The 57,671-nt window shown below is 69.9% G+C and carries 50 protein-coding genes, 2 tRNA genes and 1 other RNA gene (2 of these 53 running past the window's edge); 23 read left to right on the top strand and 30 right to left on the bottom strand.

Annotation, left to right across the window (positions count from 1 at the left end):
• Together eccCa and mycP are read left to right on the top strand one after the other, a co-directional pair.
• On the top strand, positions 1-2,336 hold the 3' portion of the coding sequence (eccCa, locus tag ACIA6A_RS09835; RefSeq protein WP_396097098.1) for a type VII secretion protein EccCa. Its footprint begins 1,636 nt before the window's first position; 2,336 of the gene's 3,972 nt are visible here — the last part of the coding sequence; its start codon lies beyond the left edge, outside the window; the stop codon is at positions 2,334-2,336.
• 247 nt (positions 2,337-2,583) lie between these two features.
• Positions 2,584-3,831: a type VII secretion-associated serine protease mycosin gene (gene mycP, locus ACIA6A_RS09830; RefSeq protein ID WP_396097097.1), complete on the top strand. Its 1,248-nt coding sequence runs from the start codon at positions 2,584-2,586 to the stop codon at positions 3,829-3,831.
• On the opposite strand, the gene ACIA6A_RS09825 is transcribed toward mycP, so the two are convergent.
• The 6 genes from ACIA6A_RS09825 to ACIA6A_RS09800 are packed head-to-tail and all read right to left on the bottom strand — an operon-like array spanning position 3,781 to position 9,048.
• Positions 3,781-4,332 (bottom strand): MarR family winged helix-turn-helix transcriptional regulator, encoded by a 552-nt coding sequence (locus ACIA6A_RS09825; protein ID WP_396097096.1) that lies wholly within the window; start codon positions 4,330-4,332, stop codon positions 3,781-3,783. The genes mycP and ACIA6A_RS09825 overlap by 51 nt on opposite strands.
• Entirely contained in the window at positions 4,316-5,497 is a 1,182-nt protein-coding gene (locus ACIA6A_RS09820; RefSeq protein WP_396097095.1) for a MarP family serine protease, read from the bottom strand. Before ACIA6A_RS09820 ends, ACIA6A_RS09825 begins: the two co-directional genes overlap by 17 nt.
• Before the next feature lie 22 nt (positions 5,498-5,519).
• The gene (locus tag ACIA6A_RS09815; RefSeq protein WP_396097094.1) at positions 5,520-6,245 is read right to left on the bottom strand and encodes an NUDIX hydrolase; all 726 of its coding nucleotides are present in this window, start codon (positions 6,243-6,245) and stop codon (positions 5,520-5,522) included.
• Positions 6,242-6,988, bottom strand: coding sequence for a TlpA disulfide reductase family protein (locus ACIA6A_RS09810; RefSeq protein WP_396097093.1), 747 nt, complete (start codon positions 6,986-6,988; stop codon positions 6,242-6,244). Before ACIA6A_RS09810 ends, ACIA6A_RS09815 begins: the two co-directional genes overlap by 4 nt.
• Positions 6,985-7,851: an endonuclease III gene (gene nth, locus ACIA6A_RS09805; RefSeq protein WP_396097092.1), complete on the bottom strand. Its 867-nt coding sequence runs from the start codon at positions 7,849-7,851 to the stop codon at positions 6,985-6,987. Before nth ends, ACIA6A_RS09810 begins: the two co-directional genes overlap by 4 nt.
• A 9-nt stretch (positions 7,852-7,860) precedes the next feature.
• Complete coding sequence (locus tag ACIA6A_RS09800; protein ID WP_396097091.1) at positions 7,861-9,048, bottom strand: CapA family protein; 1,188 nt, start codon at positions 9,046-9,048, stop codon at positions 7,861-7,863.
• Positions 9,049-9,251: 203 nt separating this feature from the next.
• Between ACIA6A_RS09800 and ACIA6A_RS09795 the strand changes: the two genes are divergently transcribed.
• The 3 genes from ACIA6A_RS09795 to ACIA6A_RS09785 all read left to right on the top strand — a co-directional run bounded on the left by ACIA6A_RS09795 (position 9,252) and on the right by ACIA6A_RS09785 (position 13,631).
• On the top strand, positions 9,252-9,929 hold the full coding sequence (locus ACIA6A_RS09795) for a Crp/Fnr family transcriptional regulator (RefSeq protein ID WP_067509198.1): 678 nt from the start codon (positions 9,252-9,254) through the stop codon (positions 9,927-9,929).
• 220 nt (positions 9,930-10,149) lie between these two features.
• On the top strand, positions 10,150-11,595 hold the full coding sequence (locus ACIA6A_RS09790; RefSeq protein ID WP_396097090.1) for a carboxyl transferase domain-containing protein: 1,446 nt from the start codon (positions 10,150-10,152) through the stop codon (positions 11,593-11,595).
• 26 nt (positions 11,596-11,621) lie between these two features.
• Positions 11,622-13,631 (top strand): biotin carboxylase N-terminal domain-containing protein, encoded by a 2,010-nt coding sequence (locus ACIA6A_RS09785; RefSeq protein ID WP_396097089.1) that lies wholly within the window; start codon positions 11,622-11,624, stop codon positions 13,629-13,631.
• Between the two features lie 4 nt (positions 13,632-13,635).
• Here the strand turns inward: ACIA6A_RS09785 and ACIA6A_RS09780 are convergent, their stop codons facing one another.
• From ACIA6A_RS09780 to ACIA6A_RS09760, 5 genes are all read right to left on the bottom strand, one after another.
• Positions 13,636-15,105 carry a serine/threonine-protein kinase gene (locus ACIA6A_RS09780; RefSeq protein ID WP_396097088.1) on the bottom strand — a complete coding sequence of 490 codons (1,470 nt, stop codon included), beginning with the start codon at positions 15,103-15,105 and terminating at the stop codon, positions 13,636-13,638.
• Between the two features lie 79 nt (positions 15,106-15,184).
• Positions 15,185-18,826, bottom strand: a complete 3,642-nt coding sequence (locus ACIA6A_RS09775; RefSeq protein WP_396097087.1) for an adenylate/guanylate cyclase domain-containing protein — start codon at positions 18,824-18,826, stop codon at positions 15,185-15,187.
• A complete protein-coding gene (locus ACIA6A_RS09770; RefSeq protein ID WP_396097086.1) occupies positions 18,823-19,626 on the bottom strand; it encodes an MBL fold metallo-hydrolase in 804 nt (267 codons plus the stop codon). Before ACIA6A_RS09770 ends, ACIA6A_RS09775 begins: the two co-directional genes overlap by 4 nt.
• Positions 19,627-19,705: 79 nt before the next feature.
• Positions 19,706-20,197 (bottom strand): RidA family protein, encoded by a 492-nt coding sequence (locus ACIA6A_RS09765; protein ID WP_396097085.1) that lies wholly within the window; start codon positions 20,195-20,197, stop codon positions 19,706-19,708.
• On the bottom strand, positions 20,194-20,349 hold the full coding sequence (locus ACIA6A_RS09760) for a DUF4177 domain-containing protein (protein WP_249610483.1): 156 nt from the start codon (positions 20,347-20,349) through the stop codon (positions 20,194-20,196). The genes ACIA6A_RS09765 and ACIA6A_RS09760 overlap by 4 nt, the downstream gene beginning before the upstream one ends.
• Before the next feature lie 96 nt (positions 20,350-20,445).
• Here ACIA6A_RS09760 and ACIA6A_RS09755 point away from each other — a divergent pair, with 96 nt between their 5' ends.
• The 3 genes from ACIA6A_RS09755 to ACIA6A_RS09745 all read left to right on the top strand — a co-directional run bounded on the left by ACIA6A_RS09755 (position 20,446) and on the right by ACIA6A_RS09745 (position 23,411).
• Complete coding sequence (locus tag ACIA6A_RS09755) at positions 20,446-21,234, top strand: hypothetical protein (RefSeq protein ID WP_396097084.1); 789 nt, start codon at positions 20,446-20,448, stop codon at positions 21,232-21,234.
• Between the two features lie 22 nt (positions 21,235-21,256).
• Positions 21,257-22,207, top strand: coding sequence for an ArsA-related P-loop ATPase (locus tag ACIA6A_RS09750; protein ID WP_396097083.1), 951 nt, complete (start codon positions 21,257-21,259; stop codon positions 22,205-22,207).
• Positions 22,208-22,268: 61 nt separating this feature from the next.
• Positions 22,269-23,411 carry an ArsA family ATPase gene (locus tag ACIA6A_RS09745; protein WP_396097082.1) on the top strand — a complete coding sequence of 381 codons (1,143 nt, stop codon included), beginning with the start codon at positions 22,269-22,271 and terminating at the stop codon, positions 23,409-23,411.
• Here the strand turns inward: ACIA6A_RS09745 and ACIA6A_RS09740 are convergent, their stop codons facing one another.
• On the bottom strand, positions 23,412-23,714 hold the full coding sequence (locus tag ACIA6A_RS09740; protein ID WP_041832981.1) for a WhiB family transcriptional regulator: 303 nt from the start codon (positions 23,712-23,714) through the stop codon (positions 23,412-23,414).
• Positions 23,715-24,031: 317 nt separating this feature from the next.
• On the opposite strand from ACIA6A_RS09740, the gene ACIA6A_RS09735 reads away from it, so the two are divergent.
• The gene (locus ACIA6A_RS09735) at positions 24,032-26,434 is read left to right on the top strand and encodes a transglycosylase domain-containing protein (protein ID WP_396097620.1); all 2,403 of its coding nucleotides are present in this window, start codon (positions 24,032-24,034) and stop codon (positions 26,432-26,434) included.
• A gap of 269 nt (positions 26,435-26,703) precedes the next feature.
• On the opposite strand, the gene ACIA6A_RS09730 is transcribed toward ACIA6A_RS09735, so the two are convergent.
• The gene (locus tag ACIA6A_RS09730) at positions 26,704-27,156 is read right to left on the bottom strand and encodes a GatB/YqeY domain-containing protein (RefSeq protein WP_396097081.1); all 453 of its coding nucleotides are present in this window, start codon (positions 27,154-27,156) and stop codon (positions 26,704-26,706) included.
• A gap of 25 nt (positions 27,157-27,181) precedes the next feature.
• On the opposite strand from ACIA6A_RS09730, the gene ACIA6A_RS09725 reads away from it, so the two are divergent.
• Positions 27,182-28,075, top strand: a complete 894-nt coding sequence (locus tag ACIA6A_RS09725; protein ID WP_396097080.1) for a metallophosphoesterase — start codon at positions 27,182-27,184, stop codon at positions 28,073-28,075.
• Between the two features lie 330 nt (positions 28,076-28,405).
• Positions 28,406-29,764, top strand: coding sequence for a Fic family protein (locus tag ACIA6A_RS09720; protein WP_396097079.1), 1,359 nt, complete (start codon positions 28,406-28,408; stop codon positions 29,762-29,764).
• Positions 29,765-30,049: 285 nt separating this feature from the next.
• Here the strand turns inward: ACIA6A_RS09720 and ACIA6A_RS09715 are convergent.
• Positions 30,050-30,123, bottom strand: a tRNA-Pro gene (locus tag ACIA6A_RS09715).
• A 120-nt stretch (positions 30,124-30,243) separates the two neighbouring features.
• Positions 30,244-30,945 carry an SDR family oxidoreductase gene (locus tag ACIA6A_RS09710; RefSeq protein ID WP_396097078.1) on the bottom strand — a complete coding sequence of 234 codons (702 nt, stop codon included), beginning with the start codon at positions 30,943-30,945 and terminating at the stop codon, positions 30,244-30,246.
• A gap of 62 nt (positions 30,946-31,007) precedes the next feature.
• On the opposite strand from ACIA6A_RS09710, the gene ACIA6A_RS09705 reads away from it, so the two are divergent.
• On the top strand, positions 31,008-31,394 hold the full coding sequence (locus tag ACIA6A_RS09705; protein WP_396097077.1) for a MerR family transcriptional regulator: 387 nt from the start codon (positions 31,008-31,010) through the stop codon (positions 31,392-31,394).
• Positions 31,391-31,732, top strand: coding sequence for a divalent-cation tolerance protein CutA (gene cutA / locus ACIA6A_RS09700; RefSeq protein WP_396097076.1), 342 nt, complete (start codon positions 31,391-31,393; stop codon positions 31,730-31,732). The genes ACIA6A_RS09705 and cutA overlap by 4 nt, the downstream gene beginning before the upstream one ends.
• Here cutA and pyrE read toward each other — a convergent pair.
• Complete coding sequence (gene pyrE / locus ACIA6A_RS09695; protein WP_396097075.1) at positions 31,707-32,225, bottom strand: orotate phosphoribosyltransferase; 519 nt, start codon at positions 32,223-32,225, stop codon at positions 31,707-31,709. The two genes, cutA and pyrE, sit on opposite strands and share 26 nt — an antisense overlap.
• A 56-nt stretch (positions 32,226-32,281) precedes the next feature.
• Here pyrE and ACIA6A_RS09690 point away from each other — a divergent pair, with 56 nt between their 5' ends.
• The 3 genes from ACIA6A_RS09690 to ACIA6A_RS09680 all read left to right on the top strand — a co-directional run bounded on the left by ACIA6A_RS09690 (position 32,282) and on the right by ACIA6A_RS09680 (position 36,060).
• A complete protein-coding gene (locus ACIA6A_RS09690; protein WP_396097074.1) occupies positions 32,282-33,439 on the top strand; it encodes an FIST signal transduction protein in 1,158 nt (385 codons plus the stop codon).
• Positions 33,440-33,442: 3 nt separating this feature from the next.
• Complete coding sequence (locus tag ACIA6A_RS09685) at positions 33,443-35,680, top strand: putative bifunctional diguanylate cyclase/phosphodiesterase (RefSeq protein ID WP_396097072.1); 2,238 nt, start codon at positions 33,443-33,445, stop codon at positions 35,678-35,680.
• An 83-nt stretch (positions 35,681-35,763) separates the two neighbouring features.
• A complete protein-coding gene (locus ACIA6A_RS09680; protein WP_396097071.1) occupies positions 35,764-36,060 on the top strand; it encodes a hypothetical protein in 297 nt (98 codons plus the stop codon).
• Between the two features lie 7 nt (positions 36,061-36,067).
• Here ACIA6A_RS09680 and ACIA6A_RS09675 read toward each other — a convergent pair whose 3' ends face one another.
• Entirely contained in the window at positions 36,068-37,147 is a 1,080-nt protein-coding gene (locus tag ACIA6A_RS09675) for a glycoside hydrolase family 19 protein (protein ID WP_396097070.1), read from the bottom strand.
• Positions 37,148-37,463: 316 nt separating this feature from the next.
• Between ACIA6A_RS09675 and ACIA6A_RS09670 the strand changes: the two genes are divergently transcribed.
• On the top strand, positions 37,464-38,213 hold the full coding sequence (locus ACIA6A_RS09670) for a DUF4352 domain-containing protein (RefSeq protein ID WP_396097069.1): 750 nt from the start codon (positions 37,464-37,466) through the stop codon (positions 38,211-38,213).
• Between the two features lie 56 nt (positions 38,214-38,269).
• Here the strand turns inward: ACIA6A_RS09670 and ACIA6A_RS09665 are convergent, their stop codons facing one another.
• Positions 38,270-39,331 (bottom strand): aspartate-semialdehyde dehydrogenase, encoded by a 1,062-nt coding sequence (locus ACIA6A_RS09665; protein WP_396097068.1) that lies wholly within the window; start codon positions 39,329-39,331, stop codon positions 38,270-38,272.
• A gap of 10 nt (positions 39,332-39,341) precedes the next feature.
• Positions 39,342-40,607 carry an aspartate kinase gene (locus ACIA6A_RS09660; protein WP_396097067.1) on the bottom strand — a complete coding sequence of 422 codons (1,266 nt, stop codon included), beginning with the start codon at positions 40,605-40,607 and terminating at the stop codon, positions 39,342-39,344.
• 163 nt (positions 40,608-40,770) lie between these two features.
• Here ACIA6A_RS09660 and ACIA6A_RS09655 point away from each other — a divergent pair, with 163 nt between their 5' ends.
• From ACIA6A_RS09655 to ACIA6A_RS09640, 4 genes are all read left to right on the top strand, one after another.
• Complete coding sequence (locus ACIA6A_RS09655; RefSeq protein WP_396097066.1) at positions 40,771-41,607, top strand: hypothetical protein; 837 nt, start codon at positions 40,771-40,773, stop codon at positions 41,605-41,607.
• 280 nt (positions 41,608-41,887) lie between these two features.
• On the top strand, positions 41,888-43,621 hold the full coding sequence (gene leuA, locus ACIA6A_RS09650) for a 2-isopropylmalate synthase (protein WP_396097065.1): 1,734 nt from the start codon (positions 41,888-41,890) through the stop codon (positions 43,619-43,621).
• Positions 43,622-43,721: 100 nt separating this feature from the next.
• Entirely contained in the window at positions 43,722-44,375 is a 654-nt protein-coding gene (locus ACIA6A_RS09645; protein ID WP_396097064.1) for an HNH endonuclease family protein, read from the top strand.
• Positions 44,376-44,396: 21 nt separating this feature from the next.
• Positions 44,397-44,702 carry a hypothetical protein gene (locus ACIA6A_RS09640; RefSeq protein WP_396097063.1) on the top strand — a complete coding sequence of 102 codons (306 nt, stop codon included), beginning with the start codon at positions 44,397-44,399 and terminating at the stop codon, positions 44,700-44,702.
• 39 nt (positions 44,703-44,741) lie between these two features.
• Here ACIA6A_RS09640 and ACIA6A_RS09635 read toward each other — a convergent pair whose 3' ends face one another.
• The 9 genes from ACIA6A_RS09635 to ffs form a co-directional block, all read right to left on the bottom strand.
• Positions 44,742-45,815: an ABC transporter ATP-binding protein gene (locus ACIA6A_RS09635; RefSeq protein ID WP_396097619.1), complete on the bottom strand. Its 1,074-nt coding sequence runs from the start codon at positions 45,813-45,815 to the stop codon at positions 44,742-44,744.
• A 17-nt stretch (positions 45,816-45,832) separates the two neighbouring features.
• Positions 45,833-46,864, bottom strand: coding sequence for an ABC transporter ATP-binding protein (locus ACIA6A_RS09630; protein WP_396097062.1), 1,032 nt, complete (start codon positions 46,862-46,864; stop codon positions 45,833-45,835).
• Positions 46,864-47,877 (bottom strand): ABC transporter permease, encoded by a 1,014-nt coding sequence (locus tag ACIA6A_RS09625; protein WP_396097061.1) that lies wholly within the window; start codon positions 47,875-47,877, stop codon positions 46,864-46,866. The genes ACIA6A_RS09630 and ACIA6A_RS09625 overlap by 1 nt, the downstream gene beginning before the upstream one ends.
• 93 nt (positions 47,878-47,970) lie before the next feature.
• On the bottom strand, positions 47,971-49,725 hold the full coding sequence (locus tag ACIA6A_RS09620) for an ABC transporter substrate-binding protein (protein ID WP_396097060.1): 1,755 nt from the start codon (positions 49,723-49,725) through the stop codon (positions 47,971-47,973).
• A gap of 72 nt (positions 49,726-49,797) precedes the next feature.
• Complete coding sequence (locus ACIA6A_RS09615; RefSeq protein WP_396097058.1) at positions 49,798-50,754, bottom strand: ABC transporter permease; 957 nt, start codon at positions 50,752-50,754, stop codon at positions 49,798-49,800.
• 400 nt (positions 50,755-51,154) lie between these two features.
• Positions 51,155-51,748 (bottom strand): recombination mediator RecR, encoded by a 594-nt coding sequence (gene recR / locus ACIA6A_RS09610; RefSeq protein ID WP_396097057.1) that lies wholly within the window; start codon positions 51,746-51,748, stop codon positions 51,155-51,157.
• A gap of 4 nt (positions 51,749-51,752) precedes the next feature.
• A complete protein-coding gene (locus tag ACIA6A_RS09605; RefSeq protein WP_396097056.1) occupies positions 51,753-52,085 on the bottom strand; it encodes a YbaB/EbfC family nucleoid-associated protein in 333 nt (110 codons plus the stop codon).
• Positions 52,086-52,156: 71 nt separating this feature from the next.
• Positions 52,157-55,429, bottom strand: a complete 3,273-nt coding sequence (locus tag ACIA6A_RS09600; protein ID WP_396097055.1) for a DNA polymerase III subunit gamma and tau — start codon at positions 55,427-55,429, stop codon at positions 52,157-52,159.
• Positions 55,430-55,498: 69 nt separating this feature from the next.
• An RNA gene (gene ffs / locus ACIA6A_RS09595) (signal recognition particle sRNA small type) lies at positions 55,499-55,594 on the bottom strand.
• A gap of 79 nt (positions 55,595-55,673) precedes the next feature.
• On the opposite strand from ffs, the gene ACIA6A_RS09590 reads away from it, so the two are divergent.
• Positions 55,674-55,761: transfer RNA gene (locus ACIA6A_RS09590), tRNA-Ser, on the top strand.
• 55 nt (positions 55,762-55,816) lie between these two features.
• Here the strand turns inward: ACIA6A_RS09590 and ACIA6A_RS09585 are convergent.
• Both ACIA6A_RS09585 and ACIA6A_RS09580 read right to left on the bottom strand, forming a co-directional pair.
• Positions 55,817-56,392: a DinB family protein gene (locus ACIA6A_RS09585; protein ID WP_396097054.1), complete on the bottom strand. Its 576-nt coding sequence runs from the start codon at positions 56,390-56,392 to the stop codon at positions 55,817-55,819.
• Positions 56,393-56,433: 41 nt separating this feature from the next.
• Positions 56,434-57,438 carry a prephenate dehydrogenase gene (locus ACIA6A_RS09580; RefSeq protein WP_396097053.1) on the bottom strand — a complete coding sequence of 335 codons (1,005 nt, stop codon included), beginning with the start codon at positions 57,436-57,438 and terminating at the stop codon, positions 56,434-56,436.
• A gap of 83 nt (positions 57,439-57,521) precedes the next feature.
• Here ACIA6A_RS09580 and ACIA6A_RS09575 point away from each other — a divergent pair, with 83 nt between their 5' ends.
• Positions 57,522-57,671 carry the 5' portion of a hypothetical protein gene (locus ACIA6A_RS09575; protein ID WP_396097052.1) on the top strand. The gene runs 975 nt beyond the window's last position, so only the first 150 of its 1,125 coding nucleotides appear in the window; the start codon lies at positions 57,522-57,524; its stop codon lies off the right edge, out of view.

The following is a 57,671-nucleotide window of genomic DNA, read 5'->3' as shown; positions in this document are numbered from 1 at the left end:
GGATGGTCGACGCCATCGACGGCGAGTTGATCCGGCGCCAGGAGGTGCTGCGCAAGGCGGGCAACTACGCGAGCCTGCGCGACTACGAGAAGGCCCGCGCGGGTGGTGCCGCGCTGCCGCCGCTGCCGTCGCTGCTGGTGATCTGTGACGAGTTCTCCGAGCTGCTGTCGGCGAAGCCGGACTTCATCGACCTGTTCGTGCAGATCGGCCGGCTCGGCCGGTCGCTCGGTGTGCACCTGCTGCTGGCCAGCCAGCGGCTCGAGGAGGGTCGCCTGCGCGGCCTCGACACCCACCTGTCCTACCGGATCGGCCTGCGGACGTTCTCCGCGCTCGAGTCCCGCGCCGTGCTGGGCGTCCCCGACGCGTACGACCTGCCCCGGGCCCCCGGCCACGGATACCTGAAATTCGGCACCGAGCCGCTGATCCGGTTCAAGGCGGCGTACGTCTCGGGCACTTTCCGCAAGGCCGGCGCCCGGGGTCCCGGTTCGTCCCGCGACGGTGCCGACCCGCAGGTCCTGTCGTACTCGACGCACTATGTCCCGGCCCCGAAGCCGGTGAAGCCGGCCAAGCCGAAGCCGGACGAGAACCAGTCCGGCGAGAGCGTGATGGACGTGATGGTGGCCCGGCTCAACGGCCAGGGCCCGCCGGCGCACCAGGTCTGGCTGCCGCCGCTGAACAAGTCGGCCGCGCTCGACGAGTTGCTCGGCCCGGTCGTCACCGACCCGGCCCGGGGGCTGGCGTTCGCGAACCCCGAGCTGCACGGCGCCCTGCAGGTGCCGATCGCACTCATCGACAAGCCCCGCGAGCAGCTCCGCGACGTCATGTGGCTGCAGCTCGGCGGCGGTGCCGGGCACGTGGCGGTGGTCGGTGGCGCCCAGTCCGGCAAGTCCAGCACGCTGCGCTCGTTGATCCTGGGCCTCGCGCTCACCCACACCCCGGCCGAGGTGCAGGTCTACTGCCTCGACTTCGGTGGCGGTTCGCTCGGCATCCTGCGCGACCTGCCGCACGTCGGTGGCGTCTCGCAGCGTCTCGACACGGTCGGCGTCCGGCGTACCGTCGGTGAGGTCTCGACCCTGCTCTCCCAGCGCGAGCGCCGCTTCGGTGAGCTCGGCATCGACTCGATGGCGTCCTACCGCCGGCGCCGGGCCGCGCAGGCCGGGCTCGGCAACGGCGCGGAGACCGACCCGTTCGGCGACGTCTTCCTGGTCGTGGACGGCTGGAGCACGCTGCGCAAGGAATACGACGAGCTCGAGGGCGTCATCACCGACATCGCGACGCGCGGTCTGTCCTACGGCATCCACGTGGTGACCAGCGCCCCGCGCTGGATGGATTACCGTCCGGCGATCCGTGACCTCTTCGGGTCCCGGGTGGAGCTGCGGCTGGGTGACCCGTCCGACTCCTCGATCAACCGCCGGGCCGCGATCAACGTGCCCGAGAAGGCCGGCCGCGGGATCATCGAACACCCCACGGACAAGAACAAGGCCCTGCACTTCCTGACCGTACGACCGGAGTTGAGCACCGCCGACACCGCCGGACTGGTCAAGATGATCGCGACGAACTGGCCCGGCGCGGTGGCCCCACGGGTGCGCCTGCTACCCGACTCGCTGCCGTACGCCAGCATCGACGTCAACGCCACCACCGGTCTGCGCCTGCCGATCGGCATCGCCGAGGCGGATCTGAAGCCGGTCACCATCGACTTCGCGAGCGACCCGCACTTCCTGCTCTTCGGCGACGCCGAGTGCGGCAAGTCGTCGTTCCTGCGGGCGCTGGCCACCACCATCACGAACCGCTTCCAGCCGGAGCAGGCCCGGATCATCCTGGTCGACTACCGCCGCAGCCTGATGGACCTGCCCGAGACGGACCATCGCATCGGGTACGGCATGCAGGCACAGAAGGCCCTGGAGCTCATGCAGTCGGTGGCCGGCTACATGGAACGCCGCCTGCCGGGCCCCGATGTGACGGCTCAGCAGTTGCGCGACCGGTCCTGGTGGAACGGCCCGGAACTGTTCGTGCTGGTCGACGACTACGACCTGATCGCGTCCGGCCCGACGAACCCGCTGCAGCCGATCCTGGAGTACCTGCCGCAGGCCCGCGACATCGGCCTGCACCTGGTGGTCACCCGCCGGGCCGGTGGCGCCGGCCGGGCCATGTACGACCCGGTGATCCAGCGGCTGCGCGAGCTCTCGTCCCCCGGTCTCGTCATGACCGGCTCACCGGACGAGGGCGCGTTGATCGGTCAGGCCCGCCCGCTCCCGATGCCACCGGGACGTGGTCGTCTCGTGACGCGTCGTGAAGGTATGCGCCTGATCCAGCTCACCCACCTCCCCCCTTTCTGACACTCCCAGCAGGACGAACGCACCGACAGTGCGATCGCTGTCCACAGACCAGAGCATCTCGATGCGGAACCGGAGTAATCTCCCACCATCGACCGTCCAGCATGAAGAATGGCCTCCCCGACCAGTGAGTGTTGTGAGCGAAGCATCGAAGACGTCCCGCCCCCCGTGGCGGCACGCGTCTGTGCGGTGCCCGGCATCCGCCGGGTCCGGCCATGCGCGCCGTCTCCCGGCCCGCGTCGCCGCGTGCTTGCTCACCGCCGCGCTGGCCGTGGCCCCGGTCGCCGCCCCCGCCCCCCATTCCGGGGGTGCCGGCGCTCAGGCCACGATGCTGCGGGGTCCCCACCTGGACGAGCCGGTCGTCGGTGACACCGTCCGGGCCGAGCAGTGGCATCTCAAGACGCTGGATGTCGCCGGCGCCTGGGTCTACTCGTCCGGTGAGGGCGTGACCGTCGCCGTCATCGACTCCGGTGTCGACGCCGACCACGTCGATCTGAAGGGCCAGGTGCTCAAGGGTCTCGACCTGGTCGATCCCGGCGGCGACGGGGACACCGACCTGGTGGGCCACGGCACCACGGTCTCGGCCATCATCGCCGGCCGCGGGGACGACGACGAGGGCGTGGTGGGCATCGCTCCCAAGGCCCGGATCCTTCCGGTACGCGTCCTCGACCGCGAGAACCGCTACGACGACGCGATGATCGTCGCCAAGGGCGTCCGCTGGGCGGTCGACAACGGCGCCCGCGTCATCAACCTCTCGCTCGGCGGCAACGGCAGCAGCCCGGCTCTCGCGGCGGCCCTCGACTACGCGTTCGCCAAGGACGTCGTCGTGGTGGCCTGCACCGGAAACCTGAGCGCTTCGACGTCCACCAACGTCTGGTATCCGGCCCGGGAACCCGGCGTCATCGCGGTGGCCGGCATGGAGAAGGACGGCAACGTCCTGTGGTCCGGCTCCATCACCGGCCGGGAAACCGTGGTGACCGCCCCGGCCACCCAGCTCGTCGGCGCCCGCCCGGACGGCTACTGGCGGGTGCAGGGCACCAGCTTCGCGGCCCCGATGGTCTCCGGCACCGCGGCGCTCATCCGCTCCCGCTGGCCCACCATGTCCGCGGGCGAGGTGGTCAACCGCATCCTCAAGACCGCCAAGGACCGTGGCCAGCCGGGCCGCGACGACCAGTACGGGTACGGCATGGTCGACCCGGCCGGTGCCCTGACCGCCGAGGTGCCCGCGGTCCTGCACAACCCGCTCGACACCACGGCCTCCCCCGGCATCGCCCGGTTCGGCAGCGCCCCGGCATCGGGTCAGGCCCAGTCGGCCCCCGACAACGCCGCTCAGGGAACGGTCGGCGCCCGGGTCTCCGGCTCCAACGCGGGCAGCGCGATCACGGCCGGCGGCACCCCCACCGGCTCGTCGCGAGGCTGGTGGGCGGCGGCCGCGCTGTTCCTGCTCTCAGTCCTGGCGACTCTCTTCGCGATCCGCCGCTTCGCCCACGCCACCTGAGCCCGCGCCGCCCGAGCCCACGCCACCCTCGCCGCCCGCCTGGGTGTTCGCGATCATCCGGCGCATGACCTGCAGTGCCGTCACGTAGTCCGCGTCCGGGATGCCCTCGTGGATCCGGGCCCGCAGGCCGGTCACGAGTTCCCTGATCCGGCCCTGGGCCACCCGCCCGGCGTCGGTCAGGTGCAGCCGCCCGGCCGGGTCCGCGGCGATCCAGCCCCGGTGCAGGAGCTGATCGACGGCCCGCGGCACCTCGTGCCCGGATTCCGCCACGTCCGCCAGCTGCGCGGCGACCTCGTCGCGGGTGAGTCCGCCGCCGGCATCCACCCGGGTCAGCGTCCACCACTGCGGCTGTGTCACGTCGATGGTCGCCATGGCGTCCCGGAGCTGCTCGACGACGGCCTTGTGCACCGCGCCGCTCCAGTACCCGATGGGCTGCGCGGCCAAGGCGGCCTCCGCGACGAAGGGATCGGCGGTCGCGACCCGTTCAGGCGGCACAGTCACCGGTCTTGACTCCCCGGGTGCGTTCGACGCCGAGCTTGGCGGTCGACGCCGCCTCGGCCGCGGTCAGCGCGAAACCGACGTTCCGGTCGTCGGCCGCCGCGGCGAAGATGACACCGAGGACGTCACCGTTCGGGGCGATGAGCGGGCCGCCCGAGTTGCCGCTCTGCACGAGCGCCCGGATCGTGTAGATCTCGCGGGTCACCTTGCCCGAGTCGTAGATGTCCGGGCCGGTGATCGTGCTGACGTCCCGGACCCGGGCCCCCTGCGCGTTGTAGGGGCCGTCGAGCGGGAAGCCCAGCACGATCGCGCTGGCGCCGGTGGCCGCCGGCTTGGTCACGAACGGCACCGTCGGGGCCTTGAGGCCGGGCACGTAGATGACGGCCAGGTCGCGTTCCGGGTCGTAGACCACGACCTTGCCGTCGAGGCGGTCGTCCTGCGTCTCCACCTGGACGTTGCGGGTGCCCGCCACCACGTGCGCGTTGGTCATGATCCGCTCGTCGGCGTACACGAAACCCGAGCCTTCGATGCGGCGCGAGCAGCTCGGTGCCGTACCGAGGACCTTGATGACCGACTTGCGGGAGTTGACCACCACGGTCGATTTGGCGAGGGCCGGGTCCGGCGGGTCCACGTCGCGGGCGTTGGTGCGGGTCAGGCCGCCGAAGACGTTCGGGAATCCGTTGGTGTTCAGGGACTCGCGCAGGTTGGCGGAGAGCGCCTGGGCCTGCTCCGGCATGAGCCCGTTGATGCCGTTGAGGACGCCGCTGCTGCGTACCTGGCGGTTGATGTCCGGGAACGGGGTCGAGCCGAGCGGCACCGCGATCAGCCAGGCGACCAGCAGCACCGCCACGACCGACACCAGCGCGCCGCCGGCGTCGTCGAGGCGTTGCAGGGGGCGGCTCTCGATGGAACGCCGGACCTTGGTGCCGAGCCAGCCCGCCAGCGTCTGGCCGAGCACCGCCAGAGCGAAGATGACCACGAGGGCCACCACGAGCCGGGTGGTGCCGTCCGCGAACTGGTTGGCGATCAGCGGGCCGATCTGCAGGCCGATGAGCAGCCCGCTGAAGAACCCACCGAAGGACAACGCCCCGATGACGAAACCCTGGCGGTATCCGCTGATCGCGAACACCACCATGAGCACTACCAGGATTCCATCGACCACAAGCACTCGCTCAGAGTAGAAGTAAAGGTCACGGGACGACCTCGTCGGAGGCGGCGACCGACTCGGGACCTTGCGGCAGCGTAGCGACCGCCCTGGTGGCGGCCACGTCGGGCAGGTCGATGATGCGGCCGGGAAGCCAGGGCCGGCTCCAGCCGGCCATGTCCAGCAGGGTCGAGATGACCCCGGCGGTGAATCCCCACACGAGCATGTCGCCGGCCTGGAACGCCGGGCCGGTCCAGCCGCTGCTGTGCCGCACCCGCAGCCGGTTGGCCGGGTCGACGAGTTCGGCGATCGGCAGCCGGGCCACGTGCGCGACCTCGGCCGGCTGGCAGGGATGCACCGGGTGCGGCGCGTGCCACCAGGCCAGGACCGGGGTGACCACGAAACCGCTGACCGGGATGTAGAGCTCGGGCAGGGTGGTCAGCACCGTCGCGGTCCGCGGGTCGAGACCGACTTCCTCCTGAGCCTCGCGCAGCGCGGTGGCCGCCGGGTCCCGGTCCTCCGGGTCGGCGGCACCGCCGGGGAACGCGGGCTGACCGGCGTGCTTGCGCATGGCGGCGGCCCGCTGCAGCACGAGCAGGTCCGGCTCGCCGGCACGATCTTCCCCCAGGAGTACGAGCACAGCGGCCGCCCGGCCCCCACCGGCCGGCGGGCGTACCGGGGTGAAATCCTCGCCCCGGGCCGTGCCGACGCGCGTGAGCAGGGGTTCCCACCAGCCGGGCAGGCCGTCCGGCCGCAGCACCGGGTTGATCATGGGGACACCGTGACGCCGGTGTGGGTGCGCACCAGCGGGCCAAGCGTGGGCTTGTCGAGCGCCTGACCCGTGTAGACGAAGCGTTTTCCGTCGGCGTCGAGGAACACGGTGACCGGCAGGGTGGCTTTGCCGAGGCCGGCGAGCAGCTTCTGCTCCGGGTCGTACAGCGTCGGTATCGACACGCCGTGATCGGCCGCGAACGACGCCCCGGCGTCCCGGCTGTCCCGGGTGTCGACGCCGAGCACCCGCAGCCGGCCGGTGGTGGCGTCGGCGAGCTCCTGCATGATCGGCAGCTCTTCCCGGCAGGGCCCGCACCAGGACCCCCACAGGTTGATCACCGCGGGCCCGCGCAGGTCGGTGGTCCGGACAGCCGCCCCACCGGTAAAACACGGCAGCGACAAATCCGGAATGTCCGGCGCGGTGGAGGGCGGCGCGGGAGACAGTGCAGCACCGGAAGGCCCGGCGGAAGCAGAAAGCAGCGGCCCGGCAGAAGGCGGCGTGACGGAAGGCGGCGGGGCGGATGACGGCGCGGCGGCTGAGTACGCGGCGGAGGGCAGCGCGGCAGCGGAAGGCGAGGCCGCGGTGGGCGACGGGGTGAGGGGTGTCGTCAGGGTGGTGCAGTCGGCGAAGGGGGACGGCTGGTCGTCCGAGGACGCGGGCGTCATCTCGGCGGACGTGCATGCGGCCAGCAGCAGCGCCAGCGGCGGGGTCAGCCAGACGCCGACCCGGGGGGTGCGGGTCACGGGGCTTCCGGAACGGTGACCGCGGCGGCCGGCACGAGGCCGGGGTCGACGCCCGCCTGCACGGCGAGCTCGCGGGCCCGGGGGCCCTTGAGCAGCTTGGCGGCCGGGGCGGCCTCGGTCGGGCCGGTGCCGTAGGACGGGCACATAGTCGCCAGCGCGCAGGCTCCGCAGGCCGGTTTGCGGGCGTGGCACACGCGTCGGCCGTGGAAGATGATGCGGTGCGAGAACATGGTCCAGTCGCGCTTCTCGATGAGGTCGGCGACCAGGAACTCGATCTTCACCGGGTCGTCCTCGTCGACCCAGCCGAAGCGGTTGACCAGGCGCCGGAAGTGCGTGTCGACGGTGATGCCGGGCACGTCGAACGCGTTGCCGAGGATCACGTTGGCGGTCTTGCGGCCGATGCCGGGCAGCTTGACCAGCTCGTCGAGGGTGCGGGGCAGGACGCCGTCGTGGCGCTCCAGCAGGGCCTGACCGAGCTTGATCAGTGAGTCGGTCTTGGCCCGGAAGAAGCCGGTGGGCCGGAGGATCTCCTCCATCCGGGCGCGGTCGGCCGCGGCGTAGTCCGCCGCCGTCTTGTAGCGCGCGAACACGGTCGGGGTGACCTCGTTGACCTTCTTGTCCGTGCACTGCGCGGACAGGATGGTCGCGACGGCGAGTTGCAGCGGGGTCTCGAAATCGAGCTCGCAGTGCGCGTCGGGATGGGTCTCGGCCAGCACGCGGGCCATCTTGCGGGCCCGGCGTTTGCGCCCGACCGGGGTCTCCGCGGCGAACCGCTTGACCGACCGGATGAGCACGGCTGGACCGGCGGGCGCGGCGACGGGGGGACGACTCACGCGGCCAAGAGTACGTCGCCCCGGCGACATTTCAGACCATCAGGCGGGCGCCGCGATCGATCCGTCCTTGCCGATGGTGGCCGCGGTGTCCCCGAAATCGGCCTTGGAGAGCTCCCGGACGCGGGCCAGGCCCCGCTCGTTGTCGCTGTCCCGGGTGGGCACACCGGTCGGGCTGAGCGCCGTGGAGAGGAACTCGCCGCCGGTGAATGTGCCATCTTTGGTGAGCGTCACGTGCAGGATCCCGCCGTAACCGAGGACACCCGTACGGCTGAGTGTCTTGCCGCCGCCGGCGAAGTTGCCGAGGCTGTAGGCGATCAGCTTGCCCTTGTAGAACTCCATGCCCCGCAGGACGTGCGGGCCGTGCCCGACGACCACGTCGGCGCCGGCGTCGATGACCGCGTGGGAGAACTTCTTGGGGTCGCCGCGGTTCTCGCCGAAGAACAGCTCGCTGCCGGACTTGACGTGTCCCTTGTCGGAGCCCTCGGCACCCATGTGCACCTGGACCACCACGACGTCGGCCTGGCTCTTGGCCTCCGCGATGACGGTCCTGGCGGCGGCGAGGTCGTTGACATTGTTCGCCCCGGCGTACGGCGAGAAGCCCACCACCGCGACCTTGATGCCCTTGACCTCGGCGATCGTGATCTCACCCTCGGCCCCGGTGTGCTTGAGCCCGGCGCCCTCGAGCGCCTCGATCGTGTTGGCGTAGCCCTGCCGGCCGAAGTCGTTGGAGTGGTTGTTCGCGGTGTTGAGCAGCTCGAACCCGGCCTCTTTGAGGTGGTCGGCGTACGCGGGCGGCGACCGGAACGCGAAACAGTTGGCCCGGGGCGGGGAGCCGCACTTCGAGGTGCCGGTGTCGGTGGTGAGCGGCTGTTCGAGGTTGCCCATGACCAGGTCGGACTTGAGGCCGTCGCGGACCGAGTCGAAGAAGCCGTCGCCGTCGTTCGCGGGGAGCTTGCCGGGCGCGCTGCCCATGATGATGTCCCCGGTCGCGGAGAACGTGAACGAGTCGTCGGAGGGGGCGGCCGACGAAGCCGCGGGAGCAGCCGGACGTGAACCCGCCGCGGTGGGCGTAGCCGGCTGCCATGTCGCCTCGGCGGTGCCCGAATTGCGGTCGGCGAGCGCCATTCCGCCCAGTCCGGCCCCCACGAGCGCGGCCAGAACGATGGTAATTGTCAGGATTGGCCGACCGAAGAGGCCCGGGCGGCGCTGGGGGGCATGGGCATTCATCGATCGGCACGATACCGTCGGCCGACCACCCCCCACGACCGTCGAACGGCTGCATCCAGCTCACCGAGAGCGACGATTTTCCGGGTCGCAAGGGCAGCACGGTTACGCTCAGAGATCCAGATCGAGGGGTGCCCGCCCGTTTGCGGCCCGCGTACGCCTAGACTGACGTTGCGCGGCTGAAGCGCGTAGTCGGAGGTACAGCGATGGATGAGGTACTGGCTCGCAGCGGGATCTTCCAGGGCGTTGACCCGGAGGCTGCCGAGGCGCTCGCCAAGGAGATGGAGACGATCGAGTTCCGCAAGGGCGACATCGTCTTCAATGAGGGCGAGGCAGGCGACAGCCTTTACATCGTTCTCTCCGGAAAGATCAAGCTTGGTCGCCGCGCCGCGGACGGCCGGCAGAACCTTGTCTCGATCATGGGTCCGTCGGACATGCTCGGTGAGCTTGCTCTGTTCGACCCCGGTCCCCGGACGGCCACCGCGACCGCGGTGACCGACACGCGGCTCGCCCGGCTGAAGAAGTCGTCGCTGCGCCCGTGGCTCAACAACCGGCCGGAGATCGCCGAGCAGCTGCTTCGGGTGCTCGCCCGCAGGCTGCGCCGGACGAACGACGCGCTGGCGGACCTGATCTTCACGGACGTGCCCGGACGGGTCGCGAAGAACCTGCTGCAGATGGCGGGCCGCTTCGGCACCCGCGACGGCGGTGTCCTGCGGGTGACCCACGACCTGACCCAGGAAGAGCTGGCCCAGCTGGTCGGCGCGTCGCGCGAGACGGTCAACAAGGCCCTCGCCGACTTCGCCTCCCGGGCCTGGCTCCGCCTGGACGGCAAGAGCGTCATCATTCTCGACCCGGAACGACTGGCCCGGCGCGCCCGCGTCTGACCCGTTGACCGGCTGAAAGGGCCACCCCGAAGGGGTGGCCCTTTTTTGCGTGCGCGGAAACGCCGAATCCCCACCTGATCAGGGGATGAAGCCGCCCGGCGAAGATCCGTGTCGGACCCGGTCAGCCGCTCGTTACGGAGGTGGTCGAGAGGCACGACGACGGGCGAGAGGGCGCGGTCTTGAACGAGGTGGCGGGCGTGCAGCGCAGCGGGGTGACGACGTGACCGTGCTGGACACCACGATCGACCCCCGTACGCCCGCGTACCTGGAGAACCGCAGCGCGATGCTGGAGCGCCTGGCGGAGCTGGAGGCAGCGCTGGAGGCGGCCCGGGCCGGTGGCGGCGAGAAGTGGGTCACCCGGCACCACGCCCGGGGGAAGCTGCTGCCCCGCGAACGGGTGGAGATGCTGCTCGACCAGGACAGCCCGTTCCTGGAGCTGTCCCCGGTCGCGGCGTGGGGCTCGGAGTTCCCGATCGGGGCGAGTGTGGTCACCGGCATCGGTGTGGTCGAGGGCGTCGAGTGCGTGGTGGTCGCCAACGACCCGACGGTGGACGGGGGCGCGGTCAACCCGTACACGGTGGAGAAGATCCGCCGGGCCGCCCGGATCGCCGCGGTCAACCGGCTGCCGCTGGTGAACCTCGTGGAGTCGACCGGCGTCGCGGCGCCGTCCGGCCCGCCGCCGGGCGGGGCGATCGCGCGGGACCTGAGCCAGCTCACCGCCGACCGGGTGCCGACCGTCTGCGTCGTCTTCGGAGCCACGACCGGGGACGCGGCCTACCTGCCGGCGCTCTCCGACTACACGATCATGGTGCGCGGGCACGCCAAGATGCTCACCATCCATCCGCAGCCGGTCCGGGCGTCCGGCGCGAACGGGCGGCCCGCTCCCGAGGTCCGCAGCGCGCCGACCGTCCCTGCTGGGGTGACCGGTCCGGCCGACCAGCTGGCCGAGGACGAGCGGGACGGGCTCCGGCTGGCCCGGCAGTGCGTCCGCCGCTTCAACTGGCGCAAACGCGGTCCTGGGCCGCGCACGTACCCGCCGGCGCTGCCCCGCTACGACGCCGAGGACCTGCTGACGATGGCCGGCACCGGGTCGGGTTCGCTGTTCGAGCCGCGGGAGGTGCTCGCCCGGATCCTCGACGGCAGCGACTTCGACGAGTTCAAGCCGACCCAGGGCACCGCGCTGGTGACCGGCTGGGGCGAGGTGCACGGCTATCCGATCGGGGTGCTGGCCAACCTGGGCGGCGCGTTCTCCCCGGCCGAGACGCAGAAGGCCGTGCACTTCATCCAGCTCGCCAACGCCACCTCCACCACGCTGCTGTTCGTGCAGTACACCGGCGCGCCGGCGGCCGAGCAGCACGAGGCGGCCGACGTCCGGCACGGCGCCCCGCTGGTGCACGCGGTGGCCAAGTCGACCGTGCCGCACCTGACGCTGATGATCGGCGCCACCCCGGCCGAGGAGGCGGGTGGCATCTACGGGCGGGCGTACGAGCCACGGTTCCTCTTCAGCTGGCCCGTGGAGCGCTCCGTGGACGCCCCGCTCGGCAAGTTGCCGGACGACGGCGTCATCGACCCTCGCGACACCCGTACGGTGCTCGGCCTCTGCCTGTCCGCAGTGCACAGCGCGGCAGTGGAAGGCGCCGAACACGTCGGCGTATTCCGGCCGTAAAAGATCGGGAAAGGTAGAGCAGATCAGTGATCCGACGCCTTTTGGTGGCCGACCGGGGGGAGATCGCCCGTCGCGTCTTCGCCACCTGCCGCCTGGTCGGCATCGAGACAGTCGCCGTCTATTCCGACGCGGACGCGGACGCGCCGCACGTCACCGAGGCGGACTACGCGGTACGGCTCAGCGGCGGTAACGCGCCGGCGAACACGTACCTGCGGGGCGACCTGATCATCGCCGCGGCCAAACGGGCCGGCGCGAACGCCATCCACCCCGGCAACGGGCCGCTGGCCGAGGATCCCGTGTTCGCCGGCGAGGTCGCCGAGGCCGGGATGATCTGGGTGGGAGCACCGGCGAAGACGCTGGGCACCCTGCACAGCAAGATCGACACCAAGGCCATCGTCGCCGAGGCGGGCGTGCCCGTGCTGCCCACCGCGACCGATCCGGCCGAGGTCACCGCGTTCCCGGTGCTCATCAAACCGGCCGGCGGCGCCGGTGGGGCCGGGATGCGGGTGGTGCGCGACCCGGTCACGCTGGCCGAGGCGATCGCCACCACCCGGCAGGAGACCGGCGACGACGTCTTCTGCGAGCCCTACCTGGAGAACGTGCGGCACATCGAGGTGCCGATCATCGCCGACTCGCACGGCGCCGTGGTGCCGTTCGGCGAGCGGGAGTGCTCGGTCCAGCGCCGCTACCAGAAGATCATCGAGGAGACGCCGTCGCCGGCCGTCGATCCGGCCCTGCGTGAGCAGCTGTGCCGCGCCGCGATCCTCGCGGTCCGGGCCGTCGGGTACGTCGGGGTCGGCGCCGCCGAGTTCCTGCTGGACGACGCCGGCGACTTCTGGTTCGTCGAGCTGACCCCGAGCCTGCAGGTCGAGCACGCGATCACCGAGTGCGTGTCCGGTTACGACCTGGTCCGGCTGCAGCTGCTCGTCTCCGAGGGCGGCAGCCTGCCGATGCCCGGGCCGCCGCCGATCCGCGGGCACGCCATCGAGGTACGGATCTGCGCCGAGGACCCCGCGTACGCCTGGCTGCCCGCGTCCGGCACCCTGCACCGGTTCAAGGTGCCCGACGTGGCCGGCTCGTTCCGCCCGTTGCCCCAGCCCGGCCTGCGCCTCGATTCCGGCGTGGTGGACGGCTCGGTGGTCGGCACCCAGCACGACACCATGCTGGCCAAGCTGGTGGCGTGGGCGCCGACCCGGCAGGAGGCGGCCCGGATGCTCGCCTCCGCGCTGACCCGCACCGAGCTGCACGGCGTGGTCGCGAACCGGGACCTGCTGGTCCGGGTCCTGCGGCACCACGCGTTCCGGGCCGGCGACGTCGACACCGGATTCCTGGACCAGCACCCGGAGGTCTTCGCGCCGCTGCTGTCCTCGGTGGACGCGGTGCGCATCTCCTGCCTGGCCGCCGCCCTGGCCGGCAGTGCCGCCCGCCGCGCGTCCGCCCCGGTGCTGCGCTCGCTGCCCTCGGGCTGGCGCAACGTCCCGTCCGGCTCGCAGACCGCGGTCTACGACGGCCCGGCCGGCCCGGTCGAGGTCGGCTACCGGATGAACCGGCACGGCGAGCTGTCGGGCTGGTGGGTGCGCTCGGTCGACCCGGAGGAACTGGATCTCGCCGGGCTGGGCCAGGCCCCGACGCTGGACGACCACCCGCCGACCGCGGTGGTGCACGCCGACGGCTCCCGGGTGGACCTGGACGTCAACGGCATCCGGCTCACCCTGAAGGTGCACCGGGTCGGTGACGTGTCGTACGTGGACAGCCCCGAGGGTTCGGTCACGCTGCGCGAGCTGTCCCGGTTCCCGCTGCCCGCGCCGGAGGCCACCGAGGGTTCGCTGATCGCGCCGCTGCCCGGGGCCGTGCGACGGGTCCTGGTCGTCCCCGGTCAGCGGGTCCGCGCGGGCGAGCTGCTGCTCACGCTCGAGGCGATGAAGCTGGAGCACCCGGTGCACGCGCCGTCGGCCGGCGTGGTCGCGTCCCTGCCGGTGCACCCCGGTGCCGAGGTGGACACCGGGGAACTCCTGGCCGTCCTGGATCCCGAATAGGGCGTCAGCCGCGGGCCAGCACCGGCCCGTGCAGCTGTTCGGCCCCCTGACCGGCCAGGCAGCGGAACGTACGGTCCTGAGCGGTCGGCGGCAGCACCGACAGCGCCCATTCCGCGCTGTCGGTGCGGGTCGTCGTGCGCCGGAAGACCGCCCGGCTGCAGGTGCGGCGCACCTGCGGGTCGGTCGTCACCGCGTCGCGGTCCTTGGGGTCGATCCCGGACCGCAGCGATCCCACCGCGAACACTTCCCAGCTGTGCCGGTTGGTGCAGGCGACCTTGTGGGCCACCGGCCCGGTCTCCGTGCGCGGGGTGAAGCACTCCAGCTCGCTCGGGCAGTACGCGCGGGCGCTGAGACAGCCGGGGAGCGTCGAGATCGCGATGGGTACGGTCGTGGTGGCAGGCGCGGTCAACCGGGACGCCAGCGAGCGTACGGACGGCGCCTGGGCGGACGCCAGCCACGCACCGCCACCGGACGCGGCGACGAGCAGCAGCGCCCCGAAGCCGCCGAACAGCCATTTCCGCTTCCCGCGCTTGGCCGGGTTCTCGGTGTGCACCGTGGGCGTCTCGTCGGCGGTGTCCCGGGTCGGCGTGACCGGCGGCACCGGGCGGGGCTGCGGCGAGGGCTGCGGCGAGGGCCGGGGCGCCGGCGGCACGAACGTGGACGACCGGTACACCTTGGGCGCGGTGCCGGGCGGCGGGTCGAGGCGCAGACCGTCCAGCAGGTCGTGCAGCTGCTCCGCGGTGGGCCGCGCACCCGGGTCGTTCGCCATGCCGTAGCGCAGCACCTCGACCAGCGAGCGCGGGATCGACGGCACGTCCGGGATCGGCTGGTGGAACAGGTCCATCAGCGTGATCAGGCTCGGGCTGCGGTCGCTCTCCCAGCGCGGCGGCCGGCCGGACATCAACGCGTACAGGGTCGCGCACAGTGCGTACACGTCCACCGCGCCGGACGGCTCGGCGTGCGAGAACATCTCGGGCGGGGCGTACGCCGGGGTCAGCACCTCGAGCGTCACCGAGGAATCGCGCATCTCGCCCAGCACGGCCAGCCCGAAGTCGGCCAGCACCGCCGGGTTGAAGTGCGAATACAGGATGTTGGCGGGCTTCACGTCGCGGTGCAGCACCCCGTTGGCGTGCGAGTGCACCAGCGCGTCGGCGATCTTCACGCCCAGGTCCCGGGCCTCCGGGGCACCGAGCGGGGAGACCCGCATCCGGTCGAGGTAGGAGCCGTCACAGAGCTCCATGATGAGGTACGGGTGCTGGTCGACCGTCACGCCGACGTCGAACAGGTCGACGACGTGCGGGTGCGACGACATGCGCCCGGCGGCTTTCGCCTCACGCAGGAATCTGGCTTGGTCGCGGGGGCTGTCCAGGGTTCTGTTCTCGACCTTGATGGCCACGTCGCGCCCGACCGAGTCCTGGGTCGCCCGGTACACGGTCGCGTACCCACCGCGGGCCATGACGGACAAGCCAGACATGCCTGGCACGTAGGGCACGGGCAGGCGGCCAGGCGGGGTATCCGTCACGGCTTAGAAAATACGCGACCCGGGTCCCGGATCATCCCGGCACGTCAGACGCGTACGCGACAGATTCAGGACGTTCCATGATGGAGAGAGCCAGCGCGTCGCGAACTTCCTCGGCCGCGAGGCGCTCACTGGACTGCTCCGTGGAGTACGCCAGCAGCACCGCTTCCTCCGCTGCGGCCCTGGCCGCGCCCATGTCCCCGAGCGCCGCGGCGACCCGCGCCTGGACCAGTGCGGCGCCCACCGCGCTGCGCACATCCTCGGCTTTGACCTCCCGGGCGCGGCGGATCCAGATCTCCGCGGTGTCGACCCGCCCGTCGGCCAGCAACGCCGACGCGTACGAGGCGAGCGCCTGCCGCCGCGAGAACAGCAACGAGGCCCCGGTGTCACTCGCGATCGGGGCGAGCAGCCCCACGGCGGTGACCGGGTCGCCAGCGCGCATCCGGGCCTCGGCGAGCAGCACCCGCGGCCCCACCTGGGCGGGCGCGAGCGGGTTGTGCGGCTCGACCGCGGTCATCACCTTGCGGGCGTCGGCCTCGGCGGCGTCCACCTCGCCGCGTTGCAGCGCCACGAAGCCACGCAGCGTGCCGGCCATGCCCAGCAGCAGCGGGTGGCCGGTGCGGTCGGCATACCCGAGGGCGTCGGTGAGCAGGTCGTGGGAGTGGTCGAACTCGCCGAGGCTGCGGGCGATGCTGCCCCGCACGACCAGCGCGAGCCCGCGTCCCCAGTCGTCGGCGACCGCGTCGAAGTCCCGGAACGCCTGGCGCGCCTCGCGGTCCGCCTCGGCCAGGTCACCCAGCTCGGCGGACGCGTACGCCTCGACGGCCCGCAGGGTCCCGACCGCCCAGCCCTCGCCGACCCGGTCCCCGAACGGCAGGAAGATCCGGGCGAGCCGGCGGGATTCCTGCAGCCGGCCGGCGAGCAGCCGCGCGAACGCCGTCGTGCCGCGCAGCCAGGACCGCCCGACCGGGTCCCCGAGCTCGGCGAACAGGCGGGCGGCCCGGCCGAGCACGGCGTCCGTACCCGCGAAGTCGCCGCGGGTGGTGGTCACCCAGGCGAGGTTCTGCAGCGCCCAGGCCTGCCCGTGCCGGTCCCCCGCGGCGAGGGTGACCTGGTAGGCGGCGGCAAACCGGCTGCTGGCCTGGCTGAGCTTGCCGGAGAGGAAGTCGGCCATGCCCAGCCGGCGCATCGCGTTGGCGCGTTCCGGAGCCAGCTCGGCCTCGGTGGCGACCTCGAGCGCCTCCTGCCAGGCGGTGACGGCGCGGGCCTGGTCGCCGAGCGCCTCCTGGGCCCGGCCGACCACGAGCAGCGCCTCGGCCCGGCACACCGGTTCGTCGAGGGAGTTCCGGGCGATCTTCTCGCCGTATCCCAGCGCCTCGGTGGCGCGGCCCAGCCGCAGCAGTGCCCGGGCGTGCACCAGCTGGTCGGACGGGGCCAGGCCGTCCGGGGCGATGGCCGCGGCCCGCTCGGCGTACGTGATGGAGGCCGCCGGTTCGATGTTGGCCAGCGCCCGCCGGGCCATCCGGCCGAGCGCGGCGACACCCAGCGGCGCGACCTCGCGGGCAGTGGCGTCGGGGCGCAGCCGGACCGCGTCGGACAGCTCGACCGCGCACTCGGCGTGGGAGGCCACGAACGCGTCCCGCTCGTTCTCGGCGAGACTCAACCGGGACGCCCCGTCGTAACCGAGCGCGGCGACCGTCTCGGGGGCCGCCCAGCGGGCCAGGTAGGCGTGCCGGTCGGCCAGGTCGGCCTTGCCGATGCCCGCGTAGGCCGCCTCGCGCATCAGCGGGGTGCTGAACGCGTAACCGCCGCGGACCCGGTGCAGCATGCGGCGCTGGAGCAGTTCGTCGACCGCGCGTTCCAGCTCGACCGCGGTGACCGCGCCGGGCCGGGCGTCGGCCGGGGCCCGGCGCTCGCGCAGCGCCTCGATCACGCCGGTGGGCACGGTGTCGCCGACCACCGCGGCGTCGCGCAGCACCGAGCGGGGCTCGCCCTGCAGCGCGTCGATGCGGGCGGCGAGGACCGCGGCCAGGTCGCGGGAGAGCAGCTGACTGCCCATCGAGCCGTCGGCGAGCTGCCACCGGCCGGCCGCGTTCGCGCCAACCGCGGGCATCAGCGCACCGCGTTCCATCAGCAGCGTGACCAGCTCGGCGAGGTAGAACGGGTTGCCCTGCGCGGTGGCCAGCAGGCGGTCCGCGTCCGGCTGCGGGAGTTTCCCGCCGTTGAGGTACGACGTGAGCAGGCGCGACGCGTCCGCACCCCGCAACGGCGGCAGGGAGTGGATCTCGGCATCCGCGAGCCGGGTCAGCGCCCCCGCCGTGCGGACCAGTTCGGGGCGCCCGAGCAGCAGCAGGACCACCGGGCCGTCGAGGCGGGACAGCACGCCACCCAGCGCGTCGATGGTCTCGGAACTGGCGTCGTGCAGGTCGTCGACGATGACCACCAGCGGCGCCTCCCGGGCCAGCGCGCTGAGCAGCCCGGCGACCGCGGTGGGGATGGTCTCGGTCTCGGGCAACGAGGCGGTCGGCTGCCACTCGGCGACCGCGTTCGGGCCGACCGGGTTGGCCGGCGCCTCGCCGTACCCGAGCAGCGCGAGCAGCTTGTCGAGGTCGACGTCCGGCGGCTCGCCGTCGCGGGCGAGCCGGGCGACGACCTTGCGCAGGCGTTCCTCGACGATCGCCCGGGTCATCGTGGCGGAGACGTCCTTGGGCAGCCCGGCGGCCTTGCGGACCAGGTCGGCGAGGGGTGCGAAGCGGCGGCGCTCACCGAACGCGCGGCAGCGGGCCCGCAGCACCCGGGCGCCGGTGTGCGACGCGAACCGGCCGGCGCCCACGTCGTACCCGGAGGCCAGGCGTTTGACCTCGCCGGCGAACCGGGTCTTGCCGATCCCGGCCTCGGCGGTCATCACCAGGACCCGGGGCGTGCCGGAGTCGATGACCTCGGCGAGCCGCCCGGAGACCCGGCCCAGCTCGGTCTCCCGGCCGACGTAGGGCGCCTCGTCGCCGAGACCCGATCGGGTGCCGGGCGCATCGTGCAGGCCCAGCAGTTCGTACGCGGGGACCGGCTCGCGCTTGCCCTTGAGGCGCAGCGCGCGCAGCTGCCGCCACGAGGCGATGTGCCGGGTGCCGGCGGAGGTGCGGGTGCCGGCGTAGACAGCGCCGACCGCGGCGGCGTCGGCCAGCCGGGCTGCGGTGTTCACGGTGTCGCCGATGACCGTGTACTCGATGGCGGCCTGGATGCCGGCCACCACCTCGCCGGTGTTCAGGCCGACGCGCAGGCCGGTCGGCGCGCCGCCGCCGCGCTCGTCGTCGAGGACCCGGCGCACGGCGCGCTGCATGCTCAGGGCGGCCCGGACGGCGCGTTCGGCGTCGTCCTCGTGCGCCACGGGGGCGCCGAACACCGCCATGATCCCGTCACCGGTGAGCTTGTCGACGTGCCCGCCGAACGTCTTGACCGCGCCGGCGAGCGCGGCGAGGACGCGGTCGGTGACCGCGCCGACGCGTTCCGGGTCGAGGTCCTCGGACCAGGACGTGAAGTCGGAGAGGTCGCCGAAGAGCACGGTGACGATGCGCCGCTCGGCCGCCGGCAGCGTGGCCGCTGCGGGCAGGGCGGCGCCACAATTGTGGCAGAAACGGGCACCGGGTACGGCGACGGTCCCGCACACTGGACAGGTCACAGCGGGTCCAACTGTTCCGGGGCCGCCTGTGATTCCCGCCTCAGGAAATCGAGTTGGGCCCGGGCCGACCATTCCGCTGCGAAACGGACCCCGGGATCGACGTCGGGATACACCACGTCGACGATCTGCTCCGGCGTTTCCGCCCCCGCCGCCATGGCGGCCCTGACCTGGTCGAGCCGCTGCCTGCGGTGCGCGAGATAGGTCTCTGCCAGCTCGGCGCAGTCGTCCCGCACCGGGCCGTGGCCGGGGAACATCGCCATCTTGTACGCGGTGAGCGTCGCGAGACTCGTCAGATAGGCACCGAGATCGCCGTCCGGCCAGGCGACCACGGTCGTGCCCCGCCCGAGGATGGTGTCACCGGTGAAGATGCCCGGCGTCCTCCCGTCGGTGACCGAGAAACACACCGAGTCACCGGTGTGACCGGGTGTCCGGATCGTCGCGACGTCGAGGCCGGCCAGGCGGGCCCGGGCCGGGAGCGGGTCGCCGTGTTTCGGGTCGGCGGCCAGGATCGGCACGCCGCCGAGCATCCGGGACAGCGTCTCGGCGCCCTCCACGTGATCGTGGTGGCCGTGCGTGATCAGGATCGCGGACAGCGGCCGGTGCTCGGCGATCGACGCGAGGTGACCGGTGTCCTCGGGGCCCGGATCGATGACCACCGCGTCCGGCGAATCGGGGGCGGCCAGCACCCAGGTGTTGGTCCCGTCCAGCGTCATCGGGCCGGCATTGGGCGCGAGAATCCGCGTGAGCCACTGCGGCAACCCCTCGACCTGCGACGACACAGACGCCACCCCCCAGCGCATGGTACGTCGCCGAACGGGTGGGAGCCGAGCACCGTTTGTGCGGCCCGGTCACGTCCGGCGACGAAAACCACAACGTGGGTCAGTCGAGTTCGGCGATGACCTCGACCTCGACGGGGGCGCCGAGCGGCAGTTCGGCCACCCCGACGGCGCTGCGCGCGTGCCGTCCGGGCTCGCCGAGCACGTCGAAGAACAGCTGCGAAGCGCCGTTGATCACACCGGGCTGGCCGGTGAAGCCCTCGGCCGACGCCACGAACCCGGTCACCTTGACGATCTTCACGACCCGGCCGAGGCCGACCAGCGCGTCGATCGCGGCGAGCGCGTTCAGCGCGCAGTACCGGGCCAGCTCGGTGCCCTGCTCGACGGTCACGCCCGCACCCAGCTTGCCGGTGTGGGGCAGCTTGCCGTCGACGAACGGCAACTGGCCGGAGACGTAGACGTAGTTGCCGGACTGGACCGCCGGAACGTACGCGGCCAGCGGCGGGACGACCGTCGGCAGCGTCAGCCCCAGCTCCGCCAATTTGGCGTAGATCTCCGCGCCACCCTCACCACTCACCGGCGTAGGCGCACTCATGATTTGGCCCGCTTCATGTAAGCGACAAGCTGCTCCTGGTTCGGGCCCGGCACGACCTGCACCAGCTCCCAGCCGTCCTCGCCCCAGTTGTCGAGGATCTGCTTGGTCGCGTGGACCAGCAAAGGCACAGTCACGTACTCCCACTTCTGCATAGCCCGAGAGCCTATCGAGCAGGCCGGAGCCGCCTCGCGCGCATCCGGATTCCACTACCCTGGCTACGGGGAGGTGCGGCCGAAACTGGGAGCACCATGACGCAACCGTCGCAAGGCGGACCGGCACACCTTGACGCGACCACCGAGGAGTTCGAGCCACTCATCCCGTTCGAGCCGTTCCTCGCGGCGGAGACCCTCGAGGGCGAGGTCGTCTGGCATCAGGCCGCGCCGTCCGCGCCGTTCCACGCCAAACACGAGAAGCCCGGCGAGTGGCACACCCATCCGCCGGACCACCTGGCGTTCGAGCACTCGCCGCCGGCCGAGGTGCAGCCCGGCGTGCAGCACGACGAGCCCGACGAGGCCATCCCGCTGAGCATGCTCCCGCATCCGTGGGAGGTGCCGTTCGACCCGCACGGGACCGAGACGGCCACCGGTCCGCAGCGCCGGCGCAACGGGCGGTGGGTGGTGTTCGCCCTGGTCATGACGCTGCTGCTGTTCGCCGGGGGCACCGCCTCGGCGTACCTGCTGTTGCGTGATTCGGACAACGGCAAAGGCGCGCCCGACCCGGCGACGGCGGTCGAGCGCTTCATGAGCGCGGTCTACACCCAGCAGAGCGCGACCAGCGCGGCCGAGTTCGTCTGCAAGGAGTCCCGGGACACCGACCGGCTCCAGAGCCGGGTCGACCAGGTCAAGGGCTACGCCGACGAGTACACCGACCCCTCCTTCGACTGGACCGAGCCGTCCGTCACCGGGCAGACCACGGAGAAGGCGATGGTGGCGGTCCAGCTCACGATGACGACCGGCGACGAGAAGTCCGCGCGGCAGGAACTCACGTTCACCGTCATCAGGAAGACGAGCTGGCTCGTGTGCGACGTCAACGGCTGACGGGTGGCCGTACAGTCGAATCATGGGTCGTAATGAGTGGCCGGCGCGCCTGCACGTGGTGACGGGCAAGGGCGGCACCGGCAAGACCACCGTGGCGGCGGCGCTGGCGCTGGGTCTGGCCGCCGGCGGCCACCGGACCCTGCTGGTCGAGGTCGAGGGGCGGCAGGGCATCGCCCAGCTGTTCGGGCTCGAGCCGCTGCCCTACAAGGAGCTGCGGATCGCGACCCCGCCGAAGGCCGACGGGGAGGTCCGGGCGCTCGCCGTCGACCCCGAGGAAGCCCTGCTCGAATACCTCGACATGTTCTACAAGCTCGGTGCCGCCGGTCGCGCGCTGCGCAAGATCGGCGCGATCGACTTCGCCACCACCATCGCCCCCGGCCTGCGCGACGTCCTGCTCACCGGCAAGGTCAAGGAAGCGACGACCCGAGCCGACAAGGGCAATCGCGCGTACGACGCGGTGGTGCTGGACGCGCCGCCGACCGGCCGGATCGGGCGCTTCCTCAACGTCACCACGGAGACCGCGCGGCTGGCCAAGATGGGCCCGATCAAGACCCAGAGCGACGGCGTCGCGTCGCTGCTGCGCTCGCCGATGACCTCGGTGCACGTCGTGACGCTGCTGGAGGAGATGCCGGTGCAGGAGACCCTGGACGCGATCGCGGAGCTCACCGCGCTGAACATCCCGGTCGGCCGGATCATCGTCAACGGCGCCCGGTCGCCGCTGCTGGCCGGGGCCCGGGTCACCAAGACCGAGCTCAAGCGCGGCCTGGCCGCCGCCGGACTGCCCAGCGACCCGCTCACCGTCGCCGGTCTGCAGTCCGAGGCGAAGGCGCACCTCACCCGGCGGGAGCTGGAGGAGTCGTTGCGCACCGAGCTGGCCGAGGTCGCGTACCCGATGGTGGAACTGCCGTTGCTGGACGGCGGGGTCGACCGCGAGGGCCTCGACCGGCTCTCCGCGCTGTTGATGGGTGTCTGACCTGTCACACACCGCAGTGCGGTATCCCGCGACCCGGCCCCGGAGTCAGTACGCTCGAATCGTGGCCGCTGATCAGACCGCCCCGCGCCTGGACGTCGACGCTCTCCTCGCCGACCCGGCCACCCGCATCGTGGTCTGCTGCGGTGCGGGCGGCGTGGGCAAGACCACCACCGCCGCGGCGCTCGGCCTGCGGGCGGCCGAACAGCACGGCCGGCGCACGGTGGTGCTGACCATCGACCCGGCCCGGCGCCTCGCCCAGTCCATGGGCCTCACCGAGCTGGACAACACGCCCCGGCAGGTCAAGGGCATCGACACCGAGGCCACCGGCGGCGAGCTGCACGCCATGATGCTCGACATGAAGCGGACCTTCGACGAGGTCGTGCAGACGCACACGTCGCCGCAGCGCGCCGCCGAGATCTTCGCCAACCCGTTCTACCAGGCCATGAGCTCCACGTTCTCCGGCACGCAGGAGTACATGGCCATGGAAAAACTGGGTCAGCTGCGGGCCGGCGACGAGTGGGACCTGATCGTGGTCGACACGCCGCCGTCCCGGTCGGCCCTGGACTTCCTCGACGCCCCGGCGCGGCTCTCCCGGTTCCTCGACGGCCGGATGCTGCGCCTGCTGATGGCGCCCGCACGCGGCGGACGCAGCATGTTCAGCCTGGTCACGGCGTCGTTCGGGGTGTTCTCCCGGGCGGTGCAGAAGATCCTCGGCGCCCAGTTGCTGACCGATCTCTCCGGCTTCGTGTCCGCGCTCGACTCGATGTTCGGTGGCTTCCGGCAGCGCGCCGACGAGACGTACCGCATCCTGCAGGACCCGCAGACCGCGTTCCTGCTGGTCGCGGCGCCGGAGCGTGACGCGGTCCGGGAGGCCGCCTACTTCGCGGAGCGCCTGGTCGCCGAGCGGATGCCGCTGGCCGGTTTCGTGCTCAACCGCACGCACGAGGCCGAGTTCGACGCGATCCCGCTCGCCGAGGCGGAGGCCGCGGCGGCCGCGCTGGACGCGGCCGGCGACCAGCAGGTCACCGCGGACGCGCTCCGGGTGCACGCCGGGCTGTTGCGGCAGGTCGAGCGCGAGGTGCGCGTCGCGGCCCGGTTCACCGACGCGTTCCCCCTGGTCCCGGCGGTGGCCGTGACCGCGCAGCCCGCCGATGTGCATGACGTCGACGGGCTGCGGACGATCGGAGCTGCACTCGCGGGCTAGTCAGCGAGTGGAGACAAGCACCTTGTCAGCGCCCTTTTCGCGCAGTGCGGCCTCGAACATCTTCCGCCAGCTCGCCACGTGCGGGTGCCGGCGCAGCAGCGCGCGGCGTTCGCGTTCGGTCATGCCTCCCCAGACACCGAACTCGATCCGGTTGTCCAGAGCGTCGGCGAGGCACTCGTAGCGGACCGGGCAGCTGCGGCAGATCCTCTTGGCCACGTTCTGCTCGGCGCCCTGCACGAAAAGCGCGTCAGGGTCGCCACTCTGACACGCCGCCATGCTGGGCCAGTCGCTGATCATTCCCATCTGTTCACGTCCCCCCTTGCATTCACCCCCTGACGCCCCGGGCCCATGTCCCCCAGGCCCGTACAGACGTCACTGCGATAGCTCGCCGGACCATCATGCTCCGTAGTCGGGCGATTACGCAACGTTGTCCCTCAAATACGTATACCTCGGGAGTTCCGGGCATCCCGCACTGACCGGACAGCGAAAAGTTCGCGGTAGTTCTCAGATGACCGCACGTAGAGACGATCGGGGGGACAGAATCATTCTCGGCGAACCGTGACCTTCCGGACGAGTGGTCACGTGCGCTTTTCGCGTACCCTGCTCGGGTGACCTCCTGGATGCGCAGACGCGATCACAACATCTTCGCCAATGCGACCTCGCTGCTGATCTGTGGCCTGCTCGCAGGCGTTGTCGTGGCCGCCGCGGCCTTCCCGGCGGTGGCCATGTCCGGCCTGGCCGCGAAGGCCGGCGGGGAAACCTTCGCGAGTCTGCCGAGCGAGTTGAAAGCGGCCACCACTCCCCAGATCAGTCGTATCTTCGCGGCTGACAACAAGACGCAGATCGCTGTCTTCTACGACGAGTTCCGCAGCGAAGTTCCGCTGAAGGACATCTCCAAGAACATGCAGAACGCGATCGTCGCCGCGGAGGACCACGAGTTCTTCGCGCACAACGGAGTCGACCTCAAGGGTGTCGCCCGCGCGTTCGTCAACAACAAGAGCGGCAAGGCCCAGCAGGGCGCCTCGACGCTGACGATGCAGTACGTCCGGATGTCCCTGGCCTATTCGGCGACCAACCCGCAGGAGGTCGTCGACGCCACCAAGGACAGCCCCAAGCGCAAAGTCACCGAGATGAAGTACGCGATGCAGGTCGAGAAGGAGCTCTCCAAGGAGCAGATCCTGGAGCACTACCTCAACCAGGCACCGTTCGGGAACAGCTCCTACGGCGTCGCCGCCGCCGCGCAGGTCTACTTCAAGAAGAAGCCGAAGGACCTCAGCGTCGCCGAGTCCGCGCTGCTCGCCAGCATGGTGAAGGCGCCCACCGCGTTCAACCCGACCACGGCCAGCGGCTACCCGCAGGCACTCGACCGCCGCAACTACGTCATCGCCGACATGCTCGAGCTCGGCTACATCACCCCGGCGGACGCCAAGAAGGCCACCGCCACCAAGATCAGCCGCACGGTCCAGAACGTCGGCAACGGCTGCGTCTCCGTCAAGACGAACAGCTGGGGCTTCTTCTGCGACTACTTCTACCGCTGGTGGCTGGGACGCGACGAGTTCGGCGCCACCACGTACGACCGCGAGCGCCGGCTCAAGGGCGGCGGCTACCGCATCCAGACGTCGCTGGACATCAAGGCCCAGAACGCGGCCCGCGCCAACATCTCGGACAAGATCAAGGACAAGGACAAGAACGCGCTGCTGCTGGCGGCCGTCCAGCCCGGCACCGGCAAGGTCCGCGCGCTGGCCACCAACCGCAAGTTCAAGCTCGACGACTCGGACAACAAGCTCTCCTCGGACCCCGCGAAGCGGAAGAAGAAGATCAAGAGCACGTACCCGAACACCACCAACCCGCTGATGACCGGCGGCGGCGACATCGACGGCTACCAGGCCGGCTCGGTGTTCAAGATGTTCACCATGGTCGCGGCCCTGGAGAACGGCTTCCCGCTCGCCTACTCCATCAACGCCCCGGCCAAGTACATCTCGAAGTACATCGTCGGCCCCGGCCCCTCGACCTGTAACGGGAAGTACTACTGCCCGTCCAACGCGTCGGCCAGCGAAGCGGGCGTCTTCAACATGTGGACCGGCTTCGGTGCCTCGGTGAACACGTTCTTCGTCCCGCTGCAGGAACGCGTCGGCGCCGAGAAGGTCGTCGACGTCGCGAAGCGGTTCGGCGTCCAGTTCCGCTCCCAGCAGGACTACGACTACGCCAACGACAAGGCCTCGGCCCACCAGTGGGGCGCGTTCACCCTGGGCGTCTCCGCGTCGACCCCGCTCGACATGGCCAACGCCTACGCCACCCTCGCCGGCGACGGCATGTACTGCACCCCGACCCCGGTCGAGCAGATCACCACCATGAGCGGCGAGAAACTCGACGTCGGCAAGCCCCACTGCACCCGAGCCACCAGCCCCGACGTGGCCCGGGCGGCCATCGACGCGGCCCGCTGCCCGGTCGGCGACCAGGCCCAGCTCGGCACCTGCAAGGGCCGCACGGCCCCGGCCGCCCGCAGCATCATCAAGCACCCGATCTACGGCAAGACCGGCACCACCGACCACGACAAGACAGCCTCGCTGATCATCGGCAGCAGCTCCCTCGCCGTGGCGGGCTACCTGGTCAACCCGGACTGGCAGAATCACACGGACCGGATGGAACACTCCATCGTCAACCCAGCGGTCTGGGAGACGATGCGGGACTACCTGAAGGGCACCCCGAAGGTCCAGTTCAAGAAGCCGGGCAGCAAAAAGATCTCCATCGGCGACCAGCGCTCCATCCCCGGTGTCGAATGCTCCCCCATCGACAGCGCCATCAGCCGGGTCGAAAACGCGGGCTTCAACGCCTCCCGAGGCCAGGAAGTCGAGTCGAACTGCCCGAAGGGCACCGCGGCCGGCACCAACCCGAGCGGCAAGACCATCAAAAACGGTTACGTCAGCATCGAGGTCAGCGCGGGCCCGAAGAAGGAAGAGAAGCCGGACGACAAGAAGCCGGACGACAAGCCCGACGAACCAGACCGGCCGCGAGGCAGGTAGGTAGGTCCCCAGCTCCGCCGTGGGCGGGTCACCCTTCTTTCGGGGTGACCCGCCCGCTGCTTTTCCGCGCTTGGGTGGGTGGTAGGGCTTGGGGCGGGGATTGCCGCACTCCAGGCGGTCAGGCTTGATCCTTCCGTGCGGCGATCCCCACCCCGCCGCCTGGCCGCCTGGCCACCTCGCGAGTCCCGGTACCCCGTGCCCAGTCATCCCGCGGCCCTTGCCACCTCGCGGGCTTGCCATCCTGCGGTCTTGCGGTGGCGTGGTGGGGGTCAGGTGAGCTGGCGGCGGACCTCGGCGGCTACCCGGCCGCCTTCGGCCTTGCCGGCCACTGCGGCCTGGGCCGCCTTCATGGCCGGGCCCATCTGGGACTTGCTGGTGAGGCCGCCTGCCCGGAGCGCGTTCGCCACGAGGGTGGCGATCTCGTCGTCGGTGAGCTGGGCCGGCAGGTAGCGGTCGAGGATCCCGCCCTCCGCGGTCTCCTTCGCGGCCTGCTCGGTGCGCCCGGCATCCTGGAAAGCGGTCGCGGCCTCCCGGCGCTTCTTCGCTTCCTTCGTCAGGACCGACAGCACCTCGTCGTCCGACAGCTCCCGCGCGGCGTTCCCCGACACCTCGGCGTTACGCACAGCGGACAGAGCCATCCGGAGCGTGGAGGTGGTCAGGTCGTCCCGGCCCTTCATCGCGGCGTGCAGATCTTCGTTCAGGCGGTCTTTCAGTGTTCCCATGGACGGTCAAACTACTCTGGCCGTCATGCGCAAGCGTCCCTTTATCACCGCCGCCGCCGCTCTGGCCGCTGCCGGCGCCGCCACGTTCGCGTACGCGTCCCTGGTCGAACGCAATCTTTTCACCCTGCGCCGCCTCGACGTCCCCCTGCTGGAACCGGACGCCGAACCCCTGCGCATCCTGCACATCACGGATCTGCACATGATGCCCGACCAGCGCCGCAAGCAGGCCTGGGTGGCCGCCCTGGCCGGCACCGACCCCGACCTGGTCGTGGTAACCGGCGACAACCTGGCCTCCCCGGACGCCGTACCCGGTGTGCTTCGTGCTCTGGATCCGCTGCTCGGCCTGCCCGGAGCTTTCGTCTTCGGCTCCAACGACTACACCGGCCCGGTCTGGAAAAATCCTCTCGGCTACGTCTTCCCGTCCGGCGAGTATGTCCAGGGCGTGGACCTGCCGACCGAGGACCTGCGCGCGGGCCTGCTGAGCGAAGGCTGGGCCGACCTCAACAACGCCCGCACCGTCCTCAAGGCCGGTGGGCGCACCATCGAACTGGTCGGCGTCGACGATCCCCACATCGACCTGGACGATTATGAGTCGGTGTCCGGCCCGGCCACCGCGGAAACGGACCTGCACATCGGCCTCACCCACAGCCCGACCGCCCGGGTCCTGGACGCGATGGCCGCGGACGGCTTCAACCTCCTGCTGGCCGGTCACACCCACGGCGGCCAGGTCTGCATCCCGGCCTACGGTGCCCTGACCACCAACTGCGACCTCCCCCGAGCCATGGCCAAGGGCCTCCACCGCTGGCCCGGCTCCAACGCGCTGCTGCACGTATCCGCGGGCCTCGGCACCCACCCGACCGCCCCCTACCGCCTGGCCTGCCGCCCCGAGGCAACGATCCTGACGCTCATCCCCCGCTGACGACCACCCCATGGACCATGGGCGCGCCCACCCCGGGCCGCCCAGGTCCATCCGGACAGCTTGCTCCACATGTTGGGAGAAACTTGGAGCAAACTGGGAGCAAGACAAACCCGCTGGTCAGAACCCTGGAAGATCTCCTCCCACCACGATTTGCTCCAAATCCTTGGAGAAACTTGGAGCAAATTTGGAGAACCGACCGGCACACTGGGAGCAACTCCAAGCAAGCGCGGCTCTTTGGAACAAACCCCGGGAGCACCGTGCTTGACTGCGCCTGGCCTCACGCCCTGGGCACTGGGATGACCTGACCGACGAGCGGAAGATGCCGGAGACATGCAGCCACCTGTGCCTCCACCTCCCCTCCACGAGCTTCTCGCGCGGCTGGAGAGCTCAGACTTCCTCGGCCAGATCTTCGACACCTTCCCCGGCGGCTTCGCCGAAGGCCGGTACATGCCGTGGGATTCCTTACGGCACAGGACTCCACCCAACGGCCTCACCCATGAACAGTGGTGGGCTGCCACCAAGATCGCACGAATGACGGTACGTCGCCGCTTGCCACTGGCCGACGAGCACGGCAATGCATTCAGTTACTGCTTACCCGACGACGTCATGCGGAACGTCGACTTCGTCAGCACCAACACCGGCGGACGTATCGGACTGAACGAAGAGGTCACCAATCCCACCAACAGGGACCGATACCTGGTCGACTCCCTTATCGAAGAATCGGTGACCTCGAGTCAGATCGAAGGTGCGTCGACATCCCGCCGCGTAGCCCGGGAAATGATCCGCTCAGGACGAGCACCTCGCGACCGCAGCGAGAAGATGATCCTGAACAATTTCCACGCCATGGAACGCGTCGGCGAACTACGACACGAGCCGCTCACCGTCGATCTCATTCGCGAGCTCCAGCGAATCGTCACGGACGGAACACTGGACGACCCGGCATCAGCCGGCAGATTTCAGACTACCGACGACGTACGGATCTCCGTATGCGACGACAAAGGCAACGTGCTCCACACCCCGCCCCCCGCGGAGAAGATCCCGGAGAGAATGCAGGCGCTCTGCGACTTCGCGAACGCCGGGACCAGGACCGGCACGGTCGGACCCTACCTCCCCGGAGTCCTCCGTGCCCTGACACTCCACTTCATGATGGGCTACGAACATCCGTTCGAGGACGGGAACGGCCGGACCGCACGCATCCTGTTCTACTGGTCGATGCTCAACCAGGGATTCTGGATAACGGAGTTCATATCCGTATCGAGAATCTTGAAGGGTGCTCCGGTCAAGTATGCGATGTCCTACCTGCACACCGAGGTGGACGACAACGACCTGACATACTTTTTCGACTACCATCTCGGCGTCATCCACACCGCCATCGATCATCTGAACAAATATCTGACCCAAAAGGTGGCGGAGGTCAAAGAGCTGCGGACGAAGCTCCACAACGAGGCCGACAGCCTCAACGCGCGACAACTCGCACTCGTACAGAATGCCCTCAAGCATCCGGATGCGAAATACACCGTCCTTTCTCACGGAATGTCACACCGCGTGTCGGGGGAGACCGCAAGGCAGGACCTGGTCGCGCTGGAAGAAGCAAAACTGCTGGAACGACGCCGCACCGGCAAGCGATTTGTCTACGCGCCGGTCAGCAACCTCGCGGGCGCTATCAAGGATCTAAAGCTGACAGACTGACGAACCAAAGCACCGAACAGACGCCGGCCAGTCTCCGCGCGTCCGGACGCGACCCTCGACAAGGGCTGCAAGGCCAAGCCCTTACAAGTCAAGCAGGCGCTGACGAGGAAAGCCCGTGAGCGTGGCAGATCACTACACCTACCGGGTCCACTGGTCAGCGGAAGACGGAGAGCATGTGGGCACCGTGGCTCTCCACCGCTCGGTCTCGCGCACAGCCCCGGGGCGGAAAGTACTCAGGCCCGGTTCTCTTGGTGGAGAACCGGGCCTGACCTGCAACTACATCTGTCGGGGTAGCCGGATTTGAACCGACGGCCTCTTCGTCCCGAACGAAGCGCGCTACCAAGCTGCGCCATACCCCGATGCGTGCTGGACAATAGTATCCGACCACCCGCCGGACGCGAAATCGGTATCCCCCGCCTTGCGTATCCGCAGGTCAGGGCCGATGCGGGCGGGGCAGTGCCCCGCCCGGGGCCGGAAGCTCAGCTGCCCACCACGGTGTCCGCGTAGAACGTGGTGGGGTTGTTGGACAGGGTGGACTTCACGTGGGCGGACCACTGGTCGGCAACCACCTCGATCTTGTTGGCTTCGAGGCCGTCGAGGGCGGCGTTGATGATGTCGGCCGGGGCCGTCTTGTCGCCTTCGTACCAGGACATCATGTCGGTGTCGGCGGCGCCGAGGTGGAGGCCGGTCACCAGGGTGCCCTGCTTGGCCAGCTCCAGGCGGACGCTGTTGGTCAGGGCCCATTCCGCGGCCTTGGCCACGTGGTAGGCGCCGGCGCCCTCGTAGGCGAACCAGGAGAGCGCTGACAGGACGTTGAGGATCGCTCCGTCGGCGAGCTGCGGCGCGAAGGCCCGGGTCACGGCGAGGGTGCCCCAGAAGTGGGTGTCGAGTTCGCTGCGGATGCCGGCCAGGTCCGCGTCGAGGAGGTTGGTCATCGTGGAGATGCCGGCGTTGTTGATCAGGATGGTGACGTCGGGGGCGGCTGCCGCTGCGGCTTCGACCGAGGCCTGGTCGGTGATGTCGAGCTGGAGGGGGGTCACGCCGGGGATGTCGATGGTCGAGGGGCGGCGGGCGGCGGCGTAGACCTTGGCGGCTCCGCGCTCCAGCAGGGACAGCGCGAATTGGCGGCCGAGGCCTCGGTTGGCGCCCGTTACCAGCACATTTGCTCCGGAAATCTTCATGGGCGCTACGCTAGGACCTGACGTTGACGTCAGAGGCAAGGGTTGCGACGGGAGTCACTTTTATGCGCATCGGTGAGCTGGCTGAGAAGGCGGGCGTCAGTGTCCGGGCTCTTCGGTATTACGAGGAGCAGGAGTTGCTGCACTCCGAGCGCAGCGCGAGCGGTCAGCGGCACTATGCCGAGCCCGCCGTCGAGCGGGTGCAGCTGATCCAGCTGCTCTATTCGGCCGGGCTTTCGAGCCGGACGATCGCCGACCTGATGCCCTGCGTCGACGCGAAGGTCAATACCCCGGATTCCCGGGCCCGGCTGCGGGCCGAGCGGGAGCGCATCGACCGGCAGATCACCGACCTCATCCGTACGCGGGACCGGCTCGACGCCGTCATCGAGGCGTCCGAGGGCCCGGCGAGCGGCTGCATGACGATCATGGACAAGGAAATGGCGGCCGCGTGAGTGACGGGCAGGTCTGCGAGGTCGTGATCACGGCCGCCGACCCGGAGTGGCTGGCCGGGTTCACCCGGCGGCTGGTCGAGGATCGGCTGGCGGCGTGCGGGCAGCAGGTCGCCACGATCCGGTCGATCTACCGGTGGGAGGGCGCGGTCCACGACGACGTGGAGGCGCGGGTGGCGCTGCACACGCGCGCGGAGCTCGTACCCGAGATCGTGGCCCGGGCGGACGCGGAGCACGCGTACGACGTGCCCTGCGTCCTGGCCCTGCCGATCGTGGCCGGGAATCCGGCCTACCTCGAATGGATTCTGACGGAAACTAGGCCTCGAGGTCCGCTCGGGTGAGCAGCGCGCGCAGCGTGATGCCGTCCGCGGCCAGCGCCTCGGCGCCGCCTTCCTGACGGTCGATGACGCAGAGGGCGTGGTCCACGTGCGCGCCGAGTTTGCGCAGCTCGTTGGTGGAGATCACGACCTGGCCGCCGGAGGTGACGACGTCCTCGACGACCAGCACGCGGCGGCCGGCTACCTCGGCGCCCTCGCTGAGGCGGGCGGTGCCGTAGGCCTTGGCCTGCTTGCGGACGAACGCGGCGGGCAGCTTGGCGTGCCGGGCCACCGCGGTCACCACGGCGATGCCGCCCATCTCGAGGCCGGCCAGGACCTCGGTGCCCTCGGGGATCAGCACCGCCATCTGCTCGGCCAGCTGGTCGAGCAGGACCGCGTCCGACTCGAACTGGTACTTGTCGAAGTATTCGGTGGCGGTCCGGCCGGAACGCAGCACGAATTCACCGGTCAGGCGGCTCACGTCGCGGACGCGCCGCGCGAGGTCAGAGTCAGTCACGAGGTAACAGCCTAGGGGCCGCTCAGCGATCTCCCGAACCGGCCGAACAGAAGATCATGCAGAGTCTCGCCGCACGGTGGTTCGGGGTCGGGCACAGCACCGCGTCCGATTCCGCGAAAGCCGGGGCGGAAGCAGCCTCCGCCGCGCTCTCCGGCCGTACGGCGAAGGTTGTCCTGGTCTTCCCGTCCCCCCACCATGACCTGCCCGCCCTGCTGGACGCCGTCCGGGCGGAGGCCGGTCCGGACGCCGCGGTCGTCGGCGGGACCACCCTGGGGGAGCTGAGCTCGGTCGCCGGGGCGACCATGGGCGGCGTCGTGGTCTCGGCGCTGGGCGGTGCGGGCTTCGACATCCGTACGCGCATCGCGTACGTGGGCGGCAACGGTCACCGGGAGGCCGGTGCGGACGTGGCGCGGGCGATGATCGGGATGGACCGGCCGTACACCGCGCTGATGTTGATCTGCGAGGGCATGTCCGGTAACCCGCAGGAGATCGTCCGGGGCGCCTATTCGGTGCTCGGTGCCACGGTGCCGCTGGTCGGCGGGCTGGCGGGCAACAACACCGGGCGGCGTTCGCACCAGTTCCACGACGACCGGGTGGTGTCCGGCGCGGTGGTCGGGGTGGCGATCGGTTCGGACGCGCCGCTCGGGGTGGGGATCGCGCACGGCTGGCACCGCGTCGAGCCGCCCATGGTGATCACCCGCAGCGATCAGGGACGGCTCTACGAGCTGGACGGCGAACCGGCGCTGGACGTGCTGATGCGGCGCCGCGGGGTGACCCGCCCGGACGAGCTCTTCTCGAACAACACCAAGCTGCAGGCCATCGGGTTGTCCCGGCGCAGCGGCGAGGACATCCGGATCATCCTGGGCGCCGACGAGGCGGACCGGTCGGTGTACGGCCTGGCCACGCTGCCGCAGGGCGCCGTCTGCTGGCTGATGGACAGCCGGCACGAGTCGATGATCGCCGAGGCCGCGACGTCGTGTCAGGAGGCGCTGGCCGGGCTCGGCGGGCAGCCGCCGATCGGGGTCCTCACGTTCGACTGCGGCGGCCGTCGCGGGGCGCTCGGCGAGGACGGGATCCGGGAGGAGGCCGCGGCGATCGGCGCGGCACTGCCGGACACACCGTTCGGCGGCTTCTACACGATGGGTGAGATCGCGCGGGTACGCGGTTCGCTCGGCACCCATTCGCTCACGCTCGTCACGATGGCATTGGCCTGATCGATGTTCACGTGGTCGACTCACCAGCTCACGGAGTTCTTCACCGCGGTCAACGCGTCCGCGGACGAGTCCTCGGCGATCGCGGTAGCGGTCGAGCGCGCCACCGAGATGGTGGAGGCGGAGACCGGGGCGGTAACCATGGGTGATGTCGTGCACGGCGCCTGGGGCTTCGGCCCGGACGTGCCGGTCAAGGGCATCCTGGCCATCGCGAAGGCGCCGGGCACGTTGTCGGTCCCGGCTCTGGGCGACATGTACGCGGTCCCGAGCGCCCTGGGCGACGCGGTCGACGGTGCCCTGGTGGTGGCCCGTCTCGAAGAGCCGTTCAGCCCCGAGGAGCGGCAGATGCTCCAGGGCATGGCGCAGGTGCTGGGCGTGGCACTGCGCAGCATCCGGGTGCTGCGCGCCGAACGCACCCTGCGCGCCGACCGGGAGCGCGAGGCCGCCGAGCGCCTGGTGCTGCTCGAACAGGCGCAGATCCGGCAGCGCCTGGTCGAGACGCTGCTGACCATCCAGCGGGCGATCTCGAACCGCAAGCCGCTGCCGGAGGTCCTGGACGCGGTCACCAGCGGGACGGCGGCGCTGCTCGGCGGTGCCCCGGTGGCGCTGATCCTGGCCGAGGGCGGCCGGGCCCGCCGGCTGAGCGTGGCGTCGACGTCGGGCACCGAGGGCTACGACTTCGCCGATCCGGACGGGTCGCACACCGAGGCCCGGGAGGCGATGGCGACCGCCCAGGTGATCATGCGGGCGGTGGATCCGGGCGATCCGGCGTGGGGGACGGTGATCGCCGCACCGGTCCGGGTCACCGGGGAGATGGCCGGGAGTCTGGTCGCACAGCTGCCCGGGACCACCGATCAGTACGCTGAGCAGCGCGAACAGCTCGCCGCGTTCGCTCAGCAGGTGAGTCTGGCGCTGACCGATGCGCGTACCGTCGAAGCCGTCCGCGAAGCACACCATGATCCGGTGACCGGGCTGCCCAACCGGGGTCTGTTCCTGAAGATCTTCAACCGGGTGCTGGCGTCCCGCGGCGGGGCGACCGAGCCGACCAGCGTGCTCTTCATCGACCTGGACCGGTTCAAAGCGGTCAACGACAGCCTTGGGCACGAGGCCGGCGACCAGCTGCTGGCCGCGGTGGCCGGCCGGATCCGGGCCTGTGTGCGGGCCAGCGACACCACCGCGCGGCTCGGCGGCGACGAGTTCGCGGTGCTGCTGCACAACTCGCCGGTGGATTCCGCGACCGCGGTCGCCGAACGGGTCATCGCCACCATCAAGGAGGCGTTCAAGATCTCTGGGCGGGACATCTTCATCGGCGCGAGCGTCGGGGTGGCGATCACCCGGGCCGCCGCGGCGAACTCCGACACCCTGCTCAGCAACGCGGACCTGGCGATGTACCGGGCGAAGAAGGAGGGCCCGGGCAAGGTCGTCGTCTATGAACCGCACATGCACACCGAGGCGCTGAACTACCTGAGCCTGCGCGCTGACCTGCAACGGGCGCTGCAGGAGGGCGAGTTCCGGTTGCAGTACCAGCCGCTGGTGCGCCTGGACACCGGGGAGATCGCCGGTGTGGAGGCGCTGGTCCGCTGGCACAGCCCGGGCCGGGGCCTGGTGTCGCCGGTGGACTTCATCCACATCGCCGAGGAGTCGGGGATGATCGTCGAGCTCGGGCAGTGGGTGCTGGAGACCAGCGCGGCGCAGGTCGCGGCGTGGCGGCGGACCCACCCGGACCTCACGCTCAACGTCAACGTCTCCGGGCACCAGCTCGTGCATCCACGGTTCGCCGGCAACGTCACCCGGGCGCTCGCGGTCGCGGGCATGCCGTCGAGCGCGGTGACGCTGGAGCTGACCGAGTCGGTGCTGATGAGCGACCCGGACGCGGCGGTGGCCTCGCTGGCGAGCCTGCGCGAGCTGGGCGTCCAATTGTCCATCGACGATTTCGGTACGGGCTATTCGTCGCTCGCCTACCTGCGCGAGCTCCCGGTCGACGAACTGAAGATCGACCGCGCTTTCATCGCCCGGGCGGAGCTGACCGGTGAGGACCTCGCACTGGTACGGACAATCGTCGAGCTCGGCCACATCCTCGGACTTCGGGTGGTGGCCGAGGGGATCGAGAACGCCGCGCAGCTCGAGGCATTGCGCCGGCTCGGGTGTTCCTACGGTCAGGGCTTCCACCTGTGCCGTCCCGAGGACCCGCCGGATCTGCCGCAGATCCTGGCCCGCCGATCGCTGACCGCTATTCACCCGTAAAGGGAATTGACCGTCGGTCTGGCCCGGGCGGGTGTCCGATCTCGGCTATTTTGCGAATTAGCCAAATGTCTGAGAGGCCTGCCGTGACACCCTTCGCGCTGCTCTTCCTGATCGCCCTCGCCGGCTCGTCCTGTTTCGCGATCGGCCGCGCCCTGGGTCGCGGTGAACGCTACGAAAAGGGTTATCGCGAGGGCTTCCGCGACGGCGAGACCGGCTCTCTGGCCCGCGCCGCCCGGCTCATCCAGCTCAGTGACCGGCACTCGATCGCGCCGGCCATCGAGTCCATCATGGTGCCCGGGCCGGTCCCGCACCAGCTGCCGCAACGCAACGCCGCTCCGGTGGTGGTGGGGGTGCCGGCCCGGCCCCAGTTCGCGCTCTGATTCTTTTCTAGCAGTACAGGTTGGCGCCCGGGGTCACCCCGAGGATGGACGTGAACCGGTTGTACGCGTCCACCCGGCTCTGCACCTGCGCCGGGTTGCGCCCGTCGCACTCCAGCGAACCGTTGATGCTGCGAATGGTCTGCCCGAAACCGGCGCTGTTCACCATCGCGTCGTGCGGCGTCATCGTGCCCGGTCCGCGCTGCGTCATCCAGTACCAGACGGCGGTCTGATAGGCCACCGACGCCTCGTTCTTGACCCGGTCGGGATTGTTCAGCAGATCGATCCCCAACGCGTCGCCGGCGGCCTTGTAATTGAAGTTCCAGCTGAGCTGGATCGGCCCGCGACCGTGGTACGCGGACTGGCCGGCCGGGCATCCGTACGGCTGACCGGTGTCGCAGTAGAGCGGCCAGTTCGCCTGATTGATCTCCTCGACGTAGACCAGCCCACCGGATTCGTGGTTGATGTTCGCGAGGAACGCGGCGGCTTCCTGCTTCTTGACGGTGTCGCTGCCGCTCGTGGTGAACGCGGGATACTTCTTCACGGCGTCGATCAGCCCGGCGTACGAATAGAACCCGATCCGGTTCGGGAACATCTGGTTGAACTGCGCCTCACTGACCGGGAAGCTGCCGTTCGACGGCGGATTCGTCGGCGGGGTGGTTCCTCCGGAGCACGAGTACGGCTCCCAGTACCAGGTGCTGATGATCGGGTCGTAGCCCGGGTTCTCGTTCTTGGCCCGGTAATACCCCCCGTTCGTGTACTTCACGATCGAGCCGGCGGGATACCACGTGCCGGCCGCCCAGTTGGGGTAGTTGCAGCTCCCGGCCGGCGGCGTGGTCGGGGTGGTGCCGCCACCACAGGCACCGTTGTCGGTCCACACGTTGGATCCGCCGGTGCTGGGGGTCTCGCCCTGGGTCCACCACTTGGCGGTCCAGTTGTGCGAGCTGTAGGAGGCGCGCTGCCCTCCGGTGTAGACAGCACTGCTGCTGTAGGCCGCGACACAGGCTTCGGCGGCGTTCGACGCGGTCTGGGGAAGGACCGCGGCGGCGGCGCCGGCCAGCGCGACACTGACGGTGGCCAAGATGGTCATGAGCCGTCTTCTGGGCATGGATCACCGTTTCCGTGGGGGACATTCGTGGGGATGACATCGACCCAACTAGATATTCTGCCCACGGTCAACATCTATTAGGAAACTTCACAGATTAATTCAGAATCCACTGCCGGAATCACTGGCCCGGACGTCCAGGGCCGCCCGGCCGATGATCGATTTCAGACACCGGCCGGCTCGACTCCGCCCGCGAGCAGCCGACTTCCCGACGTGTCGACACCACTGCCCACCGTGATCGGCTCCAATGTGGTCCGGCGACCGGATGCGGTCGCTCCCGTCCGGCTCATGAGGAGACCCCATGTCGTACCCACCTGCCGGTCCGTACCAGCCGCAACCGGCTCCCGGCTACGGGATGCCGCCCGCCGCGCCCAGGAAGACGAGCAGCACCAAGATCGTCCTGAGCATCGTCGCTGGGGTTCTGGGCCTGTGTTGCGTCGGTGGGGTCGCCGTGGCGGCCTTCGGCGGGAACGACGGCGTCGCGGACGCGGCCGCCGACACCTCACTCGCCGGCACCTCGGCCGCCGGCACCTCGCCCGCCGCCGGCAAGGCCGCAGCGGCCAGGACCGCGACCACCAAGGCCCCGGCCGCGCAGGAGACCACCGCCGCACCGGCTGCGCAGGAGACCACGGTGGCGCCGGTGAAGAAGGCCGCGCCGGGATTCGGGGATGCCGTGCGGGACGGGAAGTTCGAGTTCACCGTCAGCACGATGGACTGCTCGAAGTCGCAGGTCGGCGGCTCGTACCTGAACAAGAAGGCGCAGGGGAAGTTCTGCCAGATCAACGTGAAGGTGAAGAACATCGGCAAGGAGGCCCAGTATTTCGACGGCTCCTCGCAGAAGGCGTTCGACCGGGACGGCACCGAGTTCTCGAACGACGGGACCGCGGAGATCTATGCGAACGAGGACAGCGCTACGTTCCTCAACGAGATCAACCCGGGCAACAGCGCCAAGGGCAAGCTGATCTTCGACGTTCCGGACTCGACGAAGCTGACCTCGATCGAGCTGCACGACAGCATGTTCTCCGGCGGCGTCACGGTGGAACTCCGCTAGCCCGTCGCGATCTCCGTCAGCCCTTCGCGATCTCCGTCAGTCCTTCGCGATCTCCGTCAGCCCTTCGCGATCTCCGCGGCCAGGAGCTCGGCGATCTGGAGGGTGTTGAGGGCGGCGCCCTTGCGCATATTGTCGCCGGTGATGAACAGGTCGAGGGCGCGGGGGTCGTCCATCGCGCGGCGGATGCGGCCCACCCAGGAGGGGTCGGTGCCGACCGCGTCGATGGGCATGGGGAACTCGCCGGCCTCGGGGTCGTCGACCAGGATCACGCCGGGGGCGTTGCGGAGCACCTGGCGGGCCTCGTCGGCGGTCAGCTCGGAGCCGAAGACCGCGTGGACGGCCACCGAGTGGGCGGTCACCACCGGGACCCGGACGCAGGTGGCGGAGACCTTGAGATCGGGCAGGCCGAGGATCTTGCGGGACTCGTTGCGGAGTTTGAGTTCCTCGGTGGACCAGCCGAGCGGGCCGAGGTCGCCGGCCCAGGGGACGACGTTGAGGGCGAGCGGGGCCGGGAACGGGCCGAGATCGTCGCCGACCGCCTGGCGCACGTTGCCGGGGCGGGAGCCCAGGGTGCGGTCGCCGGCGACCTTGCTGAGCTGGTCGTGCAGGGTGTCGACACCGACCTGGCCGGCACCGGAGACGGCCTGGTAGGACGCGATGACGAGTTCGCGGAGGCCGTACTCGTGGTGCAGGGGTGCGATCGCCATGATCATGGCCATGGTGGTGCAGTTGGCGTTCGCGACGATGTTCCGCGGGCGGTGGCGCAGGGCTTCGCGGTTGACCTCGGGCACGACCAGCGGGACGTCGGGTTCCATCCGGTAGGCGGCGGAGTTGTCGACGACCGTGACGCCCCGGGCGGTGGCGATCGGGGCCCAGGCGAGGGAGACCTCGTCGGGCACGTCGAACATCGCCACATCGACGCCGTCGAAGACCTCGGGGGTGAGCTCGTGGACGGTCAGCTGCTCGCCGCGGCAGGGCAGCTGACGACCGGCCGATCGGGCCGACGCGATCAGCCGGATCTCGCCCCAGACGTTGCGGCGGGACGTGAGCAGCTCACGCATCACCGTGCCGACGGAGCCGGTGGCCCCGACGACCGCGAGCGTGGGCTGTCGCCCCATCGCCTGGGCCTTACCGGCCGGTGCCCGCGTAGACGACCGCGGTTTCGGTGCCACCCAGCTCGAACGTGTCGTGGACCGCGCGGACCGCGGTGTCGAGGTCGCTGTCGCGGCAGATCACCGAGACGCGGATCTCGGAGGTGGAGATCATCTCGATGTTGACGCCGGCCTCGCCGATGCAGGCGAAGAACTGGGCCGCGACACCCGGGTGCGAGCGCATGCCGGCACCGATCAGCGACACCTTGCCGACGTGGTCGTCGAAGAGCAGGCCCTTGAACTTGACCTGTGCCTTGATCTTGTCGAGCGCGACCATCGCGGTGGTGCCGTCCGCCTTGGGCAGCGTGAACGAGATGTCGGTGCGGCCGGTGCCCTCGGTCGACACGTTCTGCACGATCATGTCGATGTTGATCTCGGCCTGGGCGACCGTCTCGAAGATGCGGCCGGCCGCGCCGGGCTCGTCGGGCACGCCGACGATGGTGATCTTGGCTTCGCTCCGCTCGTGGGCGACCCCCGTGATCAGTGCCTGTTCCACGTTCGGGTCCTCCATCGAGCCGGTGACGAGTGTGCCTTCTTTGTTCGAATAGGACGAGCGTACGTGGATCGGCACCTTGAAGCGGCGGGCGTATTCCACGCAGCGCAGCATCAGCACCTTCGCCCCGCCGGCGGCCAGCTCGAGCATCTCCTCGTAGGTGATCTGCTTGATGTGGCGGGCGTTGGGCACGATCCGCGGGTCGGCGGTGAAGACGCCGTCGACGTCGGTGTAGATCTCGCAGACGTCCGCGTGCAGGGCCGCCGCGAGCGCGACCGCGGTGGTGTCGGAACCGCCCCGGCCCAGCGTGGTGACGTCCTTGGTGTCCTGCGAGACGCCCTGGAAACCGGCGACGATGGCGATCGCGCCCTCGTCCAGCGCAGTCCGCAGGCGGCCCGGCGTGACGTCGATGATCCGCGCCTTGCCGTGCGTCGAGGTGGTCAGCACGCCGGCCTGCGAGCCGGTGTAGGACCGCGCCTCGTAACCCAGGTTGTGGATCGCCATCGCGAGCAGCGCCATCGAGATGCGCTCGCCGGCGGTCATCAGCATGTCGAGCTCACGGCCGGGCGGCAGCGGGCTCACCTGGTTGGCGAGATCCAGCAGGTTGTCGGTGGTGTCGCCCATCGCGGACACCACGACCACCACGTCATGACCGGCCTTACGGGCGTCCACGATCCGCTCCGCGACACGCTTGATGCGCTCGGCGTCGGCGACGGACGAACCGCCGTACTTCTGCACGACCAGGGCCACAGCAGCCGGATCCCTTCCACTCGGAGGCACGTCAACCGGGACCAGAGTAGCCGCGGCCGCGCTCGGAGCCCGCATGCGATCCCAGAATCCGGCGCGACACGCCGGAAACGTGTTCCGGAGGTGCCAACGACCGCTATGCGCGCGCAGAGGCGAGAATGTCTCGATGCGCTCCCGCCCCCTTCCGCGCGCTCTGCCCGCCGTGGCCGCCGCCCTGCTCTCCGCGGGGCTCGTGGCCTGCGGTGGCTCCTCCGCGGCCGAGCCGCCCGCCGCGTCCGGTTCCGCGAGTCCGGCGGCCGACGCCGGCGGCACCGACGCCCGGGTCGGGCTCGCCGCGCACGCGGCGCTGGCCCTGGACCGCCATTTCACCGCGCTGTACACGGTCGATGTGCCGGGCGAGACCCAGCGCTCGGTCATGGCCACGTCGGCGGCGGACGGCACCTGGCGGGTGGACATCCCGGGCGGCGCGCTCGGCGGGACCGCGGACGTGGCCATCGCCGAGGTCGAGGCCGGTGTCTTCCAGTGCGCGATCCCTTCGGTGACCAACCCCACGCTCACCTCCACCTGCGTCAAGGTCGCCGAGAAGGACGAGCGGATCCCGAAGAAGTACGACCCGAGGATCGAACGGGTCTTCCAGCAGTGGCTGCCGGTCTTCACGGACCGCCAGTCGGCGCTGTCGGTGACGACCGCGCAGCCGCTGGCCGGGTCGTCCGGGACGTGCTACTCCATCGACTCGATCGCCGCCTCGCTGTCCGCGGTCGTCGACGTCGGCATCTACTGCTACGCCGACGACGGCCTGCTCACCGCGGCCCGGGTGAAATTCGCGACGATCACCATCGCGGGTGCGCCCGCGGCCGCGCCCGCGACCATCGACCTGCCCGGGCCGGTGAGCGGGGGCGAACCGATGGGCATGGCCTCGCCGCCACCGCCGCCACCGCCGGTCGAGCCCTCGATCGACCCGTCACTCCCGCCGGCCGCGCCATCGACGGCCCCGTCCGCGTGAAGACGGCCGTGCCATCAGCCGCCCCGTCCGCCTGAGAGACGGTCGTGCCATCGACGGCCCCGTCCGCGTGACACCGGTCGCGACCGGTGGCCTTCCCACGATCCGGGCGTAAAGTTAGCCGCGGCCGATCAGTTCACGTAGGGTGAATCTCGACATGCTGCGCGATCTTCTTCTCCTTCGCTGCCGCGACGAGGCCCCATCACAGGCCGGCACCTCGTCGCGGAGTTGATGCGCGCCGGTCGTTCCTAGCGAACTGACCAAACCTCATCAGGAGCCCCGCATGTCCACCGACACCAATCCCATTGCTCGCCAGCGCACCTCCGGGATGCCCTTTCAGCGCTACACGGCGTACCAGAACGAATTCGCCGTTGACCTGCCAGACCGCCAGTGGCCCGCCCGCCGGATCGAGACCGCCCCGCGCTGGTGTGCGGTCGACCTGCGCGACGGCAACCAGGCGCTGATCGACCCGATGTCCCCCGAGCGCAAGCGGCGCATGTTCATGCTGCTGGTCTCGATGGGCTACAAGGAGATCGAGGTCGGTTTCCCTGCCGCCAGCCAGACCGACTACGACTTCGTCCGGCAGCTGATCGAACAGGACCTGATCCCCGATGACGTCACGATCCAGGTGCTGGTGCAGTGCCGGGAGCACCTGATCGACCGCACGTTCGAGTCGATCCGCGGGGCCAAGCGCGCGATCGTGCACTTCTACAACTCGACGTCGACGCTGCAGCGCAAGGTCGTCTTCGGGCTGGACAAGGCCGGCATCACCGACATCGCCACGACCGGGGCCCGGCTCTGCCAGAAGTACGCGGAGATCCACACCCCGGACACCGAGATCTTCTACGAGTACTCGCCGGAGTCCTACACGGGCACCGAGCTGGAGTACGCCCTGGAGATCTGCTCCGCGGTGATCGACGTGATCGACCCCACCCCGGACCGCCCGCTGATCATCAACCTGCCGGCGACCGTCGAGATGGCCACCCCCAACGTGTACGCGGACAGCATCGAGTGGATGCACCGGCACCTGCCCCGCCGCGACAGCGTGATCCTGAGCCTGCACCCGCACAACGACCGGGGCACCGCGGTGGCCGCCGCCGAGCTGGGCGTCCTGGCCGGTGCCGACCGGGTCGAGGGCTGCCTGTTCGGCAACGGGGAGCGCACCGGCAACGTCGACCTGGTCACGCTCGGGCTGAACCTGTTCTCGCAGGGCATCGACCCGATGATCGACTTCTCGGCCATCGACGAGGTCAAGCGCGCCGTCGAATACTGCAACCAGCTGCCGGTCCACGAACGCCACCCGTACGTCGGTGACCTGGTCTACACCGCGTTCTCCGGCTCCCACCAGGACGCGATCAAGAAGGGCCTGGCCGCCCTGCAGCAGGAGGCCACCGCCGCCGGGGTCGACGTCGACGACTTCGCCTGGGGCGTGCCGTATTTGCCGATCGACCCGAAGGACCTCGGCCGCACGTACGAGGCCGTCATCCGGGTCAACTCGCAGTCCGGCAAGGGCGGCGTCGCGTACATCATGAAGGAGGAGCACAAGTTCGACATGCCGCGCCGGCTGCAGATCGAGTTCTCCGGCGTGGTGCAGCACGTGACCGACGCCGACGGTGGCGAGGTCGGGCCGCAGCAGATGTGGGACATCTTCGCCGGCGAGTACCTGGTGGACCACCAGCAGTTCGGCATCATCTCGCTGGAGCGGTACTCGACCGCCACGGTCGACGGCAAGGTCGAGATCGACGCGGAGATCCGCCACCGCAACACCCGCCGGCCGCTGGTCGGGGTCGGCAACGGCCCGATCGACGCGTACGTGCAGGCCCTGGAGCCGCTGGACATCAAGGTACGCGTGCTGGACTACGCCGAGCACGCGCTCACCTCCGGCGAGGACGCCCGGGCGGCCGCCTATGTGGAATGTGAGATCAACGGCCGTACCGTCTGGGGTGTCGGGGTCGACGCCAACATCGTCACCGCGTCGATCAAGGCTGTGACCAGCGCGGTCAACCGCGTCCGCTAGGCAGAACGCCGGTCTCCCGCGCGCTGCACGGCGCGCGGGAGATAAGCGGCACGGATGACTTGCCGTGCGAATCGGGCGTACCTTTCATACGCTTTGGGATGTGCCCCCTCGTTTCGCCGTTCCCCTCGCCGCTGCCCTGCTCACCCTGACCGCCGCCGCCGGCTGCGATGTCACTGTCGCCGACGACGGATCCGGATCCTCCGGCTCCTCCACCACCGGGAACAAGGGCTCGGGTGATGCCGAGGCCCAGCTCGGCAAACTCACCATCGCGAAAGCCGGCTCGATGAGCGGTTACAGCCGGGAGAAGTTCCCGCACTGGCGCAGTGCCGGTTCCAACTGCGACGTCCGTGACACCGTGCTCAAGCGGGACGGCCAGAACGTCAAGCTGTCCGGCTGCAACGTCGTCGCCGGCTCGTGGGTCAGCCGTTACGACGGTGACAAGATCACGGATCCGGGTAAGGCGGACATCGACCACATGGTGCCGCTCGCGAACGCGTGGCGGTCCGGCGCGAACAAGTGGACGACCGATCAGCGCGGCGACTTCGCCAACGACCTGGACGATCCGCAGCTCTTCGCGGTGTCGGCGTCATCCAACCGGTCGAAGGGTGACCAGGACCCCTCCACGTGGAAGCCCGAGCTGGAAAGCTCGTGGTGCGAGTACGCCCAGGACTGGATCACCATCAAGAGCGTCTGGAAACTGACGGTGACCACCGCCGAGAAGTCCGCCCTCGACAGCATGCTGAAGACGTGCTGACCTGAACCGGAAGCAGGTCCGATGACCGAACCCGAGAAGACCGCCACCCCGGAGGCCCCCGCGGCTCCCGAGGCCGCCGCCGACAGCCGGACCACCAACATCACCGCGGGGCAGGGCGGGGTGATGACCGACGAGGTCGGCGTCATCACCGGCGACCTCACCCTGCGGTCCGAACTCGCGGCGGATCAGGTCACGGTCCGCGTCCAATACCAGGAAGCCGACGAATGGTACGCGGTGACGGGCGCGAAGGCGCAGCTCAAGGACCCCGCTGACCTGGATGCCGTGCACACCGTGGCGGTCGGCATCCTGAACCGCCCCGAGGGCTGATCGTGCGGCGCACGGACCTGGGTCCGTGCGCCGTGCACGTCAGGCCGAGGCACCCGCCGGGGAGCGACCCGCGACGGCCTCGTCATCGGCCATCGGGAAGTGGCACGCCACCTGGTGCGAGGTCGGGTCGTCGAGCCGGTTGACCAGCGCCGGCTCCTCGGTCGCGCAGATGTCCTGGGCCTTCCAGCACCGGGTGCGGAACCGGCAGCCGGACGGCGGGTTGATCGGGCTCGGCACGTCGCCCTGCAACAACACCCGGCTGCGCTGGGTCCGGTCCCGGCGGCCGGGGTCCGGCACCGGCACCGCGGACAGCAACGCCACCGTGTACGGGTGCCGCGGGCTGGTGTACAGCGTGTCCCGGTCGGCGATCTCGACGACCTTGCCGAGGTACATGACCGCGACCCGGTCCGAGATGTGCTTGACCACGGACAGGTCGTGGGCGATGAACACGTACGTGATGCCCAGCTTCTCCTGCAGGTCGTCGAGCAGGTTGACGACCTGGGCCTGGATCGACACGTCGAGCGCGGAGACCGGCTCGTCGGCGACGATCAGCTTGGGCCGCAGCGCCAGCGTCCGGGCGATGCCGATGCGCTGCCGCTGCCCGCCGGAGAACTCGTGCGGGTACCGGTTGTAGTGCTCGGGGCTCAGACCGACCAGCTCGAGCAGGTCCTGCACGGCCCGCTTGACGCCGTGCTCGGTCTCGACCTTCTGGATCCGGAACGGCGCGCCGACGATCGTGCCGACGGTGTGCCGCGGGTTCAGCGACGAGAACGGGTCCTGGAAGATCATCTGCATGTCGCGGCGCAGCGGCCGCAGCTTGCCCTGACTCAGGTGGGCGATGTTGCGGCCCTCGAAGTCGATCTCGCCACCGGTCGGCTCGATCAGCCGGGTGAGCAGCCGGCCGGTGGTCGTCTTGCCACAGCCGGACTCGCCGACCAGGCCGAGCGTCTCGCCCTTGTAGACGTCGAACGACACCCCGTCGACCGCCCGCACCGCACCGACCTGGCGGCGCAGCAGACCCTTGGTGATCGGGAAGTGCTTCTCCAGGCCCCGTACGGACAGCAGCGGCTCGCCCTTGTCGGCGCGCTCCTGACGGCGTACGTCGTCGGGCACCGGGTCGTTTGCCTCGCTCACTGCGCCTCCAGCTTCGGCTTGATCTCTTCGTGCCAGATCCGCTGGCGCTCCGGCGCGGGCAGGTGGCAGCGCACCAGGTGGTTGCCGCCTCCGCCCGGGGCCAGCTCGGGCGCGACCGTGGTGCCGAGACCACCGGTCCGCGGCTCGTAGGCGCACCGGGGGTTGAAGGCACAGCCGCTGGGCAGGTTGATCAGCGACGGCGGCAGCCCGGGGATGGGCACCAGCCGTTCCATCTGGGGACGGTCGATGCGGGGCATCGAGCCGAGCAGACCCCAGGTGTACGGGTGTTCCGGGTGTTCGAAGATCGTCGCCGCGCTGGCGTACTCGATGCACTTGCCGCCGTACATGACCAGCACGTCGTCGGCCAGCTCGGCCACGACCCCCAGGTCGTGGGTGATCACGATCAGCGCGGAGTTGAACTCCTCCTGCAGGTCGTGCATCAGGTCGAGGATCTGCGCCTGCACCGTCACGTCGAGCGCGGTGGTCGGCTCGTCGGCGATCAGCAGCTGCGGGTCGTTGACCAGCGACATCGCGATCATCGCGCGCTGGCGCATGCCACCGGAGAACTGGTGCGGGTAGTCGTCCACCCGGCGGTCCGGCTGCGGGATGCCGACCCGGCCGAGCATGTCGACGGCGTGCTTGCGGGCGACCTTCTTGGACACCCGGTGGTGCACCCGGTACGCCTCGATGATCTGGTGACCGACCGAGTAGTACGGGTGCATCGCGGAGAGCGGGTCCTGGAAGATCATCGACATCTTGCTGCCCCGCAGGGCGCGTACCTGCTCGGGCGACGCGGTCACGATGTCGGTGCCGTCCAGCAGGATCTCGCCGCTGACCTGGGCGTTGCGCTTGTTGTACAGGCCCAGGATGCCGAGGCTGGTCACCGACTTGCCGGAGCCGGACTCGCCGACGATGCCCAGGGTCTTGCCCCGCTCGACGCCGAACGTCAGCCCGTTGACGCTCTTGACCAGGCCGTCGTCGGTCGGGAAGGAGATCTTGAGGTCCTTGACCTCGAGGAACTTGCCCATCAGCTGATCCTCACCCGCGGGTCGACGACCGCGTACAGCAGGTCCACGATCAGGTTGGCGACGACGACGAAGAACGCCGCCATCATGGTCACCCCGAGCACCTTGGGCAGGTCGTTGTTGTTGATCGCGTCGATCGCGTACTTGCCGAGGCCGGGCAGGGAGAACACCTGCTCGGTCAGGACCGCGCCGCCGAGCAGCAGACCGAAGTCGAGACCGAAGATGGTCAGCAACGGGGTCAGTGCGGCGCGCAGGCCGTGCTGGACGGTGACGTTGCGCTCCCGCAGGCCCTTCGCCCGGGCCGTACGGATGTAGTCCTCGCCCATCGTCTCCAGCATGCCGGCGCGGGTCAGCCGGGCGTACTGGGCGGAGAACTGGAACGCCAGGACGATCCACGGCAGCAACAGGCTGTAGAACCATTCCCCGGGATTCTCCAGGAACGGTGTGTACGAGCCGCCGGAAGCGGTCCAGCCGAGCGTGTAACTGAAGAGCAACAGGCCGATCAGGCCCGTGAAGAAGATGGGGAGCGAGACGCCGGCGAGCGAGACGCCCATCGTCAGGCGGTCGACGAAGGTGCCACGGCGCAGCGCGGACAGGACACCGGTCGAGACACCGAACGCGACCCACAGCACCGCCGCGCCGATGGCCAGCGACAGCGTGACCGGCAGGCGGTCGAGCAGGTCGGGCCACACCGGCTGGTGGGTGATGAAGGAGTACCCGAAACAGGGTGCCGGGCAGTGCTCGGAACCGCTGCCGTAGTCGTAGTCGGCACCCACGAAGATGGCCTTGACCCAGCGGCCGTACTGCAGCCACACCGGGTCGTAGAAGCCCAGCTTGTGGGCGATGAGGTTGACCGTCTCGGGGGTCGCCGCCCGGCCGACGTATCGGGTCGCGAGCGTCTCGGGTGTCGCGCCGACCAGGCGGGGCACCAGATAGAAGATGGCGAAGACGGCGGCGCTGACGATGAAGAGCAGCACGATTGCCGCGAACATCCGCCTGATGATGTACGTGATCACGAAGCCCGGCTACGGCGGCCGGCCCGGGTCACCCCGAACCGGCCGCCTGCTGCCTTCACCTGCCCAATCGGATCTAGTGCGGAGCAGTGGTAGTTACGCGACGCCGATCGCCGAGTAGTCGTACATGCCGTACGCCTCGTTGACGTAGACGTTGGTGAGGTTCTTCGGGCGGATCAGCAGCGACTTCGCGACGATGCCCGGGATGATGTACGCGTCTTCCATGACCTTCGCGTCGATCTGTCCCCAGATCGCCTCACGCTTGGTGGTGTCGGTCTCCGCCACCGCCTGGTCCAGCAGCGCGTCGACCGCGGGGTCCCGGACGGAGACGTTCGACGAGCCACCGGTCTCCCGGATGACCCGGCTGTCGACGACCTGCGAGAGGAAGCCGTAGCCGTCGTTCCAGTCCGCGCCCCAGCCGTTGACGACGAGGCCGAGCTTGTTGGTCTTGGCGTAGCCCGGGTTACCGGCGTACTGGGAGAAGTAGTCGCCCTGCGGGAACGGCTTGAGGGTCAGCTTGATGCCGACCTTGGCCAGCGCCTGCTGCATCGACTCGGCGGTCGCCTTCTCCTTCGGGCGCTCGGCCCGGTACGCGATGTTGGTCTCGAAGCCGGCCGCCTGGCCACACGCCGTGAGCTGCTCCTTGGCCTTCGCCACGTCACCGGTCGGGTCGCTCACCGGGTACGGGTCGATCTTCTGGTAGCCGGGGATGACCGGCGGGAGGATCGAGGTGGCGATCTCGCCGCCGGCGAGCGGGCCGCCGTAAGCGGTCTGGTAGCCGGTGCGGTCGTACGCGAACTCGACGGCCTTGCGGCACTCGATCTTGTCGAACGGCGCGACGTTGCCGTTGATCGAGGTGTACCAGAGGCGGGACAGCGTCGGGTTGTCCGCGCTGGCCTTCACCGTCGGGTCACCGACGACGCGGCCCAGTGCGGCCGGCTGCACGCCGGTGCCGACCACATCGATGTCCAGGTCGCCCGAGAGCAGCCGGTTGTCGATGTCGTCCGCGTTGACGTTCAGCGAGACCTCGAAGCGGTCCGGCAGCGCCTTGCGGATCGGGTCGCTCGCCGCGTCCCAGTTCGGGTTGCGCTTGAGCGAGAAGTCCTTGCCCAGGTTGTTCGTGTCGAACATGTACGGGCCGGACGAGATCACGTGCTGCTTGTAGTTCGCGCCCTTGTCCTGGGCCTCGGGCACCGGCACCGTCTGCGGCAGGGCGGCGATGTAGTCGAAGCCACCGAACGCCTGCTTGAGGTGGAAGACGATGGTGTAGTCGTCCGGGGTGGTGATCGCCGAGTCGGTGTTCGCGCCCTTGGACTTGTACGGGCCCTTGTAGTCCGCCGGGAGGTCCAGGAACCCCTCGAAGTACGCGGGACCGTTCGGGAACGTTTCCTTGTCCGTGGAACGGAGCACCGCGTACTTGACGTCCGCGGCCTTGACCTCGGTGCCGTCCTCGTACTTGATGCCCTTGCGGATCTTGTACGTCCAGGTCTTGCCACCGTCGGTGGGCACACCCGCGGCCTCGGCGAGGTCCGGGGTGAGCTCGTTGCCGGCCGCGCCGGGCTCGCTCTTGAACGTGAGCAGGCTGCGGCCGTACAGGCGCAGGAAGTCCCACGAGTAGCCGTAGTAGGTCTCGCCCGGGTCGACGGTGTCCCAGTCGCCGGAGTTGGCCAGCTTGACGGTGCCGCCCTTCTTGTCAGAAGGGTTGAAAATCTTGGTCAGAGCAGCGTTGAACTCGGCCTTGCTCGAGCCCTTGCTGTCCGAATCGGAATCGGAATTGCCACCGCAAGCGGCGGTCAGACCGAGTGCCAGGACGGCCGTACCGGCCACCAGCACTCTCTTTTTGCTGAACACTACTAACACCCTCCCTGGTGGAACGGTCCGGATCCGGACCGCCTGGCTGAAGCGGAAGTCGCCTGTCGCATCTCAGCGCCGGCTCTTCGGGTCGAGCGCGTCGCGCAGTCCGTCACCGAACAGGTTGAACGCGAGCACGGTGATGAAGATCGCCATGCCTGGGAAGAACATGAAGTGCCACAGCGTGTAGAAGCGGGAGGCATCCGAGAGCATGCCGCCCCAGCTCGCCGTCGGCGGGCGGATACCCACGCCCAGGAACGACAGTGCCGCCTCGAAGAGGATGTTCGTGGGGATCAACAGGGTCGCGTAGATGAGGATCGGCGCGATCAGGTTGGGGAGCAGTTCCTTGAAGATGATGTACGGCCCGCGCGCACCCAGGCTCCGCGCGGCGTCGACGAATTCCCGCTCCCGCAGCGACAGCGTCTGACCCCGCACGATCCGGCCGATGTAGGGCCAGCTGAAGAACCCGATGATGAAGATCAACAGGGCCATCCGCAGGGCATCGCCGGAGAGCCCGAACGCCGAGTCCGGGATGACGCCGGCCAGCGCGATCGAGAAGACCAGCAGCGGGAATGCCAGGAAGACGTCCATCGCGCGGCTGATCAACGTGTCGACCCAGCCACCGAAGAAGCCGGCGACCACGCCGAGCGTCGCGCCGATGACCACGGACAGCAACGTGGCCAGGAACGCGATCAGCAGGGAGATCCGGGCGCCGTACACGACCCGGCTGAAGATGTCCCGCCCGTTCTGCGGTTCCACCCCGAAGAGGTGGTCCAGGCTGATGCCGGTGCCACCCTTGGGCGCGAGCGTGCTCGTGTCGATGAGGTCCTGATGGAACTCGTTGGGCGGTCCGCCCAGCAGCTTCGCGATCAGTGGCGCGAACACGGCCACCAGGATCAGGAAGATGATGACGTACCCACCGGCCATCGCGACGCGGTCGCGCTTGAGCCGGGTCCAGGCGATCCGGCCGAGCGAGCGACCCTCGATCTTCTTGCCGGGAACGCCGCCCTCAGCGGGATCCGGAACCACCGGAACCTGATCAGGAACCGCTGTGCCTGGTCCTACGACCATGGAGCGCCCGGTCCTCTCCCCGGCGTCCGCACACGACGCCGACGAGCCGCGGCGCCAGGCGCCACCGGATCGGACCGGCCCCGCAGCGCGGGCAACCGATCGGTTGTCGCGTACGTGGACTAGCTACGGCCTGAACCGGAGTTGGTGACTCCGAAACGGGCGCGAGCGACCCGCGAGGCTGTCGATTCGCTCGCGTGTCAGAGGAACGCTCACGTAATTCCGCCCAGCGGTCAAGGATCCGAATGGGCTGTAATCAACTCCACGCCGCTCCGTGACGGCAGCGTGATCTGAGCGACACACCCGAAACAGTCCCCACCGAAGGGTAGCGGTCAAATCACGGGCTGTAATGACATTTCCGTCAAACAGCCCGACGACCCTCAAAAGCCCTACCGAGCGTGATCTCGTCCGCGTATTCGAGGTCACCGCCCACCGGCAGACCACTGGCCAGCCGCGTCACCGCGATACCCATCGGCTTGATCATCAGGGCCAGATAGGTCGCCGTCGCCTCACCCTCGGTATTCGGATCGGTGGCCAGGATCAGCTCCTTCACCTCACCCGTCCCGACCCGGATCAGCAGCTCACGGATCCGCAGATTGTCCGGCCCGATCCCCTCGAGCGGATTGATGGCGCCACCCAGGACGTGATACCGCCCACGGAACTCCCCGGTGCGCTCCACCGCGACGATGTCCTTGGGCTCCTCGACGACGCAGAGGACCTCATTGGTACGCCGGGTGTCGCGGCACACCCGGCACTGCTCGGACTCCGCCACGTTGAAGCAGGTCGTGCAGAAGCGGACCAGCTCCTTCACCTTGCGCAGGGTGTCGGCGAGCCGGTTCACATCCGCCGGGTCCGCGGAGAGGACGTGGAAAGCGATCCGCTGGGCGCTCTTCGGGCCGACACCCGGCAACCGCCCCAGCTCGTCGATCAGGTCCTGGATGGCACCTTCATACACGGGCTCAGAACCCCGGAAGGCTCAGGCCGCCGAGACCACCGGTGGCCGGGCCCATCTTCTTCTCGGTCAGCTCACGCTGCGCCTCAGCCGCATTGTGGATCGCGGCGAGCACGAGGTCCTCCAGCGTCTCGACGTCATCGGCGTCGACAGCCTTCGGGTCGATCTTCACGGACTTGAACTCGCCCAGCCCGGTCACCACCACACTGACCAGCCCACCACCCGACGTGCCGGTGAGCTCGGCCTCGGCCAGCTCGGCCTGAGCCTGAGCGACCTGCGCCTGCATCTTCTGCGCCTGCTTCATGATCTGCTGCATGTTCGGCTGTCCACCGGGGCGCATCACAAAACTCCTCTGTAAAGGGAACGACAGCTCCATTGTCCCGCCCGCCGCCACAAGCGCACGGAGCCGGGTCAGGACTCGCTGATCTTCTCGGCCCCGAAGACATCCCGCAGCAGCTGCATCGCCTGCTGCTCACTGCTCTGCCGGGCGGTCTTCTCGTCGATGACCTCGTCGCTGGGCTCGTCCCCCGGATCGAACCCCTCCAGCGAAGCGGCATCCACCGCCCCCGGCGGGCCGTCATACTCCGGGTCGTAGGGAGCTTCCTCGGTAGGCGACCCGTCGGACCAGGCACCCCCACCGTTGGCCGAGGAACCACCGCCGTTGTTTCCAGCGCGGTTGTTCGACGAACCAGCACCGCCACCCGCCGCCGCCCGCGAGGCCACCGCACCGGCCCCCCGCGCGGCCGCGGCCCGCGCCGCGGCGATAGCACTGCTCGGCGCCTCCTCGGGCCGGGTCCGGCTCTCATTCTGAGTCTTGGCCGGAGCCGACGCGGCTTGGCTGGTCACCGCGGTCGCAGGGGGAGCCGCCGCCGCGGGCGTGGCATTCCGGGTGAAGACGCGCCCGGTAGGAGCAGCCTCCGGCACAGCTTGCACCACGGCGGGCGGACTGTCGGCCCGAACTTGCGGCGCCTGACCCCCGGGACGAACAGGCTCCGGCCACCCGCCGTCGTCCTCGGGCTCCGGTTCCGCCGGCACACTGGGCGCCCGGACAACGGAAGCCAGCCCACCCGGACGAACAGGCTCAGGCCACCCCCCGTCGTCATCGTCATCCACCGCCGGCCGAGCGGCAGCACTCCGTGGTGCCACCCCATCCGCGACCCGGTCGCTCTGGGCCACTGAGCCCGCGGCAACTGGGACCGCGGCAACTGGGACCGCGGCAACTTGAGCCACGGCAGTTTGGGCCAGGGACGGTTGGGGTGCGGCGGCTTGGGCCACAGGTGACTGAGCTGCGGGGGCTTGGGCCACAGGTCCTCTGGCGGCCGCGTTGGGGACCTCGGCGGGCGCTGACTGCGGGCGGGCCGTTGTCGCTGCCCGTTCGGGCTCCCGGCCGCCACCGTCCCCGCGTGGCGGTGGGCCCTGGGGCCGGCGAGGCGCGGAGCCGCCACCACCACCGCCGTCACCGCCCACGTCACAACGGATCTGCCACCGCACCCCGAGCGCCTCGTATAGGGCGTCCGCGATGAGTTGCGGTTCGGCCGACACCATCCGGGCGTGCGCCGGGAAGCGGAACGTCAGGACCAGCGTCTGGCCTTCGAGCTCCCGCACGGTGGCACCCTGGGCCAACGCGGAGATCTTCTTGCTCTTCCGCCCGACCGCCACCATGATCTCCGGCCACACCTCGCGGATCGACGCGGCGGTGAGCTGCCCGGGCGCCCCGGTATCAGCCACACCCCCGAAGTCCTCCGGCGCATCCGGCATGATCCCGGCCGGCTCCCGGACCGGCGGCGCAGAAGACACCGGCGCAGAGGAAATCGGCGCGGCAGAAACCGGCGCGGCAGAAACCGGCCTGGCAGAGACGGGTGCGGCAGAGACGGGTGCGGCGGAGAACGGCGCCGCGGACACCGGCGTGGGTGACGGTGGCTCCGACATCGGCGGCTCGTCCATGTCCCAAGGTGGGGACTCGTCCTCCGGGGTCGGCCGGGCAAGCTCCGCACGGGACAGCCCAGCTCCGGCCGCAGCCGGAGCGGGTGCCGCGGAAACCGGCACCGCAGAACCAGGCCCCACGGACATGGACGCCCCAGAATCAGGCGCCGGAGACACGGGCTCCGCAGAACCGGGCGCCGCGAACACGGCCGCCCCAGAGCTGGCCGCCCCAGAGCTGGCCGCCCCAGAGCTGGCCGCAGCCGGAGCAGGCCCCGCAGAACCAGGCACAGCGGAACCCGGCGCCATAGAACCAGGCGCCATAGAACTAGGCGCCGTAGAACCAGACGCTGCGGCCACGGACGCCGCGGAGGCGGGTGCAGCGGACACCGGGGCTGCGGACACCGGGGCTGCGGGGGAAGCGGCCGCTGCGGGCTTGGGGGACGTTCGGCGGCCGGCTGCTGCTGCCGCGGCTGCCGCGGCGGCTCGGGCTGCCGACAAGCCTCCGCCGCCGGGACCGGCCGGGGGTGGGGCTGACGAAGCTTCCTGGGGAGGCGTGGACGGGTGCTCCGCGCGTACCGGAAGGGGGTCTGTGTCGCCGGTCAGGGTGAGTCGCCGCTCCATGCGCTCCAGGCGCTGGAGCAGCGAGCCGGTGGAGTCCTCGGCTCCCGGCAGGAGCATGCGGGCCGTGATCAGCTCGAGGAGGAGACGGGGGGCGGTGGTGCCGCGCATCTCGACCAGGCCGTTGTGCACGATGTCGGCGCAGCGGGAGAGCGTTGCCGGGCCGAGGCGGGTGGCCTGGGCGGCCATCTGCTCGAGCTGGTCGGCCGGGCCGTCGATCAGGCCCTTGGTGACCGCGTCCGGGATCTGCTGCAGGACGATCAGGTCGCGGAGGCGTTCGAGCAGGTCGGAGGCGAAGCGGCGGGGGTCGTGGCCGGCTTCGGCGACCCGGTCGATGGTCTGGTAGGCGGCTGCGCCGTCACCCGCGGCCAGCGCGTCGCACATCTCGTCGAGCAGGGCGGCGTCGGTGACGCCGAGCAGGGCCACCGCGCGGGGGTAGCTGACACCGTCCGGGCCGGCGCCGGCGATGAGCTGGTCGAGCACGGAGAGGCTGTCCCGGGCGCTGCCGCCACCGGCCCGGACGACCAGCGGGAAGACCGCCGGATCGACGTGGACGCCCTCGGCCTCGGTCAACTGCTGCAGGTACGGCCTGAGCGTCGCGGGCGGGATCAGCCGGAACGGGTAGTGGTGGGTCCGCGACCGGATCGTGCCGAGCACTTTTTCGGGCTCGGTGGTGGCGAAGATGAACTTCACATACTCCGGCGGCTCCTCGACGAGCTTGAGCAGCGCGTTGAAGCCGGCCGACGAGACCATGTGCGCCTCGTCGATGACGTAGATCTTGAAGCGGCTGTTGGCGGGCGCGAAGAACGCCTTCTCACGCAGCTCACGGGCGTCGTCGACACCACCGTGACTGGCCGCGTCGATCTCGATGACGTCGATCGAGCCGCCACCGTCGTTGGCCAGGGACCGGCACGAGCCGCAGACACCACAGGGCTCGGGGGTGGGACCCTGCTCACAGTTGAGCGAGCGGGCCAGGATCCGGGCGCTGGAGGTCTTGCCACAGCCTCGCGGACCGGAGAAAAGGTAAGCATGGTTCAACCGCCCGCTGCGCAACGCCTGCGACAACGGCTCGGTGACGTGTTCCTGCCCGATGACCTCGGCAAACGTGCGAGGTCGATACTTGCGGTAGAGGGCCAGTGCCACTCCTGCCTCCTCTGGACGACCGCGCCATTCTCCGTCGGGGGTACGACAACAACAAACGGCGGGGCCGAAGAAAAGGACCCCTCGTGCACCCGCCAGAGCCCGCTTATCCTTGCTGCCTTCCGGCCCTGGGGAGGTTCACAGGTTGACGCCGCACGAGGGGCTGCCGACAGCGTACCGGGCCCTCCGGAGGGGTGTGCGGGTGGTCCCTCCAAAACGGCTCGCGGGGGTCTGTAAGCTGTCCCACGGAGGATTCGCCTAGTGGCCTAGGGCGCACGCTTGGAAAGCGTGTTGGGGGAAACCCCTCACGAGTTCGAATCTCGTATCCTCCGCCAGCACCAAACGATGAAGCCGGACCCCTGCGGGTCCGGCTTCTTTCGTTCCTGAGGGCTACGCCGAGGCGGGTTTCCAGGGCTTCATCCAGGGGGATTCCGGCCAGCTCTCGGCCGCGGCCATGAGCGGGTAGGCCGTACCCCCGTCGATCGTCTCCCGGATGACGTCCGCGTGGCCCGCGTGCCGGGCGGTTTCCTGGATGAGATGCAGCAGCACCCAGCGGACCGACCAGTTGTCGATGTCCTTGGGGTTCCACGGCACCGAGTGGTCGACCGGCACGTCCTGGCTGAGGTCCTCGATCGCGGCGATGGTCTTCTCCGTCTTGGCCGCGATCCGGTCGTAGTCGGCGAACACGTCCTCGATGGTCTCGCCGTCAGCCAGGCGGAAGTTCGCCTCGTACGCGTTGTAGTCGATTTCCCGGGGTTCGCGGCGGACCGTGTCGATCCAGTTCTCCTCGGTCGACGCGCAGTGCTTGATCAGGCCGGCGACCGAGAGCGGGCTCGCGCTCGGGGTGGCCCGGAGCTGGTCGGGGGTGAGGCCGTACGCGGTCAGGCGCACCACGTATCGCATCTGCGCGAGGTAGGCGAGCAGTCCCTCGCGTTCGCTGCTGACGGCACCGACTTGACCGGGCATGGCGGGTCTCCTGTCTTTGTCACCGGCTTACCGGAACCAGGCTAGGAGCCATTGCGGTCAGTTTCCGGCCGCAACCCGAACAACCTGTCCTCCGCACGGGTGACCCATCCTCCGGCGCGCCCGAGAGCGAGCAGAGCATCAAGATCAAGGTCCACCTCCGCGGGTACGACGGCAGCGGCCGGCCAGGCCCGCCGCAGTTCCCCGGGCCGGCGCAGCAGCGGGGTCAGCCCGGCCACCGGGTTGTCGGAGCGCAGCACAGTTCCGTACCCGGTCAACTCGGCCAGCACGTCGTCGAGCACGTCGCGTACGGCCGGGGCGTTGCCGCCGCACATGGCGGCGATGAGTTCCGCCCGGGTGGCCGCCACCCGCGAACCGTCCCGGAACGAACCGGCGGCGAGGGCGCCCGCGAGCGGGTTCCCGTCGAGCAGGTTGCTGAGCGCCGCGGCGAGCAGGTGCGGCACGTGGCTGATCCGGGCCACCGCCCGGTCGTGGTCGTCGGCGGTCGCCGGCACCACCCGCGCGCCGATCGAGGTGTACAACCGGGCGAGCGTGTGCCAGTCGGCCAGGTCGGTGGTGCCGGGTTCGAGGCAGAGCACCCAGGCGCAGTCGTCGAACAGGTGCGGGTCGGAGTCGAGGAAGCCGGACGATTCCTTGCCGGCCATCGGGTGCCCGCCCACGAACCGGTCGCCGGCCATCAGGTCGCGGACCGGGCCTTTGACCGACGTGACGTCGGTGATCAGGCCGGGGAATCCGGCGAGTTCGGCGCGGACGCCGGGCAGCGCGGGCAGTGGCACGGCGAGCACCACGACGTCCGCGTCCTCGACGGCGGCGGGGACGGTGCCGGCGACGTGCCAGGCGCCCTTGATCCCGATGGGCCGGATCGACGGGTCGGCGAACTGGGGGACGTCCGCGGCCCGGGCCAGCGCGGTGGCGGCCTGCCGGGTCTGCGGAGCGAGGTCGAATCCGGTGACGTGGTGGCCGTGGGCGGCGAGGGCCCGCAGCAGCGAACCGCCGATGAGGCCCAGGCCGATGACTGCGACTTTCACGCAGGAACCTTCGCACACTGGCCTCTCTTGACCAGCAAAGTTATGGTCCAATTGTGACAATCAGGGGGAAAGCTCACAAATGCATGCTGGTCGTCCTGGGGGTGGTCTGCGGTGGCGTCACCACGCTCGCCGGCCCCGCCCAGGCGGCGCCCGCCGAGTCCTCGGACTCCGTACCGGGCTTCAACGGGGTGGTGCTGACCGTCGCCTACTCGGGCGGCACCATCTTCCTCGGC

Source organism: Actinoplanes sp. NPDC051494, from assembly GCF_044454705.1.
Classification (GTDB): domain Bacteria; phylum Actinomycetota; class Actinomycetes; order Mycobacteriales; family Micromonosporaceae; genus Actinoplanes.
This window is presented reverse-complemented; position numbering and strand designations above follow the sequence as displayed.

Bases quoted from the DNA above. Each gene is read 5' to 3' on its own strand.
- ACIA6A_RS09585 (WP_396097054.1), bottom strand. From the start codon at position 56,392: ATGCCCGGTCAAGTCGGTGCCGTCAGCAGCGAACGCGAGGGACTGCTC.
- nth (WP_396097092.1), bottom strand. From the start codon at position 7,851: ATGTCGCCGGGGCGACGTACTCTTGGCCGCGTGAGTCGTCCCCCCGTC.
- ACIA6A_RS09710 (WP_396097078.1), bottom strand. From the start codon at position 30,945: ATGAAGATTTCCGGAGCAAATGTGCTGGTAACGGGCGCCAACCGAGGC.
- ACIA6A_RS09800 (WP_396097091.1), bottom strand. From the start codon at position 9,048: ATGAATGCCCATGCCCCCCAGCGCCGCCCGGGCCTCTTCGGTCGGCCA.
- ACIA6A_RS09740 (WP_041832981.1), bottom strand. From the start codon at position 23,714: ATGGGAATGATCAGCGACTGGCCCAGCATGGCGGCGTGTCAGAGTGGC.
- ACIA6A_RS09705 (WP_396097077.1), top strand. From the start codon at position 31,008: ATGCGCATCGGTGAGCTGGCTGAGAAGGCGGGCGTCAGTGTCCGGGCT.
- leuA (WP_396097065.1), top strand. From the start codon at position 41,888: ATGTCCACCGACACCAATCCCATTGCTCGCCAGCGCACCTCCGGGATG.
- ACIA6A_RS09750 (WP_396097083.1), top strand. From the start codon at position 21,257: ATGGGTCGTAATGAGTGGCCGGCGCGCCTGCACGTGGTGACGGGCAAG.
- ACIA6A_RS09735 (WP_396097620.1), top strand. From the start codon at position 24,032: ATGCGCAGACGCGATCACAACATCTTCGCCAATGCGACCTCGCTGCTG.
- ACIA6A_RS09675 (WP_396097070.1), bottom strand. From the start codon at position 37,147: ATGACCATCTTGGCCACCGTCAGTGTCGCGCTGGCCGGCGCCGCCGCC.
- ACIA6A_RS09725 (WP_396097080.1), top strand. From the start codon at position 27,182: ATGCGCAAGCGTCCCTTTATCACCGCCGCCGCCGCTCTGGCCGCTGCC.
- ACIA6A_RS09630 (WP_396097062.1), bottom strand. From the start codon at position 46,864: ATGGGCAAGTTCCTCGAGGTCAAGGACCTCAAGATCTCCTTCCCGACC.
- ACIA6A_RS09815 (WP_396097094.1), bottom strand. From the start codon at position 6,245: ATGATCAACCCGGTGCTGCGGCCGGACGGCCTGCCCGGCTGGTGGGAA.
- ACIA6A_RS09760 (WP_249610483.1), bottom strand. From the start codon at position 20,349: ATGCAGAAGTGGGAGTACGTGACTGTGCCTTTGCTGGTCCACGCGACC.
- ACIA6A_RS09640 (WP_396097063.1), top strand. From the start codon at position 44,397: ATGACCGAACCCGAGAAGACCGCCACCCCGGAGGCCCCCGCGGCTCCC.
- ACIA6A_RS09690 (WP_396097074.1), top strand. From the start codon at position 32,282: ATGCAGAGTCTCGCCGCACGGTGGTTCGGGGTCGGGCACAGCACCGCG.
- ACIA6A_RS09685 (WP_396097072.1), top strand. From the start codon at position 33,443: ATGTTCACGTGGTCGACTCACCAGCTCACGGAGTTCTTCACCGCGGTC.
- ACIA6A_RS09655 (WP_396097066.1), top strand. From the start codon at position 40,771: ATGCGCTCCCGCCCCCTTCCGCGCGCTCTGCCCGCCGTGGCCGCCGCC.
- ACIA6A_RS09795 (WP_067509198.1), top strand. From the start codon at position 9,252: ATGGATGAGGTACTGGCTCGCAGCGGGATCTTCCAGGGCGTTGACCCG.
- ACIA6A_RS09720 (WP_396097079.1), top strand. From the start codon at position 28,406: ATGCAGCCACCTGTGCCTCCACCTCCCCTCCACGAGCTTCTCGCGCGG.
- ACIA6A_RS09755 (WP_396097084.1), top strand. From the start codon at position 20,446: ATGACGCAACCGTCGCAAGGCGGACCGGCACACCTTGACGCGACCACC.
- ACIA6A_RS09605 (WP_396097056.1), bottom strand. From the start codon at position 52,085: ATGCGCCCCGGTGGACAGCCGAACATGCAGCAGATCATGAAGCAGGCG.
- ACIA6A_RS09670 (WP_396097069.1), top strand. From the start codon at position 37,464: ATGTCGTACCCACCTGCCGGTCCGTACCAGCCGCAACCGGCTCCCGGC.
- ACIA6A_RS09780 (WP_396097088.1), bottom strand. From the start codon at position 15,105: ATGTCTGGCTTGTCCGTCATGGCCCGCGGTGGGTACGCGACCGTGTAC.
- ACIA6A_RS09730 (WP_396097081.1), bottom strand. From the start codon at position 27,156: ATGGGAACACTGAAAGACCGCCTGAACGAAGATCTGCACGCCGCGATG.
- ACIA6A_RS09665 (WP_396097068.1), bottom strand. From the start codon at position 39,331: ATGGGGCGACAGCCCACGCTCGCGGTCGTCGGGGCCACCGGCTCCGTC.
- ACIA6A_RS09770 (WP_396097086.1), bottom strand. From the start codon at position 19,626: ATGCGCTGGGGGGTGGCGTCTGTGTCGTCGCAGGTCGAGGGGTTGCCG.
- ACIA6A_RS09765 (WP_396097085.1), bottom strand. From the start codon at position 20,197: ATGAGTGCGCCTACGCCGGTGAGTGGTGAGGGTGGCGCGGAGATCTAC.